The sequence below is a fragment of the Comamonas odontotermitis genome (assembly GCF_020080045.1).
In the GTDB taxonomy this organism is placed as follows: domain Bacteria; phylum Pseudomonadota; class Gammaproteobacteria; order Burkholderiales; family Burkholderiaceae_C; genus Comamonas; species Comamonas odontotermitis.
Genome location: NZ_CP083451.1, coordinates 2,214,220 through 2,271,890 on the forward strand (window position 1 = coordinate 2,214,220; position 57,671 = coordinate 2,271,890).

Annotated in this window: 49 protein-coding genes, 1 tRNA gene and 3 pseudogenes (1 of these 53 running past the window's edge); 24 read left to right on the plus strand and 29 right to left on the minus strand. The window is 60.4% G+C overall.

Annotated elements, in window-relative coordinates:
* A protein-coding gene (locus tag LAD35_RS10220; protein ID WP_224148986.1) for a hypothetical protein crosses the window boundary here: on the minus strand, positions 1–409 show its 5' portion. It extends 47 nt beyond the left edge of the window; 409 of the gene's 456 nt are visible here — the first part of the coding sequence; it begins with the start codon at positions 407–409; the stop codon falls past the left edge of the window.
* Between the two features lie 102 nt (positions 410–511).
* Here LAD35_RS10220 and LAD35_RS10225 point away from each other — a divergent pair.
* Positions 512–585: transfer RNA gene (locus tag LAD35_RS10225), tRNA-Gly, on the plus strand.
* A 287-nt stretch (positions 586–872) separates the two neighbouring features.
* On the opposite strand, the gene LAD35_RS10230 is transcribed toward LAD35_RS10225, so the two are convergent.
* Positions 873–2,411, minus strand: coding sequence for an IS3 family transposase (locus tag LAD35_RS10230; protein ID WP_224148987.1), 1,539 nt, complete (start codon positions 2,409–2,411; stop codon positions 873–875).
* A gap of 390 nt (positions 2,412–2,801) precedes the next feature.
* On the opposite strand from LAD35_RS10230, the pseudogene LAD35_RS10235 reads away from it, so the two are divergent.
* A pseudogene (locus LAD35_RS10235) lies at positions 2,802–3,281 on the plus strand (transposase); the annotation flags it as partial.
* Positions 3,282–3,493: 212 nt separating this feature from the next.
* On the opposite strand, the pseudogene LAD35_RS10240 reads toward LAD35_RS10235, so the two are convergent.
* From LAD35_RS10240 to LAD35_RS22285, 4 genes and pseudogenes are all read right to left on the minus strand, one after another.
* A pseudogene (locus tag LAD35_RS10240) lies at positions 3,494–3,680 on the minus strand (transposase); the annotation flags it as partial.
* A 114-nt stretch (positions 3,681–3,794) separates the two neighbouring features.
* Entirely contained in the window at positions 3,795–5,687 is a 1,893-nt protein-coding gene (locus LAD35_RS10245; RefSeq protein ID WP_224148988.1) for a S8/S53 family peptidase, read from the minus strand.
* 20 nt (positions 5,688–5,707) lie between these two features.
* Complete coding sequence (locus tag LAD35_RS10250) at positions 5,708–7,225, minus strand: hypothetical protein (RefSeq protein WP_224148989.1); 1,518 nt, start codon at positions 7,223–7,225, stop codon at positions 5,708–5,710.
* A gap of 292 nt (positions 7,226–7,517) precedes the next feature.
* On the minus strand, positions 7,518–7,652 hold the full coding sequence (locus LAD35_RS22285) for a hypothetical protein (protein WP_263434649.1): 135 nt from the start codon (positions 7,650–7,652) through the stop codon (positions 7,518–7,520).
* Positions 7,653–7,722: 70 nt separating this feature from the next.
* Between LAD35_RS22285 and LAD35_RS10255 the strand changes: the two are divergent.
* Positions 7,723–7,866, plus strand: a pseudogene (locus LAD35_RS10255) (FitA-like ribbon-helix-helix domain-containing protein); the annotation flags it as partial.
* Between the two features lie 964 nt (positions 7,867–8,830).
* Here the strand turns inward: LAD35_RS10255 and phbB are convergent.
* From phbB to LAD35_RS10270, 3 genes are all read right to left on the minus strand, one after another.
* Positions 8,831–9,568 carry an acetoacetyl-CoA reductase gene (phbB, locus tag LAD35_RS10260; RefSeq protein ID WP_224148990.1) on the minus strand — a complete coding sequence of 246 codons (738 nt, stop codon included), beginning with the start codon at positions 9,566–9,568 and terminating at the stop codon, positions 8,831–8,833.
* A gap of 279 nt (positions 9,569–9,847) precedes the next feature.
* Complete coding sequence (locus LAD35_RS10265) at positions 9,848–11,029, minus strand: acetyl-CoA C-acetyltransferase (RefSeq protein ID WP_224148991.1); 1,182 nt, start codon at positions 11,027–11,029, stop codon at positions 9,848–9,850.
* A gap of 215 nt (positions 11,030–11,244) precedes the next feature.
* Entirely contained in the window at positions 11,245–13,014 is a 1,770-nt protein-coding gene (locus LAD35_RS10270) for a PHA/PHB synthase family protein (RefSeq protein ID WP_396022744.1), read from the minus strand.
* Positions 13,015–13,125: 111 nt separating this feature from the next.
* On the opposite strand from LAD35_RS10270, the gene LAD35_RS10275 reads away from it, so the two are divergent.
* Complete coding sequence (locus tag LAD35_RS10275) at positions 13,126–13,389, plus strand: hypothetical protein (RefSeq protein ID WP_224148992.1); 264 nt, start codon at positions 13,126–13,128, stop codon at positions 13,387–13,389.
* 305 nt (positions 13,390–13,694) lie between these two features.
* Here LAD35_RS10275 and LAD35_RS10280 read toward each other — a convergent pair whose 3' ends face one another.
* The 3 genes from LAD35_RS10280 to LAD35_RS10290 all read right to left on the minus strand — a co-directional run bounded on the left by LAD35_RS10280 (position 13,695) and on the right by LAD35_RS10290 (position 16,250).
* Positions 13,695–15,146, minus strand: coding sequence for an MFS transporter (locus tag LAD35_RS10280; protein ID WP_224148993.1), 1,452 nt, complete (start codon positions 15,144–15,146; stop codon positions 13,695–13,697).
* Positions 15,147–15,275: 129 nt separating this feature from the next.
* Positions 15,276–15,758, minus strand: coding sequence for a GNAT family N-acetyltransferase (locus LAD35_RS10285; RefSeq protein ID WP_224148994.1), 483 nt, complete (start codon positions 15,756–15,758; stop codon positions 15,276–15,278).
* Between the two features lie 63 nt (positions 15,759–15,821).
* A complete protein-coding gene (locus LAD35_RS10290; RefSeq protein ID WP_184711051.1) occupies positions 15,822–16,250 on the minus strand; it encodes a PaaI family thioesterase in 429 nt (142 codons plus the stop codon).
* Positions 16,251–16,461: 211 nt separating this feature from the next.
* Here LAD35_RS10290 and LAD35_RS10295 point away from each other — a divergent pair, with 211 nt between their 5' ends.
* The gene (locus tag LAD35_RS10295; protein WP_224148995.1) at positions 16,462–16,917 is read left to right on the plus strand and encodes a GNAT family N-acetyltransferase; all 456 of its coding nucleotides are present in this window, start codon (positions 16,462–16,464) and stop codon (positions 16,915–16,917) included.
* Positions 16,918–16,983: 66 nt separating this feature from the next.
* On the opposite strand, the gene LAD35_RS10300 is transcribed toward LAD35_RS10295, so the two are convergent.
* Positions 16,984–17,775 (minus strand): SDR family oxidoreductase, encoded by a 792-nt coding sequence (locus LAD35_RS10300; protein WP_224148996.1) that lies wholly within the window; start codon positions 17,773–17,775, stop codon positions 16,984–16,986.
* A gap of 96 nt (positions 17,776–17,871) precedes the next feature.
* Positions 17,872–19,518 (minus strand): 3-(methylthio)propionyl-CoA ligase, encoded by a 1,647-nt coding sequence (locus tag LAD35_RS10305; protein ID WP_224148997.1) that lies wholly within the window; start codon positions 19,516–19,518, stop codon positions 17,872–17,874.
* A gap of 259 nt (positions 19,519–19,777) precedes the next feature.
* Between LAD35_RS10305 and LAD35_RS10310 the strand changes: the two genes are divergently transcribed.
* Positions 19,778–20,479, plus strand: coding sequence for a pseudouridine synthase (locus tag LAD35_RS10310; protein WP_377780422.1), 702 nt, complete (start codon positions 19,778–19,780; stop codon positions 20,477–20,479).
* 16 nt (positions 20,480–20,495) lie between these two features.
* On the opposite strand, the gene LAD35_RS10315 is transcribed toward LAD35_RS10310, so the two are convergent.
* The gene (locus LAD35_RS10315; protein WP_224148998.1) at positions 20,496–21,401 is read right to left on the minus strand and encodes a LysR substrate-binding domain-containing protein; all 906 of its coding nucleotides are present in this window, start codon (positions 21,399–21,401) and stop codon (positions 20,496–20,498) included.
* A gap of 120 nt (positions 21,402–21,521) precedes the next feature.
* On the opposite strand from LAD35_RS10315, the gene LAD35_RS10320 reads away from it, so the two are divergent.
* Entirely contained in the window at positions 21,522–22,484 is a 963-nt protein-coding gene (locus LAD35_RS10320; RefSeq protein ID WP_224148999.1) for a DMT family transporter, read from the plus strand.
* Positions 22,485–22,601: 117 nt separating this feature from the next.
* Here the strand turns inward: LAD35_RS10320 and LAD35_RS10325 are convergent, their stop codons facing one another.
* On the minus strand, positions 22,602–23,306 hold the full coding sequence (locus LAD35_RS10325) for an SDR family oxidoreductase (RefSeq protein ID WP_224149000.1): 705 nt from the start codon (positions 23,304–23,306) through the stop codon (positions 22,602–22,604).
* Between the two features lie 133 nt (positions 23,307–23,439).
* Here LAD35_RS10325 and LAD35_RS10330 point away from each other — a divergent pair, with 133 nt between their 5' ends.
* The 4 genes from LAD35_RS10330 (at position 23,440) to LAD35_RS10345 (ending at position 26,409) form a co-directional block, all read left to right on the plus strand.
* A complete protein-coding gene (locus tag LAD35_RS10330; protein WP_224149001.1) occupies positions 23,440–24,195 on the plus strand; it encodes an SDR family NAD(P)-dependent oxidoreductase in 756 nt (251 codons plus the stop codon).
* 23 nt (positions 24,196–24,218) lie between these two features.
* Positions 24,219–24,605: a VOC family protein gene (locus LAD35_RS10335; protein ID WP_224149002.1), complete on the plus strand. Its 387-nt coding sequence runs from the start codon at positions 24,219–24,221 to the stop codon at positions 24,603–24,605.
* A gap of 272 nt (positions 24,606–24,877) precedes the next feature.
* Entirely contained in the window at positions 24,878–26,062 is a 1,185-nt protein-coding gene (gene bktB / locus LAD35_RS10340; RefSeq protein ID WP_224149003.1) for a beta-ketothiolase BktB, read from the plus strand.
* 137 nt (positions 26,063–26,199) lie between these two features.
* Positions 26,200–26,409, plus strand: coding sequence for a DUF7661 family protein (locus tag LAD35_RS10345; RefSeq protein ID WP_224149004.1), 210 nt, complete (start codon positions 26,200–26,202; stop codon positions 26,407–26,409).
* 8 nt (positions 26,410–26,417) lie between these two features.
* On the opposite strand, the gene LAD35_RS10350 is transcribed toward LAD35_RS10345, so the two are convergent.
* From LAD35_RS10350 to LAD35_RS10380, 7 genes are all read right to left on the minus strand, one after another.
* A protein-coding gene (locus tag LAD35_RS10350; protein ID WP_224149005.1) for an IS5 family transposase occupies positions 26,418–27,210 on the minus strand; the annotation gives its coding sequence in 2 pieces (ribosomal slippage) (positions 26,418–26,952 and positions 26,951–27,210; 795 coding nt in all).
* Between the two features lie 199 nt (positions 27,211–27,409).
* A complete protein-coding gene (gene pepE / locus LAD35_RS10355; protein WP_224149006.1) occupies positions 27,410–28,105 on the minus strand; it encodes a dipeptidase PepE in 696 nt (231 codons plus the stop codon).
* 265 nt (positions 28,106–28,370) lie between these two features.
* Positions 28,371–30,710, minus strand: a complete 2,340-nt coding sequence (locus tag LAD35_RS10360; RefSeq protein WP_224149007.1) for an IPTL-CTERM sorting domain-containing protein — start codon at positions 30,708–30,710, stop codon at positions 28,371–28,373.
* A gap of 752 nt (positions 30,711–31,462) precedes the next feature.
* Positions 31,463–31,873 (minus strand): hypothetical protein, encoded by a 411-nt coding sequence (locus tag LAD35_RS10365; RefSeq protein WP_224149008.1) that lies wholly within the window; start codon positions 31,871–31,873, stop codon positions 31,463–31,465.
* Between the two features lie 182 nt (positions 31,874–32,055).
* Positions 32,056–32,820, minus strand: coding sequence for a metalloprotease LoiP (loiP, locus tag LAD35_RS10370; protein ID WP_224149009.1), 765 nt, complete (start codon positions 32,818–32,820; stop codon positions 32,056–32,058).
* A 94-nt stretch (positions 32,821–32,914) separates the two neighbouring features.
* Positions 32,915–33,895: a CysB family HTH-type transcriptional regulator gene (locus LAD35_RS10375; protein WP_224149010.1), complete on the minus strand. Its 981-nt coding sequence runs from the start codon at positions 33,893–33,895 to the stop codon at positions 32,915–32,917.
* Positions 33,896–33,928: 33 nt separating this feature from the next.
* The gene (locus LAD35_RS10380; protein ID WP_224149011.1) at positions 33,929–34,975 is read right to left on the minus strand and encodes a sulfate ABC transporter substrate-binding protein; all 1,047 of its coding nucleotides are present in this window, start codon (positions 34,973–34,975) and stop codon (positions 33,929–33,931) included.
* A 259-nt stretch (positions 34,976–35,234) separates the two neighbouring features.
* Between LAD35_RS10380 and LAD35_RS10385 the strand changes: the two genes are divergently transcribed.
* The gene (locus LAD35_RS10385) at positions 35,235–35,507 is read left to right on the plus strand and encodes an oxidative damage protection protein (protein WP_224149012.1); all 273 of its coding nucleotides are present in this window, start codon (positions 35,235–35,237) and stop codon (positions 35,505–35,507) included.
* Positions 35,508–35,723: 216 nt separating this feature from the next.
* Positions 35,724–36,527: an aminoglycoside phosphotransferase family protein gene (locus LAD35_RS10390; protein WP_224149013.1), complete on the plus strand. Its 804-nt coding sequence runs from the start codon at positions 35,724–35,726 to the stop codon at positions 36,525–36,527.
* 56 nt (positions 36,528–36,583) lie between these two features.
* On the opposite strand, the gene LAD35_RS10395 is transcribed toward LAD35_RS10390, so the two are convergent.
* Positions 36,584–37,942, minus strand: coding sequence for a glutamate carboxypeptidase (locus tag LAD35_RS10395; RefSeq protein WP_224149014.1), 1,359 nt, complete (start codon positions 37,940–37,942; stop codon positions 36,584–36,586).
* Between the two features lie 116 nt (positions 37,943–38,058).
* On the opposite strand from LAD35_RS10395, the gene mnmC reads away from it, so the two are divergent.
* The 8 genes from mnmC (at position 38,059) to LAD35_RS10435 (ending at position 46,677) form a co-directional block, all read left to right on the plus strand.
* Positions 38,059–40,143 carry an FAD-dependent 5-carboxymethylaminomethyl-2-thiouridine(34) oxidoreductase MnmC gene (mnmC, locus tag LAD35_RS10400; RefSeq protein WP_224149015.1) on the plus strand — a complete coding sequence of 695 codons (2,085 nt, stop codon included), beginning with the start codon at positions 38,059–38,061 and terminating at the stop codon, positions 40,141–40,143.
* Positions 40,144–40,348: 205 nt separating this feature from the next.
* Positions 40,349–42,136, plus strand: a complete 1,788-nt coding sequence (locus tag LAD35_RS10405) for a nitrite/sulfite reductase (RefSeq protein WP_224149016.1) — start codon at positions 40,349–40,351, stop codon at positions 42,134–42,136.
* Between the two features lie 21 nt (positions 42,137–42,157).
* Positions 42,158–42,583 carry a DUF934 domain-containing protein gene (locus LAD35_RS10410; protein WP_224149017.1) on the plus strand — a complete coding sequence of 142 codons (426 nt, stop codon included), beginning with the start codon at positions 42,158–42,160 and terminating at the stop codon, positions 42,581–42,583.
* Positions 42,580–43,206: a phosphoadenosine phosphosulfate reductase domain-containing protein gene (locus LAD35_RS10415; RefSeq protein WP_224149018.1), complete on the plus strand. Its 627-nt coding sequence runs from the start codon at positions 42,580–42,582 to the stop codon at positions 43,204–43,206. The genes LAD35_RS10410 and LAD35_RS10415 overlap by 4 nt, the downstream gene beginning before the upstream one ends.
* A gap of 139 nt (positions 43,207–43,345) precedes the next feature.
* On the plus strand, positions 43,346–44,278 hold the full coding sequence (gene cysD, locus LAD35_RS10420) for a sulfate adenylyltransferase subunit CysD (protein WP_224149019.1): 933 nt from the start codon (positions 43,346–43,348) through the stop codon (positions 44,276–44,278).
* A 96-nt stretch (positions 44,279–44,374) separates the two neighbouring features.
* Positions 44,375–45,757, plus strand: coding sequence for a sulfate adenylyltransferase subunit 1 (locus LAD35_RS10425; protein ID WP_224149020.1), 1,383 nt, complete (start codon positions 44,375–44,377; stop codon positions 45,755–45,757).
* 116 nt (positions 45,758–45,873) lie between these two features.
* Entirely contained in the window at positions 45,874–46,203 is a 330-nt protein-coding gene (fdxA, locus tag LAD35_RS10430) for a ferredoxin FdxA (protein WP_184710995.1), read from the plus strand.
* Between the two features lie 87 nt (positions 46,204–46,290).
* Positions 46,291–46,677, plus strand: coding sequence for an antibiotic biosynthesis monooxygenase family protein (locus tag LAD35_RS10435; RefSeq protein ID WP_396022788.1), 387 nt, complete (start codon positions 46,291–46,293; stop codon positions 46,675–46,677).
* A gap of 47 nt (positions 46,678–46,724) precedes the next feature.
* Here LAD35_RS10435 and LAD35_RS10440 read toward each other — a convergent pair whose 3' ends face one another.
* From LAD35_RS10440 to LAD35_RS10455, 4 genes are all read right to left on the minus strand, one after another.
* Positions 46,725–47,930, minus strand: coding sequence for an NAD(P)/FAD-dependent oxidoreductase (locus LAD35_RS10440; RefSeq protein WP_224149022.1), 1,206 nt, complete (start codon positions 47,928–47,930; stop codon positions 46,725–46,727).
* Positions 47,931–48,111: 181 nt separating this feature from the next.
* A complete protein-coding gene (locus LAD35_RS10445) occupies positions 48,112–49,644 on the minus strand; it encodes an efflux transporter outer membrane subunit (RefSeq protein WP_224149023.1) in 1,533 nt (510 codons plus the stop codon).
* A gap of 8 nt (positions 49,645–49,652) precedes the next feature.
* Positions 49,653–52,838: an efflux RND transporter permease subunit gene (locus LAD35_RS10450; RefSeq protein WP_224149024.1), complete on the minus strand. Its 3,186-nt coding sequence runs from the start codon at positions 52,836–52,838 to the stop codon at positions 49,653–49,655.
* A 26-nt stretch (positions 52,839–52,864) separates the two neighbouring features.
* On the minus strand, positions 52,865–54,166 hold the full coding sequence (locus LAD35_RS10455; protein WP_396022789.1) for an efflux RND transporter periplasmic adaptor subunit: 1,302 nt from the start codon (positions 54,164–54,166) through the stop codon (positions 52,865–52,867).
* 310 nt (positions 54,167–54,476) lie between these two features.
* Between LAD35_RS10455 and LAD35_RS10460 the strand changes: the two genes are divergently transcribed.
* From LAD35_RS10460 to LAD35_RS10470, 3 genes are all read left to right on the plus strand, one after another.
* The gene (locus tag LAD35_RS10460; RefSeq protein ID WP_224149026.1) at positions 54,477–54,869 is read left to right on the plus strand and encodes a sirohydrochlorin chelatase; all 393 of its coding nucleotides are present in this window, start codon (positions 54,477–54,479) and stop codon (positions 54,867–54,869) included.
* Positions 54,870–55,099: 230 nt separating this feature from the next.
* Entirely contained in the window at positions 55,100–56,041 is a 942-nt protein-coding gene (locus LAD35_RS10465; protein WP_224149027.1) for a CysB family HTH-type transcriptional regulator, read from the plus strand.
* An 82-nt stretch (positions 56,042–56,123) separates the two neighbouring features.
* A complete protein-coding gene (locus tag LAD35_RS10470; protein ID WP_224149028.1) occupies positions 56,124–57,287 on the plus strand; it encodes a pyridoxal phosphate-dependent aminotransferase in 1,164 nt (387 codons plus the stop codon).
* 8 nt (positions 57,288–57,295) lie between these two features.
* On the opposite strand, the gene LAD35_RS10475 is transcribed toward LAD35_RS10470, so the two are convergent.
* Positions 57,296–57,658 carry a hypothetical protein gene (locus LAD35_RS10475; protein WP_224149029.1) on the minus strand — a complete coding sequence of 121 codons (363 nt, stop codon included), beginning with the start codon at positions 57,656–57,658 and terminating at the stop codon, positions 57,296–57,298.
* Positions 57,659–57,671 lie beyond the last annotated feature (13 nt).

The following is a 57,671-nucleotide window of genomic DNA, read 5'->3' on the forward strand; positions in this document are numbered from 1 at the left end:
CGCCAAGCTGTTCCAGCTTCGCACGCGCCTCATGGTGCACCACGCCGCGTTTGCTGGTGTCCTTTTCCAGCAACCGAAAAAGAGTGTGCTTGCCAACATTGGTATTGCGGATCACTTCCACACGCACACCCCAGAATTTGTCATTGGCGAAGCGGTCCAGAATGTCTGCATCGGCATCCGGATTCATCGCTGCAGTGGCCCGAATTGCCTGGTTAGGATCAGTCAGAAATGGCTCCAGCTCTGCAGTGCTTGCTGCACCACATGCGGCGATGTAACGCTTTTGCTCTGCGGCTTTCTGCTCAGGTGTCTTTTTTGCCATCGGTTTCTCCGAGAAATGGGATGTTCTATCCTCAGGACTGCTCTTGCAGCAGAGCATAAGCCTGGAAGCCTGCGCCTTTGGAATGGCCAATAGGCCGCCACCCCACTTTCAGTAACTTCGCCACTCGCGGATCGAATTGCAATGTAGAATCTCCCCCGCATGCCGTGATGTTGCTTTTCAAGGCATGCAGACGCGGGTGTCGTTCAATGGTAGGACTCTTGCTTCCCAAGCAAATAACGTGGGTTCGATTCCCATCACCCGCTCCAAAAAAGCATATCCAGAAATCTCTGAACCTCTCTCAAGCCCACGAATAGTGGGCTTTATTGTTTTTAGTACGTGCATCTACGCACCTTGGATGATATAGACATACCCCAAGCATGGGGGTATCTTTGAGGGCATCTTCAAAAGTGATCGAGGGAAGCCCTTCGAAAGCCCCCCATGCAGACCCCCATGCTCTCCCCTTCTACGGTTCAGAACGCAAAGCCTAAGACCAAACTGTTGATTTCCACGCAAACCTGACCCACCGGGGATGCGGATAAAAACTTGGACTGGTTTACGCCGCAAGTCCAAGGCTCGCCCGGTATTCAACAGGGCTGAGAGAGCCAAGGGATATCTTGATCCGCTTCTCGTTGTACCAGCGGATGTACGAGTCGACCACCTCAATGAACTGCTCGATGGTCGTGCCCTTCCAGTCCCGAGGATAGAACAACTCGTTCTTGAGGCGGCCGAAGAAGCCTTCGCAAGCCGCGTTGTCAGGAGAGCAGGCCTTGCGAGACATCGAGCGGGTGAGGTTCGCCTCGCTCATCCTAGAGAGCCAGCCTGGCCAACGGTAGTGGCCACCACGATCAGAGTGGACCACTGGACGATCGCTTGTGTCTGCCACTGTCTCAATAGCTGCATCCAGCATTGAGTTGACCAGCTCTGCGTCCGGGCTCGTTCCAATGGTCCAGCTCACCACCATGCCGTCGAAGCAATCGATGATGGGTGACAGGTACACCTTGCCTGCTGGGATCTGGAATTCTGTAATGTCCGTGAGCCACTTTTCATTTGGGGTGGCCGCCTGGAAGTCACGGTTGATGATGTTATCTGGTGCCGGGCTGATCTCGCCGAGGTAGGACGCGAACCTGCGCCGCTTGGGCTTTGCGACGACCAGATTCTCTTGCTTCATCAGCCGCTGCACCACTTTCTCGGAGATCGGGCCTTGCTCTCTGGCCAGAGAGGCTTGCAGCCTGCGGTAGCCGTAGCAGCGGTGGTTGGACTCAAAGATCTCGGTAAGGGACTGGCGCACCACAAGGTACTTGTCGCCGACCACTGTGCGGGACCGATGGTAGAAGTACGAGCTGCGTGCAAGACCCAACTGTGCGAGGAGCTCTGGCAGGCGGTAGTGCTCCTTGAGGGCGTCAATCAGCAGTGTCTTCTCCCGGTTGGACAGGAGCTGCAGATCGACGCCCAGACCTTTTTTTAACAGTTCATTGGCCTTGTTCAAGAGGTCCTGCTCAAGGCGCAGTTGCCTGACTTCGCGGCGCAGTATCTCAACCTGGCGCTCGAGTTCTTCGCGCTCTCGCTCCTGCGGTGATTGATCGGTGTGTTTCATTGATGCGGGTGCCTCACGTCCCAGCAGCTGGTTCTTCCAGTTGTACAACGTTGGCCGGCATACGCCGAACTTATCAGCCACTGTTTGCGCACTTTGCTGCCGAGTGCAAAGCTCCATGACTCCCGCTTGCTTCAAGCTCTCGGGATACCTTCGTTGACCCACACTGCTAACCAGAGCCCTTCTGGCCTCAGGGAATGCCTCACGCACCCATTTGGTAAGCGTTCCACGACCGGGGTAGCCCAGCGCCCTCATGGTGGCCGCGATGCATCGGTCATGGGTGAGGTAGTGCTCGATGGCTGCGGCCTTCTGCGCCTGCGAGAACTTCGGTTCACGGCCTGCGTAGCCAGCGGACAAGTCGAGCTTGAGTTGGTACTCGTTGTACCAACCCTTCAAAGAATTCTTCGTCGGATAGCCCAGCTGCCGGATGGTGGGCCTGACGCGCTTGCCCAGCTTGATGTAGAGCTCAACGGCTCGGATTCGATCTTCGTAGGAATACATGAACTACCTCCTGGTAGTCCAAGTTTTCGTCCGCATCCCCTCCCGGGGGCTACTGGGTCATTTCTGCGTGGAAATCAACACCATTAGCGGTCTTGGCTTAAAAATTCTCTGAACTTGCCAGACGTGAAATCAAAGATGCAATGAACAGGTCAGACCAGCAGCAGGCAAGCTCGATTGTTGCACTGTGAGTCGCAAGACATCACGGGATTTGAAAGGGGCCCTGCTGCGCGGTTTGTTTCTTGGGGCGCACACCAGGTGCACAACCCCGTCTGTAGATGTGCAGTCTGTTCCTCGTTTTACGCCTCTTGAACACCACGGCATTCAGGTCTATCAAAAAGAAAACCATCAGCGTTTTCTTTTATGGGAAGTCTCTGTAGTGCAACAAAGCCCCCGGCAACGACGCTACAGACCTGCATCGTGCACCTGATCCGCAACTCACTGGACTATGCCAGCTGGAAGGAACGCAAAGCGCTTGCAGCGGCGATCAAGCCGATCTACACGGCAGTGACTGCAGAAGCCGCACAGGAGACTCTGCAGGCGTTTGAATCAGGGCCCTGGAGGCAGAAGTTCCCCACGGTCGCCGCAGCCTGGCGCAGGGCTTGGGACCGGGTGATTCCGTTCTTCGCGTTCCTACCCGAGATCCGGCGCGTGATCTACAAGACCAACGCCATTGAGAGCGTGAATGCGCAGCTTCGAAAGATCATCAAGACGCGTGGACACTTCCCGAGTGATGATGCTGCGACCAAGCTGATCTGGCTGGCGCTGCGCAACATCACGGCCGACTGGGCCAGAGCCGCACCGCACTGGAAAGCGGCGACGAACCAGTTTGCGATGTTGTTTGAAGAGCGATTTACAACAACTGGACGCTAGAATTTAGAAGTGGCTTCAATGTGTCACTACCTTGTGCAAACGCTTCGCACACAGAAATTCTGACAGGCTCGATTTAATCGAAAGCATCAACGAACAGGCCCGCCGTCCGCTCTGAAACTGTCTTGGAAACAGGGCAACGACCCATCCAACTGCTTTCGTCACCATGTACTGCCTTCTAGGAAGCGCTTGCCATGCGCCTTCTGACGTGGCCTGGTCAGATAGAACTGGATGGCTGCATCTGAGAACGTGTAGCTACGCCCGCGTTTGCCGCTAGGCGGCCAGCCACTACGTGTCCCTATCGAGCCAGATAGTCAAATCCCCTCGCGCCTTCAACGCTGCGTTGTATGTCTTCCACCTCGTTGTGCAGTACTCACCCCGCCCCCAGCTCGTCTCACTCATCTCCTGAGCCTACCGCAGCTGGAACCGGGATTTATACAACAACGCCACAGAGTTATGCAAAAAGCTTTTTTGAAAAAAATTTCATACTCTTTAAAGGCGTTGAATATTCACGAACTATTTTCCATACATCTCGATTTCGGATATTCCTAAATTTGAATCATCAGAAGAGAAAGCTATTTGAAAATATCTCGCATTGGAATTTTGCACAGAATAATAAATAGGAGCCAGGTTGGAGACGTGCGCTTCATACATGGCAAGACCACCTATAAAACTATTCGGATCATTGCTCGCCGTAACGGTAAGTGTCCCGGTCTTATTGTTGGAGCCTGTTACTGGCGTTATTCTTACCCCAGATACTATATTATTATTCGATCCCATATCAACAATTAATCGAACCTGATTACTGTTGTTGCTATAAAACCAGGCACCTCCGTTTGTTGGAGGGTAGAATTTCCCATTGCTTAGAATAGATTTCAAATTAGCAGAAGTGCCAGGTGCGTAAATGCTTAAAGGATTTAAATAATAAGGAACAGAGCTACTATTGGACGAATATTTTGCGGCTTTTATAGCAAAACCATGATCATAGTACCCAGTCGCAACCATATTTTCTCTAATAAATTGTTCTCGTTGGATTGGCCGTGTAGAGGAGTTACCATATCGAGATGCTATTGCTGCCACAATTGGCGCAGCATAAGATGTTCCAGTGGAAAGGCGTTGAGCTCCGGTACTATAACTGATACCAGGAATATCCTTAGCGGGTGCCCAGACCTCGATACACTCTCCCCAAGTCGGCCTTGACACTGCGGAGTCGCTTGCAGGCACTCCTGGAATATCATTGGTTCCAGATAAGAAAACATTTCCAGTTGCATCAATACCACTCACCACCATGATTCCATCATTGATCTGCGCGGTATTGCCGAATTGATTATTGTATGTATACGCGGTATAACATGCGTTCTGATCGTAATTACCAGACGAATTAGTGATAAAAAATCTATTAGAAGCTTGCCGTAAAGTCCAGCCCCAAAGATTCGTTGCAAGCAATGCTGACTGATTTTTTTCTACAGTGCTCTGATAGTCGAAGATTGCCTGATTTGATGAAAGCGCCAATGAAGAAAATTCAGAAGAATCCTCTGAATTTCGAGCTGCAAGTTGCAATGCCCAAAAAATCTTATCTTGTGTAGATGTAGCAGTGGACGGATCCCAATCAATATTATTGAAATCTTTATTATAGAGCTTTACATTTTGACCGGGATTGATTCCTCGCACAACATTTCCCCTGCCACCAACAACAGAAAGAATGTGAGGTGTGTGATAGCGCTCAAAAATACTTGGATAGTGAGGATTACCCATCGGATTCGCATACTCTGTGAAATTCACGTCTGCAGTTAGCGCGGGGTGAGCTCCAGATGTGCCGCCATCTACAATGTAGACTCTATTTCCGGAGAAGGCAGTTGTTGTATTTACATAAGTTGATGGCCAACCAACAGGGACTGCCTTGGTTGACAATGAAGAAAATTCACTTTTACCAGAAAAGACGGCTCTATCTTTTCCTTCCACTTGTCGAATTTCACTTATCTTTTCATCATATCGTAATTTTTCAGCTTGAGCATCTGTTAACCACGCACTGAAAGCTGGGTTCAATAAGGACTCATATGCATTGACGAAAATTCCGCTGCCCTTCAATGCAACTTCGATTATATCCTGAAATACCTGAGGAATATTTACCCTTCCAGAATCTTCCTTGCCGTTCTTGACCTCATAGTTATAAAGATTGTCAGAAAGATTCAAGTCTTTCGCAACATCAAATGCATAGAGAGTATTGAGTTCAATGCGATATAGAGTTTGCGAAGGAGCGCGAGAATCAGAATTGAATGGCTTGGATTCAACGGGTGCTTGCGCGTATATGATGGATAGTGGCTCTGCATTTTCAGGCCTATATTTTCCCGCATAAGCACTTTCAAGACAGCAACTAAAAATCATTGCCAATATGAGTTCTTTATTCATATGCTTCTTTATTTAAAGTTCTATATACCTAGCACATTACCTAACGAATCTGTAAGTCTTCTAGCATTTCTACTTGCGCCGTTAATATTGCTGGTGAAATTTATCTCTTCGGCAGCAGAGGTGGTGCATCTAATTTTTTTATTTAAAACGTCACTAAATTCGCAAAAAATTTCGCCTTTAGAATCAGATATTCTATTATTGGAGATGTTTTCCAGCTTGTATACTTTTTGAACGCTTGAAAAATACCAGTACCCGCGCAAACCATTCAGAGTGTTTGAGTCAGGGTTCAAATTAATTCTTTTGATTAATTTCCCACTCTCCTTGGGAAATTCAATAAATCCATAATCAATATTATATTGTGCGCTATCAGAATTCTGAATTGCTATACGAGCAAAGCCTGCGGACTCTAAAAATTGAGCTTCTTGCGGAGGTCCACCGAAATAAATCCCATTTTGATACCTATTAATGGCAATACTAGTACCTCGTCCTCTATACAGCTCGGAGCCCATATGAAAAGTAGAGGCTCCATTCTCAAGATAATTGTATATCTGAATTACAGCTAGACCATCTTGAACATCTAAGGAGATACCTCTACCAGGCAACCCATTAAGCTCGTCAATTACAGCCCATATGCCGTTTGCAGGCATTAATCCAGACGAACTAGTCCCATCAATTCCAGCAAGCTCTTGCACATCATTGACATATGCTCTTCTGAAACCTTGCGCTCCAACAATAGCATTGTCAAAACCTTTAAAATTATAAATTTTGTTACCTTCTATATTTGTTTTCAATACACCTGAATATTGTCCTGCAGTTCTTTTAAATTCAATCTCACCATTGCCAATGATTTTGTTTGACACTCTATCCATTATTTTTCCACTGCAAAAATAGTCACCCATCTCATCTATTTGCTCGCAGCTTCCACCAATATCGATTTGGCTATTCAAGCCAACGCTTATGTACCCATTCGTACTACTGCTGGGTAAATTAAACTGAACAAACCAGTGCTCTCCAGCAGGTTTATTGTCCTCGAAAGGAAAAAAGCTGGCATTTAGCTTGCCCTCAATTGCATATAAAGGATCTGGTGCATTAAATTGAAATCTTTGGATTTTTTTCTCTGCCTCGCCTGGCAGCTTTATTGTTCCGCTTATTCCGTCATTGAACTTTAATTGAATATCGCCAACTGGTTTATCTACTTTTCCACTCTTTGCAGGCCCTCCAAAGTAAGGACCATCCTGATATGAATATATCTGACTATTGAACGTGGTATCTTTTAGCTCACCCAGAGCACTATAGAATGTTGCTTGGCCATCATTTAAATATCCAAATAATTGCAAGTACATCATATTTTCTTGCACATCCAAAGATATTCCTCTGCCAGGCCTTCCATTTAACTCTTCTGTTATTATCCAGGTGCCCGCCTGTGGCGTAAAAGCGCGTTGCGCTGTCGCCGACACTGATGCAAAGATTGCGATTGCAAGTAAAGATGTTTTCAAGAAAAGTCTCATTTCAATACCTTTCAAAAGGGACTTAATCATAAAATGATAAGTCCATTTCAAGTAAATTTAATAAAAATATCAAATACACAATCTCATGAGTTTTTACAAATTAATATATTGTTTTCATGAGTCATCTTTAAGATGCAAGCTCTTCTGCAGCTAAAACGCACAGGCTTGTCAATTTATTATATTTATCAATTTTTTACCAGTTTGATATTTTTCAATCTATAGGGATTAACCCCATACAAAATAGTATCAAAACATGCATGAGGATCTATCCGGTCGTGCGCACACACGGACTGCTACTGCAACGCCGAGCTCCTGCAGTCCACTATTGGTTCTGGTTTTTAGCAATCTGATGAATAGACCACACGCGTTTGAGCTGACTTGCGCTGCACCTGGCCAGCATTGCTGCTTCAGCGATGCTGTAGCCTTTGGTGCGCAGAGCCACGATGCGTTCATGCATGTCCGTGCCTGCTGGTCGGCTGAGATATTTGCCCTCACGCTTCGCCAATTCAATTCCTTGTAGCTGGCGGATCCTGGGCGTTCCTGATGCGCTGCATCGCGCCCTGCGCGTGTGTGCCGCCCATCATGGCCGCAGCACTGAGGCCGAAATCCGCGACATTCTGGAAACGGCCGCCCGGCTGCCTGAGCGTGTCAAGCGGGGTTCGCTGCTAGCGAGGCGCGTGTCACACGAAACCATCTACAGCTACCCTCGGACGGCTCGATGCACGCTTCGGTCAGTCGTTCAGAGTACCGAATGCTGACGTATTGCCGTTACGCCAAGCTTCGCTGTTAGCGTAGTTAATAGCTATGAAGAGAGCATCAGCCCCCATGAGCTACACCCGCCCATTAGTGGCGGGTTTTGATTGGAACGAGTGGCCTACTTTGGATTGGAATGAGTGGCGGGTTTGAACTGGAACAGGTGGTGGGTTTTACTGGAATACGCATTAACCGCAAGCGCCCGATAATAAGCTCAACTCGGAACTGGCGAGCAGTTCCAAAACCCAGACAAACCGTGCATCGTACGCCCACCAAAGCAGCGGAATTTTCGATAGTATGGCGTTCTGGTTAAACGGGGTAGGGGGTACGCACTTCCTCCGATGTGGGGGAAAACAAGGTCACCCCTGCCCCTAGTGGATGTGCAAATGAACGGGGCATTTCCTTTATAGGCCGCCGACTGCTGACGTAGGGGGGCGGCGACTCATCTCTGCACCGTGCCTATACGATATTACGCCAGCGATTGACGCACAGGACTGGCAGAGGGTCGAGACCGGGTAAAAGTGCAAACTTCTCCTAAAGTGTCAGGATTTGCGCTAAGCAGTAATGGGCTAATGCTCTCCCCTAACCGCCACCTTGCGACAAACAGCGCCCAGGTAGGACGAATTCTTACAACCAGTCCGTTCCTGTCGCATATCTACGACAGCGTAGTGGAAGTATCTCTAACTCCCCAAAAGATGCCCGTCCGTACCGGGTGGTATCAAAATTTGTAGGGGGTAGATCTGGGGGGATGTTCGAAGTAAAAATTAAAAAATCCCAATTAAAACAAATACAAAAAAAGGAAATTACATTCCCATCACCCGCTCCAGAATCGAAAACAGAAAACGCGCCGAATGGCGCGTTTTTCTTTGCCTGCGAAGAAGCTTAGTGAGTATGCAGGCCACCGTTCACCGAGAACTCGGCGCCCGTGGCATAGCCGCCATCTTCTGACGCCAGCCAGGCAATGATGGCGGCAATTTCCTGGGGCTCGCCCAGACGCTTCATGGGAATGGTGCCAACGATCTTTTCCAGCACATCGGGGCGGATGGCCTTGACCATGTCGGTGCCGATATAGCCCGGGCTGACGGTGTTGACCGTGACGCCCTTGCCTGCCAGCTCCTGCGCCAGCGCCATCGAGAAGCCGTGCATCCCGGCCTTGGCAGCCGAGTAGTTGGTCTGCCCGGCTTGCCCCTTGGCGCCATTGACCGAGCTGATATTGACGATGCGGCCCCAGCCCTTTTCCACCATGTCGGCAACGACTTGCTTGGTCACGTTGAACATGGAGTTCAGGTTGGTTTCGATCACTGCCTGCCAGTCATCGGGTGTCATCTTGATGAACATGCGGTCGCGGGTGATACCGGCGTTGTTCACCAGCACATCGACCGTGCCGTGCTCCGCCTTGGTCTTGGCAAACGCCTCGACCGTGGACTCCCAGCTGCCGACATTGCCGACCGATGCGTAGAAGGTGTAACCCAGCGCCTTTTGCTCGTCCAGCCACTTCTGGAAATCACGCGTGGGGCCACAGCCCGCAATCACCTTGAATCCGTCTTTGTGCAAGCGTTGGCAAATGGCCGTTCCAATGCCTCCCATACCGCCAGTTACATAGGCCACTTTTTGACTCATTTATATCTCCTTGGTATTGCGTGGTTTGATAGCGCACTACCACTTTAACCAAGAAATAAGGCACCGAAACCCTCGTTTACGCCAAGCGCTCAGAATCTCGATTTGGCGCCATTTTTTGGGGTAAATGTCATGCGCAAACAACAAAAACGCGCTCCGTGGAGCGCGCTTTTTTTCCTTTGAATTCGAGCCATTTTAAAGGCTATCGAAATGCAGGCTTTGATTGCAGAAAGTCACAAAGCTGCCATGGATGCATGACAGCTTTGTATGCGCCGTGTCCGCTTATACGCGCTCCACAGCCAGGGCCACGCCCATGCCGCCGCCAATGCACAGACCGGCAATGCCGCGCTTGGAGCCGCGGCGCTTCATTTCATGCAGCAAGGTCACGAGAATACGAGCGCCCGACGCACCGATGGGGTGACCGATGGCAATGGCACCGCCATTGACGTTGACCTTGCTCGTGTCCAGGCCCAGTTCCTGGTTTACTGCGCAGGCTTGGGCCGCAAAGGCTTCGTTGAGTTCGAACAGATCGACCTCGCCCTCTTTCCAGCCGGTCTTGGCCAGCACCTTGCGCACGGCGTGCATCGGGCCCATGCCCATGATCTTGGGGTCGAGCCCCACGGTTGCAAAGCCTGCAATGCGTGCCAGCGGCACTGCGCCCAGTTCCTTGGCCTTCTTGGCGCTGGCCACCACCAGTGCGGCAGCACCGTCGTTCAGGCCCGATGCATTGCCTGCGGTGACCGAACCGGCCTTGTCAAAGGCTGGCTTGAGGCTCGCAAGTGCATCTCCATTGGTCTTGCGGTTGATGTATTCGTCAGCCTTGAACTCGATGGGGTCGCCCTTGCGCTGCGGGATGGCGACCGTGACGATTTCTTCTGCAAAGTTGCCGGCGTCCTGCGCAGCGGCTGCCTTTTGCTGGCTGGCCAGTGCAAAGGCATCCTGCTTTTCACGGTCGATGTGGAATTCCTTGGCCACGTTCTCGGCGGTGATACCCATGTGGTATTGGTTGTACACGTCCCACAGACCATCGACGATCATGGTGTCGGTCATTTTCCAGTCGCCCATGCGCTGGCCGTCACGCGATCCATTCAATACATGGGGCGACAGGCTCATGTTTTCCTGGCCGCCAGCCACCACCACATCGGCATCGCCATTGCTGATGGCCTGCGCAGCCAGCATGACGGACTTGAGACCCGAGCCACACACCGCGTTGATGGTCAGCGCAGGCGTCTTCTTGTCCACGCCTGCCTTGATCATGGCCTGGCGCGCCGGGTTCTGCCCCACACCAGCAGCCAGCACCTGGCCCATGATGACTTCATCGACCTGGTCTGCGCCCACCTTGGCGCGCGCCAGTGCTTCCTTGATTACCGTCGCCCCCAGGTCCGTTGCGGGCACCTTGGCCAGCGAGCCACCGAACTTGCCGACTGCCGTACGCACGGCCGAAATGATGACGATGTCTTCCATGGTTCTTCCTTTAAAAATTGGCGCTGGCGCCTGTCATATTTAGCTTTTCAGCTATCAAATCCGATACTCGCTGTTGCTGCCTGCCTGCAGGAGCACCCACATTATTGCATTGCAACATACCCGCCGCCCAGCGGCCCTCGCACCCGCATGCGAATGGTACGCAGCCCTGCGCAGGCCAGGCCCGAAGGGGTGCTTGCGGGCCCGCCGCGCTGCAGTCAGGCCCGGGCCTTGACGTAGCTGCCCGGCGCAGGCTCCAGCGCCTTGTAGGCAGTGCGGGCTTTGCCGTAGGCCTTGGGCGCCGCCACCTTTTTACCGCTGCTTTTGGCAAGCCAGTCCATCCAGTCCGTCCACCAGCTGCCAGGCAGCTCATCCGCCCCCTGCAGCCATGCATCGATGCCAGAGGGGAACTTGCCGTCCTCACGCAGCCAGTGGCTGCGCTTTTTCTTGGCAGGCGGGTTGATGACACCGGCAATGTGGCCGGAGGCACCCATCACGAAACGCTTCTTCCCGCCCAGCACCTGAGTGCTGGCATAGGCCGCGCCAATCGGTACGATATGGTCTTCACGCGAGCCATAGATATAGATCGGCATGTTGATCTTGCTCACATCGAGGGGCTCCCCACACACCGTGAGCGCGCCGGGCTGCACCAGCTTGTTCTCCAGATAGAAGTTGCGCAGATACCATGCGTAGTAAGGACCTGGCAGGTTGGTGGAGTCGCTGTTCCAGTACAGCAGGTCAAACGGCGGCGGGGTTTCGCCCTTGAGGTAGTTGCCCACCACGTAGTTCCACACCAGATCGACGGGACGCAGAAAGCTGAAGGTCGATGCCAGATCCTGCCCGGCCATCAGACCGCCCTTGCCCATGGTCAGTTCGCGAAACTTGACGAAGTTCTCGTCGATGAACACGTCAAGCACACCGGTGTCGGAAAAATCCACCAGGGTGGTGAGCAAGGTGGCGCTGGCCACCGATTTGTCCCCCCGTGCCGCCAGCACCGCCAGACCGTTGACGAGCATGGTGCCGCCCACGCAAAAACCCAGCGCATTGATCTGCGCCTGGCCGGAAATGTCCTTGACCACCTCGATGGCCTTGATGACGGCATCGCCGATATAGTCGTCCCAGGTCTTGCTGCCCAGGCTCTCGTCGGGGTTGCGCCAGCTCACCACAAAGGTACGGTGGCCGTTTTCCACCGAATGGCGGATCAGTGAGTTCTCAGGCTGCAGGTCAAGGATGTAGTACTTGTTGATGCACGGCGGCACAAACAGCATGGGGCGCTCGTACACCTGGGCGGTCAGCGCCTTGTACTCGATCAACTGGAACAGCTCATTCTCGAACACCACCGCACCCTCGCTGGTGGCCACATTCCGGCCCACCTCGAACTGCGATTCATCGGTCATCGACACATGGCCCTGGCGCATGTCGGCCAGCATGTTCTGAATGCCCTGGGCAATGCTCTGGCCTTTGGTGTCGATGGCTTTTTGCTGGGCTTCGGCGTTCAGCGCCAGAAAATTGCTGGGCGCCGTTGCCGCTACCCACTGTTCCACACCAAAACGGATACGGGCGCGGGTCTTTTCGTCGCCCTGAACGGCATCGACCATGTCCATCAAAGCCTTGGCGTTGAGGGCATAGCTTGCAGCAGTGAATGCGGCCATCGGGTTGTGCTGCCAGGCATCACCTGCAAACCGCCGGTCCTTGGGCACCGGCACCACGCCCTTGGCGCTTTCGGTCCACAGCGCCATGGCATCCTTGGCGTATTGCTCCTGAATGGCCCGCAGCTTGTCGGCATCCAGACTGACGGGCGCGCCGCCAGCCTGCGGCTGGGCCAGGCCGTTGAAGAGGCCCGTGGGCGCGCCCATGGCGTTCATGGCGGGCATCCCCTTTTGCAGGCCTTGCAGCGCCTGCGTCCACATCTGCCCGTATTGCTGGCCCAGCTGTGACAGCTGCGCCATCTGATCACTTCCCGGTCCCCAAAATTGCTCTTGCGTCATCGCTGTCTCCCTGGTTGGCCGTGTGCCCATGAAATGAATTTCGACACCATCTTAGGCCCAAAATCCGCCTCCAAAGCCCCGACACGCGCCTACTTCGGGTAAATTCCGAGCATGTATCTGCTTTTGATTGGCTGGCTCTATGTAGTGCTGATGATGGCCGTGGTTGAAGCCGTCAGCCCGCAAGGCACCGTGCTGGGCGCCGTGATCACGCTGCTGCTCTATGGTGCCTTGCCCATCAGCATCCTGATGTACATCGGTGGCACACCCGCCCGACGCAGGGCCCGCCGTCTGGCCGAACAGGCGCAGCAAGATGAAGAGGCGCGTCAAGCTGCACAGGGCACAACCCCCTTGCCGGCCCAGACGCCCAGGGAGTAACCTTAGAACGTATTTACGATCTCTACACAGCCGCGTTGGAGTGCAATCGGGATGAGTTCGAAGCGGTGGGCCACAGCTTGCACCGGGGTGCAAGCAAGGGCCAGCGCGCAGAAATCGCCCGATTTCACTCCAACCCGGAGGGACGGTGGGTTTGGGGACGCCCGGTTAGGGGCGGTCTACGTCGTTGCAAATCCTCGCAATAGCCGGGCTATTGCTGCGGTATTGCGCCTCTCATTCCATCCCTAGCCGGGCGCCCCGCAAAGCCACTGTCGCGGCGCGAGGAGATCGTAAACACGTTCTTAGGCCTAGTGCACTGCCTTGTGCTTGAGGCGCAGGCTGCTGAACACCGCCGACATGGCCGCAAACGCAGCGGCCATGTACAGGGCCACCGTGGTGCCCATGCCGCTGGTCACAGGCCAGAGGGTGAAGATGATGGCCACCAGCACCGCTCCCAGCGATTGCCCCGTGAGCCGCGCGGTGCCGAGCATGCCGCTGGCCGCTCCGGCACGCGCCAGCGGCGCCGAGGTGACAATGGTGTGGTTGTTGGGCGACTGGAACAGGCCGAAACCCAGGCCGCACAGCGCCATGCGCCAGCCGATGTTCAGGTCGCCCGGGTCGGCAGGCAGCAAGGCCAGGCTGAGCAGCCCGAAAGCCAGAATGGCCATGCCGATGCCGCCCAGCAGGCCGTCTTCCACCTTGCCGATGAGCTTGCCCGCCACTGGCGCCACCAGCACGATGGCAGCCGACCATGCAGTCATCAGCATGCCGGCGGCAAAATGGCTGCGGCCCAGCGCATCGAGCAGCATGAATGGCAGCGCAATGAACGAGAGCATCTGCGCGCTGAACGCGCCAATCGACGCCCCCATGGACAGTGCAAACACCGGAATGCGCAGCAGATCGAGTGGCAAGAGCGGCAAGCTGAGTTTTTTCTGCCTCAGCACATACCAGGTGCCCAGCACCAGACCCAGTCCCAGCATGGCCCAGCCGGTACTGGCCTGTCCCGCTGCGGCCGTTGCATCGTGCCGAGCGCCGATGCGCTCCGCCCCCAGAAACACCAGCGAGAACATGGCAAAGTTCAGCACCACATCCACCGGCGTGAGCCGTGCGTGAGGCGCGGCCAGCAATTGCGGCGGGTTGTGCGGCAAGGCCTTGCGCCCCAGCCACAAGGTCAGCAGCCCCAACGGAACGTTGATGGCAAACAGCCACGGCCAGCTGGCAATCGACAGAATCAATGCTGCCACGCCCGGCCCGGCAACGGACGACACTGCCACTACCAGCGAATTGAGCGCCATGCCCTTGCCCAGCCTGGAAGCCGGGTACGTCAGCCTCACCAGCGCCGCGTTCACCGCCATCACCCCTGCCGCGCCCATGCCTTGCAGTCCGCGTGCTGCAATCAGCAGCCACAGCGACTGCGCCAGCATGGCAACGGCCGACGCAATGGTGAAGCACAGCAAACCAATGAGATACACCTTGCGGTAGCCGATGCGCTCACCCAGCGCCGCCAGCGGCAGCAGCAATCCCAACGTGCCCAATTGGTAGGCATTGACGATCCAGATCGCCTCCGAAGGCTGGGCATTGAGTTGCTTGGCCACCGTGGGCAGGGCCAGATTCATGATTGAGCCATCGAGCACGGCCACAATCAGGCCCAGCACGATCACCAGCATCGCGAGGCGCCGCTCGGGCATGGGAAGGCCGTCCCTCATGGCTGGAGCCGGTGCCTGTACCAAGACCGTATCGGGTGTCAAAGACTTATCCATGGCTGGTTCGATTTGCTATGAAAATATGAGCTACTGCGCATAACTGGCGAGCGCCAGCAGCCGATTCGCACCTCAGGCATGCAGTCTCCCACTCGCGCGTGGCGGATGGATATGCATGCGCTGCCGCCATCATGCACCCTGGCCCCGGTACAGCATGGTCAGGTGCGGAATGCCGTCTTCCAGGTATGGCTCCGACACCACCTCGAAGCCGCAGCCTTCGTAGAAGGTCTGCAGATAGGCCTGCGCCCCGATGCGGATCGGTGATCCGGGCCAGCGCTGCTCCACCTCGGCCATCGCATGGCGCATCAGCTCCCAGCCAGCGCCTGTGCCGCGCACGGCTGCCATGGCCAGCACGCGGCCAATGGAGGGTTCCTCGTAAGCCTGCCCTGGCGGCAGTATGCGTGCGTACGATTGCAGAACGCCCGCCTGGTCGCGCCCGAGCAGGTGCCAGGCGCTCTGGTCCTTGTAATCCAGGTCCTGAAAGGCCACCTGCTCGGCAATGAACACCTGGCAGCGAACGTGCAGCACGTCATACAGATCGCCCAGGCTCAGCTGGTCAAAGGAAAGACAGGTCCAGTTCAACCGGTCGGCAGGAGAAGAAGGCTTGGGCATGGGGGCTGTGACTCAAACAAAGGCAGAGCGGTATAACTGGCGGCCAGAACACCGTGGATGAATTCAATCGGTCTTGATCTGCTTCTTGGCAGCCTGCAGGGATTGCACGACTTCCGGCATCACGTATTTGAAAGTGCCAGTAGCATGGCAGCAGAGCTTGCCCGCCTCGTCATACAGCCAGCCTTCACAGAAAGCCATGGTCTTGGTGCGCGAGAGCAGCTTGCCCTTGGCCACCAGCGGGCCCTTGGCAGTGGCCATGAAGCTGGTTTTCATCTCGATGGTGACGGCGCCGCTGCCTGCAATGGCACTGCGCGCCGCGTGGGCCATGGTCACATCCAGCAGCGTCATCGATGCACCGCCGTGCGTCACATCAAAGCTGTTGAGGTGCTCGGGGCGCGCGTGATAGTGCAGCTCGCTCTCGCCATCGGCCCATTTGTGCAAGCTAAAGCCCAGGTGGCTGACAAAGGGGATTTCAACTTCAAAGGGCAGCACGGCGGGCTCCAGCATGAGAACGTAGAACGCAAGGACAAGACAAAAAAGGCCGCGCAGCGGCGGGCGGCCCATGCAGCAAGCATAACCGCTTGCGGGCTCATTTAAGGGGAAACCCTGACGTTTAGGCGACAGCACCCTGTCAGGCCTCTATAGCAGCCGCGAACCCGCTACAGTCCAAGGTCAGACACGCAGATTCAGCGAGCCGCACACCATGTCCATTCAGATCCGCCCTCTCGCACCTACTGACTACCTGGGCTGGAAGCCGCTTTGGGATGGCTACAACGCCTTTTATGGCCGTGAAGGCGAAACCGCCCTGCCCGATGCCGTCACCCAGAACACTTGGCAAGGCTTCCACAATCCCGTAGTACCGATGTTTGCACTGGTGGCGGAATCCGAGGGACGGCTGCTGGGCCTCACGCACTACCTGTTCCACGTGAGCACTTCACGCCTGCAGCCGGTGTGCTATCTGCAGGATCTGTTCACCCTGCCCGCCTGCCGCGGGCAAGGCATTGGCAAGGCTTTGATCGAGGCCGTGTACGGCGAGGCCCACCGCGCAGGTGCCTGCCGCGTGTACTGGCAGACCCAGGACCACAACACAGCCGGGCGCGCCCTGTACGACAAGGTGGCACAGCACAAGGGGTTCATCGTGTACAGCCATGAGCTGTGAAGGCCTTGAACCATTGGCGGCACGGCAAAGCCCCTGTCGCGGCGCGAGGAGATCGCAAACACGTTCTTACCCTGCCGTCACCACGCTCACGCCGCCATCCACCGCCAGAAACTGGCCAGTGATGTGCTTGCCCGCGTCGCTGGCCAGCAGCACGGCGGCACCCTTGAGGTCTTCGTTATCACCCAGGCGCCCCAGCGGCACATTGGCGGTCATCTGGTCTTCGCCCAGCTGGTCGATCAGGCCATTGGCGAGCTTGGTGCGGAAGAAACCCGGAGCCAGCGCGTTGACGCGGATGCCATAGTGCCCCCACTCGGCCGCCAGCGCGCGCGTAAAGTTGATCACCGCGCCCTTGCTGGTGTTGTAGGCAATGGTTTTCATCGCCACCGGGTTGCCGCCCAGCCCCGCGATGGAGGCCACGTTGATGATGGCGCCGCTGCGCCGGCCGATCATGCTGTTCTTGGCAATGTGCTGCGACAGCAGAAAATAGCCGCGCACATTCAGGTTCATCACCTTGTCCCAGGCGGCGATCGGGTGGTCTTCGGCGGGAGCGCCCCAACTGGCACCCGCGTTGTTGACCAGGATGTCCAGGTCTCCCACGCGCTCCAGCGTTTCTGCGGCCAGACGTTCGATATCTGTCTCCACCGCGCAATCGGTGGCGATCCAGCGCGCGTCGATGCCCGCGCCACGCAGCTCGGCCACGGCGGCTTCCAGCTCGGTGGCCTTGCGGCTGGTGACGACGATCTTGGCGCCCGCCTCGCCCAGCGCATGCGCCAGTTGCAGGCCCAGGCCGCGCGAGCCGCCGGTCACCAGCGCAGTCTTGCCACTCAAGTCGAAAAGCTGTTGAATCCTACGCGCCATGGTGCATCTCCGTTACTACGATTTTGATAGCTTCAGGCGCTTTCCACATCTACGCCATCGGTTGATTTTGCTGAAAACCCGCTCCTGACTGGCAGCCTATGCCGTAGTCGGCAGCACGTAGTCGGCATGCTGCTCGCGCAGCCGGGTTTTCAGCATCTTGCCTGTGGCCCCGAGCGGAATGCTCTCGACAAACACCACATCATCAGGAATCTGCCACTTGGCAGTCTTGCCTTGATAGAAGGCCAGCAAGGCTTCCCTGCTGACCGACTGGCCCGGCTTCAAGGCTACAAACACCACCGGGCGCTCGTCCCACTTGGGGTGCGGCATGCCCACACAGGCAGCCATGGCCACGGCGGGGTGGGCCATGGCGATATTTTCAATGTCGATGGAGCTGATCCACTCGCCGCCAGACTTGATCACGTCCTTGCTGCGATCGGTGATGTGCATGAAGCCATCGGCATCGATGGTGGCCACATCGCCCGTAGGAAACCATTCGCGCCCCTGCGCATCCTTGACCAGGGGGGAGGCGCCCTCGTTGCGGTAATAGTTGCCCACCGTCCAGGGGCCGCGCACCAGCAGATCGCCGTAGGTCTTGCCGTCCCAGGGCTGGTCCTCGCCGTTGTCGCCCACGATCTTCATGTCCACACCGTAGATCACCCGGCCCTGCTTGGCCAGCAGCCTGGCCTGCTCCTCCGCAGGAAGGGCCAGGTGCTTGTTCTTCAGGGTGCAGACCGTGCCCAGCGGGCTCAGCTCGGTCATGCCCCAGGCGTGCAGCACGGTCACGCCGTAATCGTCCTGGAAGGTCTTGATCATCGCTGGTGGGCAGGCCGAGCCGCCAATCACCGTGCGCTTGAATGTGCTGAACTTCAGGCCCTGGCTCTGCACGTGGTTGAGCAGCATCTGCCAGACCGTGGGCACACCGGCGGCAAAAGTCACCTTTTCGGCCTCGATCAGCTCGTACACCGACTTGCCATCCAGCCCCGGGCCGGGGAACACCAGCTTGGCGCCATTCAAGGGCCCGGAAAACGGCAGGCCCCAGGCGTTGACGTGGAACATGGGCACCACCGGCAGCACCACATCGCGCGACGAAATGTCCATCACATCGGGCAGCGAGGCGCCGTAGGCGTGCAAGGTGGTGCTGCGGTGCGAATACAGCACCGCCTTGGGGTTGCCCGTGGTGCCGCTGGTGTAGCACATGCCGCAGGCGGTGTTTTCGTCGAACTGCGGCCAGTTGTAGCTGGTGGGCGCCGCGGCAATCCAGTCCTCGTAGGACACCAGGCCGGGGATGCCGCTGCCAGCCGGCAGCTTGTCTGCATCGCACAGCGCCACCCATTGGCGGACCGTGGGGCATCTGGCATGCACCGCCTGGACGATGGGCAGAAAGCTCATGTCAAAGCACAGCACCGCATCTTCGGCGTGGTTCACGATCCAGGCGATCTGATCGGGGTGCAGGCGGGGGTTGACGGTATGGATGACGCGGCCCGAGCCGCCTACGCCGTAGTACAGCTCCAGGTGGCGGTATCCGTTCCAGGCCAGGGTGGCCACGCGCGTGCTCGGCGCAAGCCCCATGGCGTCGAGCGTACCTGCCACCTGGCGCGCGCGCCGGGCAAAATCGGCGTAGGTGTAGCGGTGGATATCCCCCTCCACCCGGCGCGAGACGATCTCGGTATCGCGGTGGTAACGCTCCGCAAACTCCAGCAGGTTCGAGGTCAGCAATTGCTGGTTTTGCATCAGGCCAAGCATACGTTCTCCTTCAGTCTTATTCGATGTGCAGCGCTTATCCGGCAAGCGCCAGCAGCAACCATTTTTGTAGCACCAACCGGTGGCACCCAGCCATCGTAGCAACCCTAGTTGCGGCAAATCGGCATGAGCAAATGCCGCTGGTGCATGTGGGCGCTGCGCAAGGGTAAGGTAAGGCAAGGCGCGCCGGTCGGCAGCATGCTGCTGTCGCCTTCCGTACAGTTTCTACAATGTCGGTCTTTCTTTGGCGAGACGGTGCCCTGTGTTGATTCCCGTGTATGAAGACGCGCACCTCGTGGTGCTGAACAAGCCTTCCGGCCTGCTGTGCGTGCCCGGCCGTGGGCCGGACAAGCTCGATTGCCTCAGCAGCCGTGCCCAGCAGCAGTGGCCCGACGCCCTTGTGGTGCACCGGCTCGACCAGGCGACCTCGGGCCTGGTGGTGATGGCGCGCAGCCTGGTCGTGCAGCGTGCACTGGGCGACGCCTTTGCCGCGCGCAAGGTGGACAAGCGCTACATGGCTGTCGCCAGCGGCTTCCCTGTGGCGCAACCCGCGCCTGCCGATGCCGCCTTGCTGGCCGGCATGCCACAAGACGCAGAGCACTGGAGTCTGATCGACCTGCCGCTGATCGCCGACTGGGAGCGCCGCCCGCTGCAGCGTGTAGACCATGCCGTTGGCAAACCCAGCCAGACCTGGTGGCGCGCGGTGACGGGCCAAGAAGCAGCGACTCTGCCCTCCATCCCTTCGGACAGCACGCGCTTGTGGCTGACACCCGTCACCGGCCGCACCCACCAGTTGCGCCTGCATCTGCAGGCCATCGGGCACCCGATACTGGGCGACAGCCTGTATGCCACGCCCGGCGTACAGGCAATGGCGCCCCGCCTGCTGCTGCAGGCGCAGCACATTGCCTTCACACACCCGGTGACACAGGTGCCGGTGGCGTGCACCCTGCCTGCGGATTTTTGAACCGTTCAGGATCAGGCTAGGCCGGTATGGCTGCCGATACGGATGGCTGCTTAAGGGATGCGCCCACCGTCTCATCCATGTGCGCGCGCAGCAACTCCATCACCTGCTGCGCCCTGGGCCCCAGTGCCCCCGTGCCGCTGCGCAGCAGCACGGACACCTGCGGCAGCGAGGGCAGGCCCTCGCCCGGGGCAATCACCCGCAGGCCTTGCAAGGGCAGCATGCGCTGTGACAGCAGCGCCACGCCCAACCCCGCACGTACGGCAGCCTGGATGCCCGATACATTGGGGCTGGTATAGGCAATGCGCCAGCGCCGGCCCATGGCGTCGAGCTGGCCCAGCGCGTAGCCGCGCAGGATGCATTCATGCGGAAAAAGCACCAGCGGCAGCACCTGCGATTGCTCAGGGTGGCTACCTTGCGCACATACCCATTGCAGGCTTTCCGCCCAGCAGTCCGGGCCGGAGCTGGGCTGGCTTTCCACGCGGCGAAACAGGGCTACATCCAGAAGGCCATTGCCCAGGTCCGCCTCCAAAAGCCGCGAAAGGCCGCACCGCACCTCGAGCCGCACATGGTCGTCTCCCAGCGCCAGCGGGCTGAGCACGGCGGGCAGCGAATCGACGGCCAGGTCTTCGGTGACGCCCACGCGCACCAACTCGGGCAGGTCTTCGGCAAACAGATTGCGTGCCTCGTCGTGCAGCGCCAGGATGCGCCGCGCATAGCTCAGCATGCGCTCGCCATCAGGTGTGAGCAGGCTGGAACGCGCACCGCGCGACAGCAACTGGCGCCCGGCCTGCTCCTCCAGTTTCTTGATCTGCTGACTGACGGTGGACTGGGTGCGGTGCACCCGCTCGCTGGCGCGTGAAAAACCGCCGCTGTCCACCACCGAGGTGAAAGTGCGCAACAAGCTGATATCAAAGTCGGCCATTCGAGCCTCCTGCAGGCAATCCATCGATAAATCGAATATCTCACATGGAAACTTTGAATTTCCAAATATCAGCTTAAACCCCTACAGTGGATTTGTCATCCTCTTTTGCCGCCCACTGCCATGTCTGCCCTGCTCCCTTCTTCGGCCTTGCCACTCCCTTCGCGCCTGACCGTACTGGCCTTTGCCATTCCATTCACCCTGGTCTGGGCCAGCGCGTTTGCCGCCACCAAGTTTGCACTGCTCGACAGCTCGCCGCTGCTGTTCCTGGCCATGCGCTTTTTCTGTGCAGGGGCGCTGCTGCTTGCCTGGAGCCACTACCGGGGCGAGCGCATTCGCCCCAGTGGCCGCGAATTCGCCAGCCTGCTGCTGATAGCCGCCTGCAACCATGCGCTGTACCTGGGCGTGAGCTGGAGCGCCATGCGCGAGGTGTCTGCGGGTCTGGCCACCATCGTGATCGGGGCCGCACCCATTGTCGTGGCCCTGCTTGCCGTGCCGCTGCTGCGCGAGCGGCTCACGGGGCGCAAGCTTGCCGGCCTGCTGCTGGGCTTTGCGGGCATGGCCTTCATCGTGCGCCACCGGCTGGGCGGCCCGCTCGACTCCTGGCACGGCACGCTCATGCTGCTGCTCGCGCTCTTGCTGATTTCGCTCGGCACCGTGCTGTACAAGCGCCTGCGCATTGGAGTCGGCAGCACCGCCAATATTGCGCTGCAACTGCTGCTGGCTTCGGCCATCATGCTGCCGTGGGCGCTGTCTGTGGAACAGTGGTCCGATGTGCACCTGAACCTGCGCTTTGCAGCGTCCATGCTCTGGTCGGTGGCCGTGGTTTCCATCGCGGGCTACACGCTCTGGTTCGCCCTGCTGCGCCGCACCGATGCGAGCAGTGCCAGCGCGTGGTTCTTTCTGACCCCGCCACTGGGCCTGATCGTTGGCTGGGCCGTGCTGGGCGAGCCCCTGGCGCTGGCCGATTTTCTGGGCATCGTCCCTGTGGTCATCGGCATTGTGCTGGTCACCCGCGTCCCCCGCGCGGCGCCTGCTGCTGCCCCTTTGCCCCAGCCGCAGGCGTGCAGCGCAGGCAACCGGTGAGCGCAAAGCTCACACGGGTGAATTCACTATCATAAATATAGCAAATGGCGCTTATCAGCAAAGCGCCAGCAGCATAAAGAACTGAAAACCGGCTGGCACCGGATCAGAGATCAGGCCTCAAATATGGCGCATCAGGCCGCCGTCAACCTTGAGGTTCTGCCCGGTGATGTAGGCGGCGCCCTCGGACGCCAGAAACGCCACCGTCGCTCCGATCTCGTCGGCCGTGCCGTAGCGCTGCAGCGGCACGGCGGCCTGCCGCTCGTCCTTCTTGGGCAGACTGTCGATCCAGCCGGGCAACACATTGTTCATGCGGATGTTGTGCTTGCCGTACTCGTCGCAGAAGATCTTGGTGAACGCCGCGAGGCCCGAGCGCGCCATGGCCGAGGTAGGAAACAGCGCCGCTGGCTCAAACGCCCAGGCCGACGAGATATTGATAATGGCGCCACCGCCCTGGGTCTGCATGATGGGCGCAACCAGCCGCGTGGCCCGCACCACGTTCAGAAAATACACTTCCAGGCCCTTGATCCAGTCTTCATCACTGATGGCAAGCAAATCACCCTTGGGGCCGTGGCCTGCCCCATTCACCAGCACATCGATGCGGCCAAAGCGTTGCATCACCGCATCCACCAGTTTCTGCATGTCGGCCACGTTCTGGTTCGAGCCGGTCACGCCGACACCTCCCAGCTCCTTGGCGAGGGCCTCACCCTTTCCCGAAGACGACAGAATGCCGACGGCAAAACCGGCCTGGTGCAGTTGGCGTGCGGCTGCAGCGCCCATGCCGGAACCGCCGGCGATCACGATGGCAACTTTTTGCTGGCCCATGGTGCAATTTCTCCTGAATCGATCAAACCCAGCCATCCTAACCAAGCTCTTCGAAGTGCGCAGCCGAACCGATAGAAAAGGATGAAGCTGCGAGGGGCGAAACGTGCCCCAACTACCGTTAGGATTGCTGCCTATGACCAAGCATCTCTACATCCTCACCGGCGGCTCACGCGGCATGGGCCTGGCCATGGGCCTTCAACTACTGGCCCAGGGCCACACCGTGCTCAGCATTGCGCGACGCGCGTCCAGCGAACTGGCTGCTGCGGCCCCTCAGCCTGCCAATCTCATCCAGTGGGAACAGGACCTGGGAGAGACCGATGCTACCGCCCAGCGCCTGGGCGACTGGCTGCGCAGCCTCCAGCCTGCAGACTGGGCCAGCATCACGCTCATCAACAATGCGGGGGTCATCCCGCAGATCGCGCCCCTGTCTGCCGTGCCGACCGCAGACCTGCGCAATGCGCTGCGCGTGGGCCTGGAAGCGCCCATGGCGCTGACCGGGGTCTTTCTGGGCGCAACCGAAGGCTGGACCGTTCCGAAAAAGGTGCTGAATGTGTCCTCAGGCCTGGGCCGCCGCCCCATGGCATCGCAGGCTGCCTACTGCACCGCCAAGGCGGGGATGGACGCCTACGCCCGCTGCGTGGCGCTGGAAGAAGCGCACAAGCCCCATGGCGCCCGGATCGTCTCGCTCGCCCCAGGCGTGATCGACACCGACATGCAGGTGCAATTGCGCAGCGCCGACGCGGGCGCCTTTCCCGATGTAGCCAACTTCAAGGGCCTGCACGAAGGCGGCAAACTCAGCTCTCCGGCAGAAGCCGGCGCCAAAGTGCTGGCCTGGCTCGATCGCCCCGATTTCGGCCAGAACGTGGTGGCCGACGTACGTGAGCCGTAACAACACGGACCCACGTTGCCACCATGCTTGACCACATTGGCATCAACGTCAGCAACCTGGAGCGCAGCCGTTCCTTCTACACCCGGGTGCTGGCTCCTCTGGGCTACGAGATGCGCAAGCTGCATCCGGGCGCCATCGGCTTTGGCAGCGCAACGCCGGTGCAGGGCTCGGACCCTGGCGGCGATTTCTGGATTCGTGAAGGCATCCCGCACTCGCAGTGCGTCCATGTGGCCTTCCGGGCCGCCAGCCAGGCACAGGTGCATGCCTTCTATACGGCAGCCCTCGCAGCCGGGGGCATCGACAATGGCGCACCCGGCCCGCGCAGGCATTACCACGCGCACTACTATGCGGCCTTTGTCCGTGATCCGGACGGCTACAACATCGAGGCCGTGACGCATGCCCCTGACTGAAACCGCCTCCTGATCGCTCATAAAAACATAGCATCTTGCACACACCAGTTGTGCGCAAGACCTTGTTTTGCGCACGCAGCTGAGCCACAGCGGTGTCGCCAAGGCGCGCTGCACGCCTGTACGTAGCCGTCCCGACTTGTCCGGCAGACACGAGGCTGGCAATAATGCGATCATGCTGCAACGCACCAATAAGACCCGCTAAGAAGTAGTTTCCTGCGCGCGGCATACTGTTTTCATTCGCCTTTTCGCATACCCATCCAAGGAGATACACCATGACCCGTGAAGTACTTGTCTGCAGCGCCGTGCGCACCGCCATCGGCACCTTTGGCGGCAGCCTCAAGGATGTTCCACCGACCGAGTTGGGCGCGCTGGTCGTCAAGGAGTCGCTCGCCCGCGCGGGTGTCGAGGGCAAAGATGTGGGCCATGTGGTGTTCGGCCATGTAGTCAACACCGAGCCCAAGGACATGTACCTCAGCCGCGTGGCGGCCATCAACGGCGGCTGCCTCAAGGAGACGCCCGCGATGAACGTGAACCGCCTGTGCGGCTCGGGCCTGCAGGCCATCATCAGCGCGAGCCAGGGCATCCTGCTGGGCGACTACGACATCGCCATTGGTGCTGGCGCCGAAAACATGAGCCGCGCGCCCTACGCCAGCCTCAACACCCGCTGGGGCGCCCGCATGGGTGACACGCAGATGGTCGACATGATGACCGGCGCCCTGCACGATCCGTTCCACAAGATCCACATGGGCGTGACAGCCGAGAACGTGGCCAAGGAATTCGGTATCAGCCGTGACGACCAGGACCAGTTGGCCCTCACCAGCCACCAGCGCGCCGAAGCCGCCTGGGCGGAAAACCGCTTTGCAGGCCAGATCGTGCCCGTCATGCTCAAGAGCAAAAAGGGCGAGGTCGCCTTCGACAAGGACGAGCACTTCCGCGCCGGTGCCAAGATTGAAGACTTCCAGAAGATGAAGCCCGTGTTCGCCAAGGAAGACGGCACCGTCACCGCAGCCAACGCATCGGGCATCAACGATGCCGCCGCCGCCGTGGTGCTGATGGAAGCGTCTGCCGCAGGCGCACGAGGCGCCAAGCCGCTCGCCCGCCTGGTGGGCTACGCACACGCGGGTGTCGAGCCCAAGATCATGGGTATCGGCCCCATCCCTGCATCCAAGGCGGTGCTGGCCAAGACAGGCCTCAAGCTCGACCAGATGGATGTGATCGAAGCCAATGAAGCCTTTGCAGCGCAGGCCTGCGCCGTCACCAAGGGCCTGGGCGCCGATCCCGCCAAGGTCAACCCCAATGGCTCCGGCATCTCGCTGGGCCACCCGATCGGTGCGACCGGCGCCATCATCACAGTCAAGGCCATCCACGAACTGCACCGCACGGGCGGCCGCTATGCACTGGTGACCATGTGCATTGGCGGCGGCCAGGGCATTGCAGCGATCTTCGAACGCCTGTAATCCAGGCCGGGCCACCGGCTGCCCCCTGTGCCCTGGCATCGCCGGGGCACGGCGCGCACTGCAGGACACATGCCATCAACGACAGTGCAAGCCCGTACCACGGACGCATGCACGCCTCATTCGCAACAGGCCATCCCATGCGATTTTGTATCTACACCCGTATTGTTGACGTGGAGCGGCGCGCCGACGCCTGGCAGGTCATGGCGGTCGGCTCCGACGGCAAACGCCGCCCCGCAGGCTTTGTGATCCCCGACTTCATCGAGGAGCACGAGCTGGTGCAGTACCTGGAAGACCTGTTTCACGAAAGCGCCTCGCCCACCAATGGCGATGTGCGGCGACTGTACTAAGAACCTGTTCAAAGTCTTTTGAGCAGCAGAACCAAGAAGGCCAGATGGACAAACTGCAAGCTGGTATTGAGCAGCCGCTCGCAGTTCTTCCATAATCGCCTGTTCTTGTCCAGCCAGGCAAAGCTGCGCTCAACGATCCAGCGCTTGGGCATGACCTTGAAGGTGTGTAGCTCGCTCCTTTTGGCTATCTGCACCTTGATGTGCTCGCCCAGGATTTCCTGCGCGCTCTGCTCAAAGGGCCTGCCCACGTAGCCGCTGTCGCACAACAGGCTTTGCACCTGCTTGAGCCCGCTCTTGCAACGCTGCAGTGCTTGCAGCGCTCCTTTGCGATCCGTCACATTAGCCGTGGTCACGGCTACTGCATGTGGCAAACCCTGCGTATCCACTGCAAGGTGGCGCTTGATGCCCGATACCTTCTTGCCCGCGTCATAACCTTTCAGGGCTGCCGTGTCCGTGTTCTTCACGCTCTGCGCGTCCACGATCAAGTGCGCGCTGCATGCGTTGCGCCCCTGTCTCTCTCGGGCCGCGCCAACCTGATTTTTTGAGTGCCTGCTCCAGCAGGCTGCCTCCTTCACGAGGCTCACTCCAGATCGCAAAGTACGAGTGCACCGTGCGCCACTTGGGAAACTCTTCCGGCAGCATGCGCCACTGGCAGCCGCTCCTGAGCAGGTACAGTACCGCACAGAACACCTCATACAGCTCCACTCTGCGCGGTGCCGTCTTCTTGCGCGCGCTCTCCAGCAACGGCCTGATGATCTCGAATTGTTCGCGACTGATGTCGCTTGGATAGCTTTTTCTCACCCTCCAAGCTTCTCACATATTCGAGAGACTTTGAACAGGTTCTAAGAGCCGCTAACACAACCCAGCAAATCGCAGATTTGCGTTTGAGACGAGGCGCGAAGCCGCAGGCAGTACAGACGTACGACAAGGCGAAGCAACGACGTATCAAGGGTTGTGTTAGCGGCTCTAATCCGGTGCGTGTCCCATCCAGAAACGTGCTCTAGATACGGGCTCCGAGTGCCAGATCCTGCGCGTCTGCATTCGCGGTGAACAGCTTGGCCGCATAAGCGCCAGCCACCACCACGGCACTGCCATTCACCTCCAGCCAGGTCCCCTCGGGCAGCGCCACCACGCGCATCTGCGGGTTGGCCACCAGAAACTCGGCCAGGCGCTGGTCGCGGGTTTCGCCCTGGTGGCCGGGCGGCAGGCTGTTGTTGTAGTGCGGGTTGATGCAAAAAGGCACCAGCCCCAGTGCGCCAAAGCCGTGCGGGTTGACGATGGGCATGTCGTTCGTCGTGTTGATCGTCAGCCCTGCCAGATTGGCACCAGCGCTCCAGCCGATGTAGGGCATGCGGCCCGAACGCGCGGCATCGCCCAGGCGCACCAGCCAGCCACGCCTGCGGCATTCGGCCAGCAGTTGAAAGGTGTTGCCGCCCCCCACGATGATGGCCTGCACCTCGCCTGCCAGAAACTGCTCCACCGCATCCTCCACATGCGCGCCCACCAGTTGCACACCGGTATGTGCAATGGCGGCCTGCACCTGGGCGGTGTAATCGTCCCAACTGATGGTGACACCGGCAAATGGAACAAACAATGCCTTGCGCACGCCCTTCAAGGTGGCGGCAATCGCATCGCGCTGCTGGGTGAGGTAGCCGCCATCAGGGGCGCGGGAGTTGCTGAGCAAAAGCAGTTTCATCGAGGAGCTTTCAGGGCTGAATGCGCCAGAGCATAGCAGCCTCGGGGTTCCACAATTTCGCTCAATGAGCCCATGGCGACTCCCAGCCCCACTAAGGCAACCACATCACAAAAACTAAAGATGCACCCCTGCATGAAAGACGCTATGACTTTAATGAACTTCTTGATTTGAATGCTGCCCGAGTGGGAATGCAACGAGGTAGACAGCAGAAGATAGATGTTTGCAGCAGGCTGAAAGGCGGCTGCAAACATCTCATCCGTATAGATCAATGCATGCGCGAGCGGCGCAAGCCAACTGCAGCAAGCCCTGCGAACACCATGGAGAGGAGCGCCAGCGCCCATTGGTTGAGTGCGGGAACGGGCGCGGGTGTGCTGTCCACAATCGCACTATTCTTCAGGGTGTTAGTAATGACAGACGTCGCCACTTGCCCTTCCACGATGGCGCCGGGCTGCATGTAAGCAGGGCTAGCCCATTCCATGCCCGCAGGGGCTGCAGGCAATGCGCCTTCCGTCACCGAACAGGTACTGCCTACTGCTACGGTAATCGGGTCTGAAATACCTTGATTGCCAGAAACAGCGATGGTGCCCGCTTGGCTGAAATTGGGGTTGGTGCAATCAAGGGTGAAAGGAATATTGCCACTGAATGCAGATGCGCCTGCTGGCATCGTCACTTGTTTTCTCACGGTAACGCTACCGACATTTCTTTGCAAGGTGTTGGTAATAACAGCCGTTGCAACCTGTCCCCCTACAATGGCGCCCGGCTGTACGTAGACAGGCGTTGCCCACTGCATGCCAGCAGGGGCTGCAGGCAGCGTCCCCTCCGTCACCGAGCACGCACTGCCTACTGCTACGGTAATCGGGCTTGAAGTACCCTGATTGGCAGATACGACGATGGTGCCCGCTTGGCTGAAACTAGGGGCGGTGCAGTTCAAGGTGAATGGAATATTGCCACTGAATGCAGATGCGCCCGCTGGCACTATCACTTGCTTGCTTACGGTAACGGAACCGACCATGGTCGATTGCAAATACCAGTTATTGCCCACCTTCTGGAGGGTGTAAGCATACTGGCCAACGACCAATGATCCCCCGGGCAAGGCGAATGTGCCACCGGAGTTGCCATCGACTTGCACAACCAGAATGCCATTGCCCGTAGTGAGCGCGCCCAAACCACCAAGATTGTTAATCTGAATGACCGTGATACTCGACGTGTTTCCGGTGATATGGAGAACATCGGAGGCAGAACTGCTATCGCCTACTACGGTGTCAATCTTCAGCACCCCAGTACTATCGAAGTTGCCATTCACAGTAGATGTTGAAGTGGCTGCATTCTGCAGATCCAGTGCCGATGCAGCATCAGAGAGTTTCAAGACACCAGTATTAGCCGCATCGAACAGATTGCCCGTGAGTTTCAAGGTGCCAGCATTTTTGACATCTACGGTTTCCCAGAGGGTCAGATTGCTGCCGAGTGCCGGATTGTTGGCAGCTGCGGTGAATCCGCTCAAGCTGATGCCATCGATATTGAGCGTATCAGCCCCAGCGCCACCATCAAACTGCGGCGCGGCGCTGACGTTCACTGATCCTGTCAGAGTGACGACGTCGTTGCCATCGCCCATCAGCGTTACGCCGTCAATGGCTCCACCCGATGCAGTGAAGGTGTCTGCAGCAGGACTTCCGCGCACCGCTGCCGTAGCACCCGAGATATCACCACTGCTGGTAATGACGCCTCCATGCAAAGCCGCGCTTATGTTAATGCCATCAGCTTGTGCAGATTTGATTTTTCCGGCATTGTTGACTGTCACGTCAGCTGATGCAGGCCCAACTACTACAACACCATCTGAGCCACCAACGCCATTGGCAGTCGCCTGTGCTGCTGCCTGAATATCTATGGAGACTGCGCCGCCTTGAGTAACGGCTCCGACCGCCGCGGAGTTACCACCTTGTGTTACCACCGTGCCACTAGTGAAAACAATATCTACTGGGCCAGTATTGCCGTTAAGCCCCGCAGCAAGCAAACCTGCCGCATTAGCCCCAGCGGTACTCAATGTAATCCCTGACGCCTCGATTCGAGAGCCTCCGGTTGCAACACCGGTGCTCCCATTTCCAGTTACAGCCAGGATACCAAATGCATTAAGCCCGGTTGTTGTAATCACGGTGCCATTGACCTGAGCAAGCGCATTACCCGTACTAGGCCTCAACACTTCGGCCACAATAGCAATGGCAGAATTCCCACCTCCATCTAACCCTCCAACAGTTTTCACCTCACCATTCGTAGCCGTGACAGTGGCCGGCCCAGTATTGGAACTCAGCAAACCGTAGCCGTTAAACCCAGGAGCAGTTGTACTTACCAGATTAAAATCGGTAGCTGCTAAGGTAGAACTAGCTACACCTGCGGCAAAGCGCCCGGGGCCAACGTGCACTCCGTTGGTTTGTACATTCATTGCCGGATTACTTAGAGTAACGGAGGTCGTAGAATACCCATAGTAGTCAATACCACTAGAATATACCGTGTTTGTACATATATTAACAGCTGAAGTTCCACATTCCTGCGCCGCCTGAACGGAAGAAAAGCATGCCAACAGCGCAAGCAGTAATGCATTTTTTTGCATTTTATTCAATCCTCTTTCAAAAGCAAAAATAATAATTAATGAAATAATCTGAAATTCTCAGATTGATGATTAAATCAATAATCATAATGAAACTAGGAAAATCATCAAAAAGCTCAAATGCATGACAAGACCTAGTAAATATTCATAAACACTCAAGAAAAGAATGGGAGTTTAGTTCATGTTTTGGATTTTCTTTGTTTTTTGTTGTTTTTCATCACTACACAATTAATGGGAAATTTATAGATTAGAAATAAACTTCTTAATTCATGAGATTTACACCACGGAGTCGCAATCAAACTCAAAATCCAAATGCAACAACCGTGATTTCCATGACTGATCTGAAGCTGCAGAGTGATTTTTGATGAGCAATAGATGGTGACCCAAAGCAGTGATTAGCCTCTCTGCCGGTGTGCGAGCGGTCATTGGTCTCGTCGCGGATGCCATCGAATTGCAGTTGACTCCATCTACCAAGAGCCGTTAACACGACCCAGCAAATCGTAGATTTGCGATTGAGACGAGGCATCGGGCCACGCCAGGCGAAACCGCAGACAGTACAAACTTACGAGAAGGCTAGGCGCCCCCGACTTGGCCCCTCGGCTGGGGCCTCCCGGCGAAGCAATAAGGTATCAAGGGCTGTGCTAGCGGCGCCAAGACATGCAGAACTGCTCCAACTCAATGGCGCCTGCAAATAAAAACGCAGGCCAAGGCCTGCGTTTATGGTCAATAGAAATAAAAGTGCGTGCGAAGCCCGCTCAGCGCTGCCAGTCCTGCGCAGGCTGCGCTGGTTGGTGGCGGCGGTGGTGGTGGGATGAGCGGTTCTTGTAGCGCTTTTCCCGCAGGCGCTGCTCTCTGAGCCGATCCTGGCGATCACGACGCTCTGCCCTGCGATCATCATTGCCGTAATAGCCTTGTGAGCGTTCATGCTCACGGATCTTTTCTTCGCGGCTGCGGTAATCGCGGTCGCGCGCATGGATCGGAGTTGCCCACGAGCTGGAGGACAGGCCCCATCCAGTCCCTGCGGGCCGCAAGCCCTCGGCCCAGGCGCCGCCGGCCAGCCCCGCCATTGCACCAAGAACCAGCAAGGGCGCGCACAGGCGGCGCAGCACCTTCCGGCCTCTTGCTGCCCCTGGGGTGCTGTCTGCGGGCACATGCTTGTCAACCATGATGGCTCCTCCTTTTGCTTTTGCGTAGATAGGAACATTGTGCCCGCTCACCCAGCTCTGTCCGTCAGCCAACAACGCATTGCTGCGAAGCCCATCGGCCCACAATGCACGCCACATGCAAAAAAGGCCCTTGGCGTCTGCCAAGGGCCTGTGTATATCGATACTAGCGAACGGAGGGCTTTTTACTTGTTGCCGTCCAGGCGGGCCTGCATCGCCTTGGCGCGCTCTTCCGATGGAGGGTGCGAGCTCATCAGCGAGTTGCCGCCGCCACCGCCGAGCTTGGCCAGCTTCTGGAATGCGGTGACCAGACCCTTGCGCTCCATCTTCTGCTTGGTGAGCAGGTCAAACGAATAGTTGTCGGCTTCGGATTCGTTCGACTGCGAGAACTGCGCGTGAATGAATTTCTCGCCCAACTCGCCCGCTTGCGAGCGCGACAGGGACGACAGAGCCGAGTTGCCGCTGTTGGCTGCAATCTGGCGCGCCGCCGAAGTAGCGTAGGCGGTCTGCATGCGCTTCTTGCTGTGGCCCAGGGCGACGTGGCCAATTTCGTGGCCGATCACGCCGCGCAGTTCGTCGTCGTTCATCAGATCCATGAGGCCGCTGTATACCCGGATGCAGCCATTGGCCATGGCCCAGGCGTTCACATCGCTGGTGAGGTAGACCTTGTAGACCGCCTTCTTGCCGTCGACGTCCTTGGGCATGTTGGCGATCACCTTGTTCAGACGCTGGGTGTACTTGCTGTTGGCGGGTGCAATCTTGTTCTGGGCATCCATGGCCTCGCAGGATTCGTTGGACAGCGCCACCACATCGCCGTCAGACAAAGTCATGGCCTTCATCGCCGTCGAGCCGCTGTCGATCATGCTGCCAATGTTGCCCGTATCCATGGTTTTACAGCCGACCAGCGCCAGGCTACCTGCAACGGCAGTCAGAACCAGAGCTTTACGCATACGCTATCCCCCTTCTTGATGCAAGTTGAAAATCGCATCATAGCGTATACATATCAGAACAAGAAAAACAAATTATTTAAGCAATTAACTTAGATTAAGCCGCCTTTTGCACAGCGTTGACAGAGGCATCCTCTTCAGGAGCGGCCGCAGACACCGCCTGCAGCACGACATCACGGGTCAAGGTCGGCACGAAGCTCTCGATGAACTGCAGCGCATAGGCGCGCAGCCACACACCCTTGCGCAGGGCAATGCGGGTGGTGTTGACCTTGAACAGATGCCCTGCGTCCAGCGCGCGCAGGTGGCGATCGCGTTCCTCGTCAAAGGCAATGGACGCGACGATGCCGATCCCCATGCCCAGCTCCACATAGGTCTTGATCACATCGGCATCCATGGCCGTCAGCACCACATTGGGCTCCAGGCCCGCGGTGGCAAAGGATTCGTCGATATGCGCACGGCCGGTGTAGCCCTGCTCGTAGGTGATGATGGGAAAGCGCACCAGCGACTGCAGGCTGAGCGGCCGGCCTGATTCCACCTGCGCGAGCAATGGATGGCCCAGCGGTACGACGACGCTGTGCGTCCAGCGGTAGCCCGGCAAGGTGGCAAGACTCGCATAACCGGTGAGCGCTTCGGTAGCCACGCCAATGTCGGCCGCCCCACTCAAGAGCATCTCGGCCACCTGGCGGGGCGAGCCCTGGTGCAGGTGCAGCGCCACATCGGGAAACTGGGCGCGGAAGTCACGCACCACCACCGGCAGCGCATAGCGCGCCTGCGAGTGCGTGGCGGCAATGCTCAACTGCCCGCTGCGGCTGGCATGAAAATCCGCTCCCGCGCGGCGCAGGTTCTCCGACTCGAGCAGCAGCCGGTCCACGATGGGCAGGATCGCCTCGCCCGGCGGAGTCAGGCCCGTGAGCCGCTTGCCTGCACGAATGAAGATATCCACGCCCAACTCGTCTTCCAGTTCGCGGATCTGGCGGCTCACGCCCGGCTGCGAGGTGTAGAGCACCTGGGCCACTTCGGTCAGGTTGTAGCCGTTGCGCGCAGCCTCCCGCACGGCCCGCAGTTGCTGAAAATTCATGGCATTCTCCGCTTTGCTGATGGGCGCCAGCGCTTATTTCTTGGTGTAGATCTGGTCAAAGCTGCCGCCATCGGCAAAGTGCGCGGCATCGGCCTTGGCCCAGCCGCCAAAGGCATCGTCGATGGTGAAGAGCTTGAGCTGCGCAAACTGCTTGCCGTACTGCGCCTTGGCCTTTTCACTGGTGGGTCGGTAGAAGTTGCGGCCCGCAATGTCCTGGCCTTCGTCGCTGTACAGGTACTGCAGGTAGGCCTCGGCGATCTTGCGCGTGCCGCGCTTGTCCACCACCTTGTCAACCACGCTCACCGTGGGCTCGGCCAGGATGGAGAGCGAGGGGGTCACGATCTCGAACTTCTCGGCACCGAACTCCTTGAGCGCCAGATAGGCCTCGTTCTCCCAGGCCAGCAGCACATCGCCCTGGCCGCGCTGCACAAAGGTCACGGTCGAGCCGCGCGCGCCGGTATCCAGAATCGGCACGTTCTTGAACAGTTTGCCGATGTAATCCTTGGCGCCCGCCTCACCGCCGTAGGTGCGCTTGCCGAACTCCCAGGCTGCCAGATAATTCCAGCGCGCGCCGCCGCTGGTCTTGGGGTTCGGCGTGATCACCTTTACATCAGGTTTGATCAGATCCCCCCAGTCCTTGATGCCCTTGGGGTTGCCCTTTTTGACCAGGAACACGATGGTCGAGGTGTACGGCGCACTGTTGAGCGGCAGGCGCTTTTGCCAGTCGGCCGGCACCAGGTTGCCGAACTTGTGCAGTGCATCAATGTCGCCCGCCAGTGCCAGGGTGGCCACATCGGCCTCGATGCCGTCGATGATCGCCCGCCCTTGCTTGCCGGATCCGCCGTGCGACTGCTTGATCGTCACATCCTGACCAGTCGTCGCCTTCCAGTGCTTGGCGAAGGCCTGGTTGAACTGGTTGTACAGCTCGCGCGTCGGGTCATAGGACACATTGAGCAGAGTCACCGGCGCCGCGCCCTGGGCGTGCGCGCTGCCGATGAAAGCTGAAGGAGCGACAGCAATCAGAGACGCGATTGCGGCTGCGGCTATCGGAAACTTGATAAAGTGGCGGCGTTGTTGCATGAAGAGCTTTCAGAATTTCAGAAATCGGATGGTCATCGGGTGCATATCGCACATGCCCCATGGCTTGAGCGCATTCTGAAATCCGCTCCTCAAAACTCAAACTACTATTAATTCAGTTTTTAATGACTGAAATTTATTAACAAGACGATCCTCAGCCTGAACCTCCCTGATTTTTCAATCGATTCAATCACTTGATCAATCAAGGCTGAAGTGCGGCAACCGCTGCATACCCCGTCAACTACGAGAAGGACACCACCCCATGGCACGCATGGTTCAATGCATCAAGCTGCAAAAAGAAGCCGAAGGCCTCGATTTCCCGCCCTACCCCGGTGAACTGGGCAAGCGCATCTGGGAAAACGTCAGCAAGGAAGCCTGGGCTGGCTGGCTCAAGCACCAGACCATGCTGGTGAACGAAAACCGCCTGAACCTTGCCGACGCCCGCGCCCGCCAATACCTCGCCCGCCAGATGGAAAACCACTTCTTTGGCGGTGGCGCAGACGCCGCGGCGGGCTATGTCCCGCCCAGCGAGTAACGCAGTGGAGCGCTGCAAGAAGGAGTTTCGCTAAAACCACTTCTTTGGCGGCGGCGCAGACGCCGCAGCGGGTTACGTCCCGCCCAGCGAGTCGTAATTGCTACTTATTTAATAGCTTATGGCGTTCATCCACCGGGCGTCAAATAGCTGTTTCGCACCAAGGCCGGTCTGTACCGGCCTTTTTTGACCCTGTTCATTCCGCACCTCCATTTCGGCATGCCACCTGACCTCACCTCCTCACTGAAAGCCTGGGCGCTGGTGCCGGATGGCCCGTTGGTGGAGACCCATGCGGCCACCCTGCTCCCCGTCGTTCACCAGGGCCGCGCTGCCATGCTGAAAGTGAGTGAATCGGAGGAGGAAACCGCTGGCTACGACGCGCTGCAGTGGTGGGACGGGAGCGGCGCGGTGCAGGTCTATGCACGCAGCGGCCATGCCCTGTTGATGGAGCGAGCCGCCGGAGCACGCTCACTTGCGGCGATGAGCCAGCGCGGCCAGGATGGCGAGGCCACCCGCACCATCTGCACCGTTGTCGCGCAATTGCACGCCGCACGTGCCACACCGCTGCCTGCATTGACGCCGCTGCCCCAGCGCTTTGCCTCATTGGCAGCCTTCCGTGCCGAGCCCGCCAGCGCGTTGCGCGCGTCACAGCGGGCCATGGAGCAGCTGCTGGCTACGCCCCGCGATGTCGTCTGCCTGCACGGCGATATCCATCACCACAACATTCTGGATGGCGGCAATCGCGGCTGGCTGGCCATCGACCCCAAGGGCCTGCTGGGCGAGCGCGGCTTTGACTATGCCAACCTCTTCTGCAACCCCGATGCCGCAACCGCCTGCCATCCGCAGCGCTTTGAGGCAAGGCTGCAACTGGTGACGCAGGCCGCGCAGCTCGATCGACAGCGCCTGCTGCAGTGGATTCTGGCGTGGAGCGGGCTCTCTGCGGTGTGGCACATGGAGGACGAAACCCCGGCCGACATTGCCCTCCAGATTGCGAGCATGGCAGCTGCGGCGCTCAATGGGTAGTGGCTTTTCACTCTACTTTTAGCAGCACTCTGCGCAGTCCAGAAAGGCGCTGCACACTATTTTTGCTGCACACCCGTGGTCGCGCTGTGAGCGTCACTGTGTTCCGCCTCCCCCCTTGGCGCCGACAGCTCCATCACCAGCCGCGCCACCAGATACAGCCTGGGCACGATGCTGCCCAGCAGAATGTATTCGTCATGGTTGCTGTGGGCGCCAAAGCCGCCCAGGCCCATGCCTTCGACCACGCCGCCGCGCGCGCTCAGCGCGGCAAAGGCCGCGTCGGTGCCGCCGCCCAGGGCGACGTCGTTCACGCGCAGCGGCAGATCCAGCTCCTTGCGGTAAATCTGCTGGGCCTGGGCGGCAATCTTGCGGGCAGCGTCGCTCGCCTCCATGGGTGGGCGGCGCAGCTCGAACCGGGCGCTGATCCGGCTGCCGTCGAAAAGCTTGTTGCGAATGCGCTCCTGCACGGCGCTTTGCAGCGCATCAAAATCCTGCACGCGCAGGGCGCGTGCGTCGGCCTGTGCCTCGGCATGGGCGGGTATCACGTTGCGATTGCTGCCCGCCTGCGACAGCGTCCAGTTGAGTTTGAGGCCGCGCTCGGGCCGCGAGAGGTTGCGCATCTGCAGCAACTGGTGCGACAGCTCGTAGAGCGCGTTCACACCATATTCGGGCCGCGCGCCGGCATGCGATGCCTTGCCTTCCACCGACAGGAACAGCGCGCCAATGCCGCTGGTGGCCAGGTGCAGCGTGCCGTCCTGCCCGCCGCTTTCAAACGAGAAGACCGCGTCCTGGTCTCTGGCGAGCGCGGTGATCAGCTTGCGCGATCCGGGCGAGCTGATTTCCTCATCGCTGTTGAACAGCACGGTGATCTGGCCAAACTGGTCGTAGCCGATCTTCTGCAGCAGGGCCATGCTGTGCAGCACCAGCGCCACGCCCTGCTTTTCGTCCTCAATGCCCAGGCCATAGGCGCGCTCGCCATCGATCCGAAAGGGTTGCTGCGCCAGATCGCCCTGGTGGTAGACCGTGTCCATGTGGGCGATCAGCATGATCTTGGAATGCCCCGAGCCTTTGAACACCGCCTGCACGGCGGGGCCGGGTTGCTCGGGCGTGTCCTGCAGGCGTTCGGGATCGGTGCTGCGGATGATTCGCACCTCGCCCCCCAGGGCCTTGAGCTTGTCGGCCGCCACCTGGGCGATATAGCTGACGCCGGCAAAATCCTTGCTGCCCGATTCGATGTTCACCAGCGTCTGCAACGTATCGAGCAGCGGTTGCCGCTCGGCCTGCGCTGCACTGTAGACGGAGGGCTCGGCACCAACGGGTATCGCGGCCTCGCCGCTGGCCACGGTGGCAAAAAGCAAGGCGCCAGCGCACACCACAGGATGGGCCAGCGTTCGGATCACAGAGCGGCGGGAACACATGGGGCCATGATAGTCTGCACACTTGGGTCTTTCTGTCATGCCAATGAAATGTGAACATGGCGTATACCCCAACTGCCTACAATGCTCATGTTTTTGACAAGGAATCCGAGCAAGCCATGAGCGAGATCGTGCAATGGATGGAAGACGGCACGCCCTACAGCCCGCGCTTTGGCGACCGCTACCGCAGCGAAGCCGCGCATGCGGTGCAGCAGGCCGAACAGGTCTTTCTCGCTGGCGTGGGGTTGCCCGCAGCCTGGGCGGGCCAGCCGCAGTGGCGTATTCTGGAAACCGGTTTCGGCTTTGGCCTGAATTTTCTCGCCACCTGGCATGCTTGGCGGGGTGACGCTGCACGCAGCCAGTTGCTGCATTTCGTATCGACCGAGGCCTTCCCCGTGAGTGCCGACGACCTGCTGCGCCATGCCGAGCAGTTTCCGCATCTGCAGGCCATGGCACGGGAGCTTGCCGCGCAGTGGTGGGGCCTGCTGCCCGGCGTGCACCGCCTGCGCTTTGACGGCGGCCGCGTGCTGCTGACCCTGCTGGTGGGCGATACCCAGGCCATGCTGCGCCAGCAGGACATGGTGGTCGACAGCATCTACCTTGACGGCTTCAGCCCTGCGCGCAACCCGCAGATGTGGAGCCTCCACACCCTCAAGGCCGTGGCCCGCTGCGCACGGCGCGGCACCCGCCTTGCCACCTGGACGATTGCCGCCCAGGTGCGTAAGGATCTGGCGCAGTGCGGGTTTCAGGTCAACAAGGTACCCGGTGTTCCGCCAAAGCGCGACAACCTCCACGCCACGTTCGACCCCGCATGGGAGCCGCGCAAGGCGCCGCTGTGGGCATTGGGGACGCACGCTGTCAAAGCAACGGATCTGGCAGCACCGCTCCTGCCCACCGCCGTCGTGATTGGCGCAGGAATCGCTGGCGCTGCCTGCGCGCACCAACTGGCCCTGCGCGGCTGGCAGGTAACAGTGCTGGATGCCGCCCCCCAGCCCGCCGCAGGCGCCTCCGCCCTGCCCGCCGGCATTTTTGCGCCGCACACCAGCAGCGACGACAGCGTGCTTTCACGCATCACCCGCGCAGGCGTGCGCACCACCTGGCAATGGGCGCGCCAGTTGCTGCAAGCAGGTGAAGACTGGGCCCCGACCGGGGTGCTGGAGCGCCGCCATCTGGCCACCCCGCGCGACGAGACCGCCGCGCATGCCGAAATCGCGCCGGACCACGCTGCCAGCCGCCGAACCGGCGCCCACGAGCGCCCGCCGGCCTGGAGCACAGACCCTGCCCTGGCGCAGGCCGCAGCGGCCTGGAGCACCCCTGCCAGCGCAGACGTGCTGGCCGCACAAGGTCTGCCCGCTGACGACGCGGCGCTCTGGCACACGCATGCAGGCTGGCTGCGCCCGGCAGCCCTGGTGCAGGCATTGCTGCAGGCGCCGGGCATCCGCTTTGTGGGACAGGCGCAGATGGCGCAGATCAAGGCTTCACCGGATGCGGCGACCTGGTCGGTGCGAGACGCGGCAGGCGCAGAGCTGGCCCGCGCGCACCTGGTGGTCGTCTGTGCGGGGCCGCATTCCAATGCGGTATTGGCCGCCATGCCCGAAGCAAGCGCGCCCCAGCCATTGCCGCTGCAATCCATTCGCGGCCAGGTCAGTTGGGCCACCTACGGCAATGGCGAGCAGCCTGCCCGGCATCACCCGGTCAACGGCCACGGCAGCTGGGTGCCCTTCTTCAAAGCGCCAGCCGGGGCCTCTGGCGCGGCAGGGCCAGCCTGGGTCATGGGATCGAGTTTTGAGCGCGATGTGACAGAACTGCCACCATCCCCTGCCGATGCCGCCCGCGCGCATGGCGACAACTGGGCCAAATTGCAGACCCTGCTGCCCGCGGCCAGCCAGGTCTACACGGCCTCTTTTGCTACTGCCCGCACCTGGGCCCAGGTGCGTTGCGCCTCGGTAGACCGGCTGCCCGTCGTCGGCCCCAGGCCTGTAGACGGTGACGCCAGCGATTCAAACGACTCCCTCAATGGCCGCATGCCGCCCTGGGTCTGCACCGCCATGGGATCGCGCGGCCTCAGTTGGGCGCTGCTGTGCGCCGAGTTGCTGGTCGCCCGCCTGCACGACGAGCCCCTGCCGGTCACCAACGGCCTGGCCAAAGCCTTGTCCACCGACCGCACGCTTCCTGCGCGTAGTGAACGCTCCGCCCAGCCATAGCGCCTGAAACTGACAGATGCGCGGGCGCTTATGCCAAATTTGCACAAGCTTTCTTGCTTTTCTTATTACTGAATTTCATACATGCACAAGAAAAAAGTCGTTTGAGTTTATATAAAACTTTTCTACAGTACATCGAAACAGCCGGACAGCCGTCGCCATTGCGGGGCAGCTTCTCCGGTCCGGGCCTAGCAAACCTTGCACCACGATGTACCAATACACCTCTTTCGACCGCGAATTCGTCCAACTCCGCGCCCAGCAGTTCCGCGACCAGCTCGAACGCTGGCAGCGCGGTGAGCTGACCGACGAGCAATTGCTGCCGCTGCGCCTGCAAAACGGCTGGTACATCCAGCGCTATGCGCCCATGGCCCGCATTGCCGTGCCCTATGGCGAAATCAACAGCGCCCAGCTGCGCATGCTGGCCCACATTGCCCGCGAATACGACAAGCCCACGCCCGAGCTGCTGGCCCATGCCCAGACCACGCAGGACCAGTTGCAGGCCGCCCAGCCCGGCCTCACCCTGGCCGCTGCGCCGCTGAAGTACGGTTACGGCCACTTCACCACGCGCACCAACGTGCAATTCAACTGGATTCCCATCACCAAGGCTGCCGATGTGATGGACCTGCTGGCCAGCGTGGGCATGCACGGCATCCAGACCAGTGGCAACGCCATGCGCAACATCAACTGCGAGGCGTACGAAGGCATTGCGCAAGACAGCGTGGCCGATGCACGCCCCTTTGCCGAAATTCTGCGCCAGTGGAGTACGCTGCACCCCGAGTTCGCCTTTCTGCCGCGCAAGTTCAAGATGTCGCTCAACGGCTCTGCCGAAGACCGCGCCGCCACCGGCTGGTACGACATCGGCCTGCAGACCGTGCGCAACGACGCGGGCGAGGTCGGCTTCATCGTCAAGGTGGGCGGCGGCATGGGCCGCACCCCGGTCATTGGCACCGTGGTGCGCGAGTTCCTGCCCTGGCACCAGATGCTCAACTACATCGAGGCCGTGATCCGCGTCTACAACATCTACGGACGGCGCGACAACAAGTACAAGGCCCGCATCAAGATCCTGGTCAAGGCCGAGGGCCAGAAGTTCATCGACGCGGTGGAAGCCGAGTACCGCGCCATTGTGGAGCAGGACGGCGCGCCGCACACCATCACCCAGGCCGAGCTGGACCGCGTGAGCGCCAATTTCGTGGTGCCTGCGCTTCAGCCCGCCAACCTGCCTTCCAGCGTCAAGACGGACGGCCAGCTCTACCAGCGCTGGCTGCAGCAAAACGTGCGCGGCCATCGCCTGCCAGGCCTGCGCTCCGTGGGGCTGTCGTTCAAGCGCGTGGGCTTTGCCCCGGGCGATGCCGACGCCGACACCATTGACGCCCTGGCCCAGCTGGCCGACCAGTTCTCGGCGGGCGAAGCACGCCTGACGCACGAGCAGAACCTGCTGCTGCCCTGGGTGCATGAAAGCGACTTACCCGCGCTGTATGAAGCGGCGCGCAATCTGGGCCTGGCCCAGCCCAACATCGGCCTGCTGACCGACATGATCGCCTGCCCCGGCGGCGACTACTGCGCGCTGGCCAACGCCCGCTCGCTGCCCATTGCGGCAGCACTGACCGAGCGCTACCAGGATCTGGACGAGGTGTTCGACCTCGGCCCCATCGACCTGCACATGAGCGGCTGCATCAACAGCTGCGGCCACCACCACAGCGGCCACATTGGCATCCTGGGCGTCGACAAAGACGGCAAGGAGTGGTACCAGATCACCCTGGGCGGCGCCGACGGCACCACGCTCTCCGGCCCAGCCATCCCGGGCAAGGTGGTCGGCCCCTCGTTCTCGGCGGCCGAAGTGCCCGATGTGATCGAAGCCATGCTCTCCACCTTCCGCGAACTGCGCAAGCCGGGTGAATTCTTCATCGACGCGCTGCGCCGCATCGGCCACGACCCGTTCAAGGCCTCCGCCAATGCCGCACGCCACCCCAAGGCTGAAGAAGCCATTGCCGGATAACGCTGTCACTGAGAAAACGCTATGAAAATCATTGCTGCCAGCGCAGTCACTACAAGCGCCGATGTTGAAAAGACCCTGGTTATTGCCAACGACGCCGAACTCGCCGAGATCGCAGCGAGCGGCGCATTGCAAGGCGTGGAGCGGGTCGAGCTGAACTTTCCCAAGTTCACCGATGGCCGCGCATTCAGCCAGGCCGTGCTGCTGCGCCGCCGCTACGGCTTTGCTGGCGACATCCGCGCCACCGGCGACGTGTTGATCGACCAGTTGGTACAGATGGCCCGCAGCGGCTTCACCAGCGCCGTGCTGGCCGAAGGCATCGACCCCGCCGCCGCAGAGCGCCAGTTTGCCCGCTTCAGCGGCTTCTACCAGGGCGATGCACTGCAGCCGCGCCCGCACTTTGCCCGCGACGCTGCCGGTACGACGGCTACCACCGAGGAGGCCGCATGAACAGCAGCCTGAACCTCTCCCAGGTCAACGCCGAACTCGGCCACAATGCGCCCGGCCTCGTGCAGTGGGCCCTGGGTCTGGGCAAAAGCGCCATCGTCACCACCAACTTCCGTCCGTTCGAGGCGGTGATCCTGCACATGGTGGCGCAGGTGCAGCCTGATGTGCCCATCATCTGGATGGACAACGGCTATAACACCGAAGCCACCTACCGCTTTGCCGACGAGGTGACGCGGAAGTTGGGGCTCAACCTGCGCACCTACCTGCCGCTGCGCTCTCGTGCGCACCGCGAAGCGGTCGAGGGCCCCACGCCCGCGCTCGATGACCCGCGCCACGCCGCCTTCACTGAAGAAGTCAAGCTCGAACCCTTTGCCCGGGCCCTGCGCGAGACGGCGCCCCAGGTCTGGTTCACCGCACTGCGCGCCACCGACAGCGCCGTGCGCGCCCAGATGGAGCCGGTCAGCATCAACCCCGATGGCCTCATCAAGGTGGCGCCGCTGCTGCACTGGTCGTCCAAGGATCTGTATGACTACTGCGAAAAGCACGGTCTGCCCAACAACTTCGACTATGTGGACCCGACCAAGGGCGAAGCGCAGCGCGAATGCGGCCTGCACTTGGCGCATTGAACATGACACCCCCTGAGCCACTTCGCGTCTTCCCCCTCTCTCGCTACGCGGGAGGGGGACGCAGCCAGCGCGGCGGGTCGGCCCTTGCGCGGCTGCCCTCGCTTAGAGCGCGCCAGTTTTGAAAGTATTGGAAAAACAAATGAATGCCCGTGTTGAAACCGATGTGCTCAGCCACCTGAGCAACCAGCATCTGGATGCGCTGGAAGAGGAAACCATCTTCATCCTGCGCGAGGTGGCGGCCGCCTTCGAGCGCCCCGCCCTGCTGTTCTCCGGCGGCAAGGATTCGCTGGTCATGCTCAAGTGCGCGGAAAAAGCGTTCGGCGCGGGCCGCATCCCCTACCCACTGCTGATGATCGACACCGGCCACAACTTCCCCGAGGTGACCGACTTCCGCGATTTTCGCGCCCAGGAGCTGGGCGCCGAGCTGATTGTGCGCAGTGTCGAAGACTCCATGGCACGCGGCACGGTGCGCCTGTCGCACCCCAGTGAATCGCGCAATGTGCACCAGTCGGTCACGCTGCTCGAAGCCATTGAGGAGTTCCGCTTCGACGCGCTGATTGGCGGTGCGCGCCGCGACGAGGAAAAGGCCCGCGCCAAGGAGCGCATCTTCTCCCACCGCGACAGCTTTGGCCAGTGGCAGCCCAAGGCGCAGCGCCCCGAGCTGTGGACGCTGTTCAACACGCGCCTGGCGCCCGGCGAGCATTTCCGCGTCTTCCCGATCAGCAACTGGACCGAGCTGGACGTGTGGCAGTACATCGACCGCGAAAAAATCGCCCTGCCCAGCCTGTACTACGCCCATGAGCGTGATGTGGTCGAGCGCAAGGGCCTGCTGGTGCCCGTGACCGCGCTCACACCGCCCAGGGACGGCGAATCGGTGGAACAGCGCACCGTGCGCTTTCGCACCGTGGGCGACATCACCTGCACCTGCCCGGTGGAGAGCGACGCAGCAACGGCCGCCGACATCGTGCTCGAAACCCTGACGGCCGAAGTGAGCGAGCGCGGCGCCACCCGCATGGACGACAAGACCAGCGACGCCTCGATGGAAAAGCGCAAGAAAGACGGATATTTTTAGGAGCATGCCCTTCTGAGGCGCTGCTGGGCGGTTCTGCCCTCGGCAGTGCTGCATCGATGCGCAACGCCCAATGCCTGAATCACTGAGATGAATGCGATGACAGAAACCATTACTTCAATAGCAGCCACCGCCCAACCATCGGGCGCCGGCAGCCCAAATGATGCAAAACCGGCAGGCAATGCCTCTGCGCTGCGCTTCATTACCTGCGGCTCGGTCGATGATGGCAAATCCACGCTGATCGGCCGCCTGCTGGTTGACAGCAAATCGGTGCTGCAGGATCACCTCGCTGGCGTACAGCGTGGCGGCGAAACCGATCTGGCGCTGTTGACCGATGGCCTGTCCGCCGAGCGCGAGCAAGGCATCACCATCGACGTGGCCTACCGCTACTTTGCCACCGAAGCGCGCAAGTTCATCATTGGCGATGCGCCCGGCCACGAGCAATACACCCGCAACATGGTCACCGCCGCCTCCAGCGCCGATGCCGCCGTGGTGCTGGTCGATGCCACCAAGCTCGACTGGAAAAACCCCCAGCTGCCGCTGCTGGCCCAGACCCGCCGCCACAGCCTGCTGGTGCACCTGCTGCGCGTCAATGCCCTGGTGTTTGCCGTCAACAAGCTCGACGCCGTGGACGACCCGGCCCTCGCCTTTGCCAACATCCGCAATGCGCTTGCCACCTTTGCGCAGGCAGCGGGCATCACCGTGGCGGCCACCGTGCCCGTGTCGGCACTCAAGGGTTGGAATGTGGTGACGCCCCATGCCGACTGGGCCGGCTACCAGGGCCCCAGCCTGCTGCAACTGCTGGAAAAGCTCCCCGCAACGCCTGCCGATACCGGCCAGCCCTTTGCCTTTGCCGTGCAGTGGGTGGAAAAGTTCTCATCCTCTGCCGACACCAGTCAGGGGCGCCGCGTGTTCTGGGGCAAGGTCGCCACCGGCGACGTCGCCGTGGGCACCGCCGTGCAGATCCTGCCCAGCGGCCAGCGCGCCACCGTGGCCCAGGTACTCGACCACACCCGCCAGGCCAAAAGCCGCGGCGCAGGCCAGAGCGCCGGCATCGTGCTCGACCGTGAGGTGGACGTATCGCGCGGCGACTGGTTGATTGCTGCCCCTGTTGCCACTGCAGCTGCCGACGACGACTTTGACGCCCCTGCCGAGCAGGCCGCCTGGCCCGCCACTCGCGAGATCACCGCCACCGTGGCCTGGATGGACAACGAGCCCCTGGTGCCGGGCCGCGTGTACCAGGCCCTGCATGGCCGCCGCTGGATCAAGGCCAAGGTGCGCAAGGTGCTGCACCGGCTCGACATCAACACGCTGGAACGGCAGGCCGCCGAGCAACTGGAGCCCAATGCCATCGGCCGCGTCGAGATCACGCTGCAGGAGGCGATTCCTGCAGCGCCCTTTGCCCGCTCGCGCGAACTGGGTTCGCTGATTCTGGTGGACCCGGCCTCCAACAGCACGGCTGCGGCCGTGCTCGTGGAATGAACATGTCCCCCATCCCGTACCCGAAAACCACGGTATTCAAGTACGCTCTATGTGCTCTTGCACAAAAATCGTAAAATTCCCGCTGTTTGTCTGAACCACTGGCGTAAATAAATTCCATGACCCACGTCGTCACCGAAAACTGCATCAAGTGCAAATACACCGACTGTGTAGACGTCTGCCCTGTTGACTGCTTCCGCGAAGGCCCGAACTTCCTCACCATCGATCCGGACGAATGCATCGACTGCGCCGTCTGCATTCCCGAGTGCCCGGCCAATGCCATCTACGCAGAAGAAGATGTGCCAGCCGACCAGATCGCCTTCATCAAGCTGAACGCCGAGCTGGCCCTGGCCGACGGCTGGAAGAGCATCACCAAGCGCAAGACGCCGCTTGAAGGCGCCGATGAGGCCAACGGCCAGCCCGGCAAGATCAAGGACCTGATCCGCTGATTGCCAGCACCTCGACAAGCCAGCCTGCCAGCTGGCTTTTTTATTGGGCCTGCCCCGTCAAGGCCATGCATGTCTCCACCTCGTGCCATGGGCACGCACGGGGTTCCCGCCCCGCCCGCTCTTGCCAACAGGTGTACCGTGAGCAACTCCCGATTCGCAAAAACGCCTCAGCCCCCGTATTACGCAGTCATTTTTACCTCGCAGCGCACCGCGACTGAAAACGACGCCTACGGCAACATGGCCGATCAGATGGAGGTTCTCGCCCAGCAACAGCCCGGCTTTTTAGGCGCAGAAAGCACACGCGGCGCCGATGGCTTGGGCATTACTGTTGCCTACTGGGAAACCGAAGCCGACATCGCCGCCTGGAAAGCCAATGCCGACCACCTGGCCGCCCAGCGCGCAGGCGCAGAGCGCTGGTACGAGCACTACGAGGTGCGGGTAGCCAAGGTAGAACGCGCTTACGGAAAGCGCTGAGATCGTAAACACGTTCTAAAGCAGCAGGCGCTGCCGGAGCGGCGCCATCAATCCGGGTGCGACACCCCCAGCCGCTCATGCAGGCGCTTGCTCGTCGTGGTGTATTCGAGCAGCAGCTTTTCGCCGCGCAGGTATTCGATGGCTGCCATGGCCGCCATCGTGGCCTCGTAGAACCCGCTCAGGATCAGCTTGCGCTTGCCGGGGTAGCTGACGATATCGCCAGCCGCGTAGATGCCCGTGGCGCTGGTGGCAAAGCTGTCGGTCGCCACCTGCAGCTGCTTTTTCTCGATCGCCAGACCCCATTCCAGCAGCGGCCCAAGCTTGGGCGAGATGCCCTGGCATACCCATAGCTGGTCGCAAGGCAGGCGCTGGTCCTGGCCGTCCGCATCGATGTACGCCATGGTCTGCAGGCGCGCAGCCGCGCCGTCTTCAGCCACCTCCAGGCTCTGCGGCATGCCAACTACCACCTCCACGCGGCCGCTGGCGCGCAAGGCCGCCAGCGCATCCAGCAGGGCCTGCGGTGCGTTGAACTGGTCGCGCCGGTGCAGCAAGACAACCGACACCGAGGCAAGCAACGGGTGCTGCGCAGCGGTGACTGCCACCTGCACGGCGGCCTCGTCTCCGCCATGCACCACGATCTTTGGCGCCTTGGATGCAGCCAGCGCCGCCGCCTGCTGCGACACCCAGGCTTCGCCCAGATCCGGGTGGTAGAACACCTGCCGCCCTACCAGCGCGTCAATGCCGGGCAGACGCAGCTGCTTGGGCACAAAGGCACCCACCCCGGCTGTCACAAAAATGGTTCTGGCCAGCAGCCACGTGGTTCCATCGCCGCCATCCGGCGCAGGCTCCTGGCCCTGCAATTGCACGCGCCAGCGGCCATCGCCCCGGGCCTGTACCTGGGCCATCTGGGTGCGGGGGTGGAAGACGGGGGCAAAAGGTGCAATCTGCTGCTGCAGCCTGGCGGCCAGTTCGCGGCCGGTGCACAGCGGAATACCAGGGATGTCGTAGATGGGCTTGTCGGCATACAGTTCGATGCACTGCCCGCCCATGACGGGCAAGGTGTCGCAGATATGCGCCTGCACGCCCTGCAACCCGAGCTGGAAAGCGGTGAAGAGCCCCACCGGCCCGGCGCCGATGATGAGCGCATCCACCTCCTGCGCAGCCGGTGCATCAACACCGGAAACGGCTGACGTGGCTTCAGTGGCGGCAATCGGGGCATCGGGAACGGTTTCGGGGCGCTGTGTATCGGTCATGCCCCGATGGTAGTGCAGCTGCCTTGGCCTTGATGGCTTTGCGCATATGCATGCGCCGAGCTGCGCTACCGGAAGCAGTCCTTCAAAAAACAGAGCTGCCCGCGCTTGCTGTTATTGGTTGTCTGGCAATAATTCCCTTCAAAACCAATACCTGCAAGCGCGGGCAGCTCACTTTTTTATCTTACTGTACGGAATCGACCCCGCCGCCTAGCGCCTTGTACAGCGCAATACGGTTGACCTGCTCGGCCTGCAGCAAGGTGATCTGCGTCTGCTGCGCGGCATACAGGCTGCGTTGCGCATCCAGCACGGTGAGGAAGTCGTCCGCCCCCGCCTTGAAGCGCGCCTGCGACAGCTCCAGCACGCGGCTGGCCGATGCCACCAGGGCAGTCTGAGAGTCCAGCCTGCGCTGCATGGTGGCGCGGTCGGCCAGGGCGTCGTTCACTTCGCGGAAAGCGGTCTGGATGGCCTTTTCGTACTGCGCAAGCGCCACATCGCGGTTGGCTTGCGCAATATCAAGATTCGCCTGGTTACGGCCGTTGTCAAAAATGGGCAGGCGGATCTGCGGCACAAAGCTCCAGGCGCGGTTGCCGCCTTCGAACAGGCCGCTGAGTTCGTTGCTGCCCGTTCCCACGTTGGCCGTCAGGCTGATGGTGGGGAAGAAGGCCGCACGCGCCGCGCCAATGCTGGCGTACTGGGCCTGCAGGCTGTGTTCGGCAGCCGCGATGTCGGGCCGCGCCAGCAGTACGGTCGACGACAGGCGCGCGGGCACCTGTGTCATTGCCGTGGTGGCAGCCTGCGTGGCCACCTTGGGCGTAGCGCCGTCGAGCAGTTGGCCGGAGCCCGCCTTTTTCAGATCCAGGGCCGTGAGCGACGCCGCAGGCGCCTGCGGCAGCATGTCGGCGGAAACCGGGCCACCTACCAGCAGTTGCAGGGCATTGCGGTCGCGCTGCACCTGCGATTCATAGGCCGCCACGTCGTTGCGCGCGGTCTCCACCGCCGTCTGGTTCTGTGCCAACACCAGTCCATTGGTGGCGCCCAACTGGTGCATGCGCTGCACGAGGCTGTAGCCATGCTCGCGCGTGGCCAGAGTGTCGCGCGCCAGCTGCAGGCGCTGCTGGTCGCTGGCCAGCGTGATCCAGGCGTTGCTGATGTCGGTGATCAGGCCCAGTTGCACGCTGCGGCGGTTTTCTTCGATCTGCAGGTACTGCTGCAGCGCCGATTCGCTCAGGTTTCGTACGCGCCCCCAGAAATCCAGCTCGTAGCTGGCCAGGCCCAGTTGCACATTGAACTGGTTCGCCGTGGAAGCGCCCGCGCTGGCCGAGCGCAGGTCGTCTGCCGTGCGCGTACGGCTGGCCTGGCCGCTGGCATTGAGGGTAGGCAACTGGTCTGCCCGCTGCACCCCGTACTGCGCACGCGCCTTTTCGATATTGGCGATGGCAACGCGCAGGTCACGGTTGTTCTGCAGCGCCGTCTCCATCAACTGGCGCAGCCGGGCGTCTTCCACCCACTGCTGCCAGGGCAGCATGCGCCATTCGCTGGCAGAGACGGGCTCCACCGAAAACTCGTCGGGCACGGCAGACAGCGCGCCATCCAGCGTGGCAGGCACGGGTGCATCAGGGCGCTGGTAGATCGGCGCGAGGTTGCAGGCGCTCAGCAACCCGGCCGCCAGCAGGGCAAGCGGCAGGCGCAAGGCAGAGGGGCAGACAGTCTTCATGCTCGGAATCATTGCGCGCCCTCCACCGGGTGCGCGTTAGCGGTTGCGGTTGCGGGTGGTGCAGCCTCCTCATGGCGGCTGCGCGAGCGGAACCAGCTGCGTATCAGCAGGAAGAACACCGGCACCATGAAGATGCCCAGCAAGGTGGAAGCCACCATGCCGCCCAGCACCGCCGTGCCGATGGCCACGCGGCCGGCCGCGCCAGCGCCGGTGCCGATGGCCAACGGTATCACGCCAAAGCCAAATGCCAGCGAGGTCATCAGAATGGGACGCAGCCGCAGCCGCACGGCGGCCACCACGGCATCGAACACGCTCTTGCCCTGCTCTTGCAGCTGCACGGCAAATTCCACGATCAAAATGGCGTTCTTCGCAGCCAGCCCCACCGTGGTGAGCAGACCGACCTGGAAGTACACGTCATTCGTCAGCCCGCGCGTGTAGGTGGACAGCAGCGCGCCGATGACGCCCAGCGGCACTGCCAGCATCACCGACAGCGGCACCGTCCAGCTTTCGTACAGCGCAGCCAGGCACAGGAAGACGAACAGGATCGAGATGGCGTACAGCATGGGCGCCTGCGCACCCGACTGGCGCTCCTGCAGCGAGGCGCCCGTCCATTCGTAGCCAATGCCGGGCGGCAGCTGCTTGAGGATGTCCTCGATGGTCTGCATGGCCACACCCGAGCTCACACCGGGCGCGGAGCTACCGATGATTTCATAGGCCGGAGCGCCGTTGTAGCGCAGCAGCTGCGGCGAGCCATAGGCCCAGTGGCTGCTGGCAAAGGCGCTGAAAGGCACCATTTCGCCCTTGTTGTTGCGCACCGTCCACTGGCCAATGTCCTGCGGCAGCATGCGGTACTTGGCGTCGCCCTGCACATACACGCGCTTGACGCGGCCATTGTTCAGGAAATCGTTCACATAGGTACCGCCCATGGCGCTGGAGAGCGTGCTGTTGATGTCGTTGTACGACAGGCCCAGCGCCGCAGCCTTGCGGTCGTCCACCTCCACGCGCAGCTCGCTGGCGTCGTCGAGGTTGGTGGTGCGCACGGCGGTCAGCAGGTTGCTTTTGCGGGCTTCGTCCAGAACCTTGTTGGTGGCGGCCAGCAAGGCGCTGTGCCCCAGGCCGTTGACGTCCTTGATCATGAAGTTGAAGCCCGCGTTGGACCCCAGGCCCCGCACGGCGGGCGGCATCATCACATAGACGCGGGCATCGCGGATGCGCGCCAGATCCTTGTTGGCCTTGAAGGCGATGGCATTGGCCGCCTGGCTGGCCAGGGGGCGCTCATCCCACGGTTTCAGACGGATGAAGCCGCGTGCCGAGCTCTGGTCGCCGTTCAGCCCCGATACCTGGTTGAAACTGATGATGTCGGGCTGGTCCAGCAGGTAGTCGCGCACCTCGTCCAGCACGTCCTGCAATCGGGCGTCGGCAGCGCCTGCGGGCAGGTTGACGTTGACGTACAGAAAGCCCTGGTCTTCGTCCGGAAGGAAGGATGTGGGCAGCACGCGTGCCACGATCCAGATGGCGGCCAGCACGGCCACGAAAATCAGCATCATGCGCTTGGCGCGGCGCAGACTGTAGGCCACCGTGCTCTGGTAGCGGCTGGCGGTGGCGTCAAAACTGCGGTTGAACCAGCGGAAGAACCGGTCGCTCACACCCAGCAGGCCTCCGCGCACGGCGCGCTCGTGGTGCGCATCTTCTTGCGGGGCTTTGAGGATGGTGGCGCACAGCGCGGGTGTCAGCGTCAGCGCCACAAACACCGACAGCGCCATGGCCGCGACGATGGTGATGGAGAACTGGCGGTAGATCACTCCGGTCGAGCCGCCAAAGAACGCCATGGGCACGAATACCGCCGACAGTGTGACGCCAATGCCTACCAGGGCCGGGGTGATTTCGCGCATGGAGAGCTTGGTGGCCTCCTTGGCGGACAGGCCCGTCTCGTGCATCACGCGCTCGACGTTCTCGACCACCACGATGGCATCGTCCACCAACAGGCCAATGGCCAGCACCATGGCAAACATGGTCAGGGTATTGATGGAATAACCCGCGATGGACAGCACGCCGAAGGTGCCCAGCAGCACCACTGGCACGGCAATCGCAGGAATCAGGGTGGCGCGCAGGTTCTGCAGGAAGATGAACATCACGATCACCACCAGCACCATGGCCTCGCCCAGCGCACTCACCACCTCATGGATCGAGGCGCGCACAAAGGGGGTCGAGTCCGAGCTGACGAAGTATTCGATCTGGTTGGGGAAGAACGGCTTCATCTCCGCCAGCTTGGCGGCCACGGCATCCGATACCGCCATGGCGTTGGCGCCGTCGGCCAGGATGATGCCCATGCCCGCGCCGCGCATGCCGTTGAGCTTGGCCTGGATGGAGAGGTTGTCGGCGCCCAGCTCCACCCGCGCCACATCGGCGATGGTGACAACCGAGCCGTCGGTGGCAGCCTTGAGCACGATGTTCTCGAACTGGTCCACCGTTTTGAGCTTGGTGCGCGCCGTGATGGTGGCATTGAGCTGCTGGTTCTGAACGGCGGGCAAGGCCCCCAGTTGGCCCGCCGAGACCTGGGCATTCTGCGCATTGAGCGCGTTGACCAGATCGGAGGGCACAAGGCCGTACTTTTCCAGCTTGGCCGGGTCCATCCACACCCGCATGGCGTAGAAGGTGCCGAAGACGTTGACGTCCCCCACCCCTTCGATGCGGCCGATCACATCGACCAGGTTGGAGTTGATGTAGTCGCCAATGTCCACCTCGGTGATCGATGGATCCTTGGAGTAGAAGCTGTAGGTGACCAGAAAATCCTGGCCGCCCTTGTTGATGAAGACGCCCCGGCTCTTGACCGCATCGGGCAGGCGGTTCAGGGCGCCCTGGATCTTGTTCTGCACCTGCACCTGGGCAACGTCCACATTGGTGCCGGGCGCAAAGGTGAGCGTGATCCGCGCCTGGCCGGACGCGCTGCTCGACGAGCTCATGTAGAGCATGTTGTCGATGCCCTTGATCTGCTGCTCGATGATCTGGGTGACGGAGTTTTCCACCGTTTCAGCCGAGGCACCGGTGTACTGGGCGCCAATCGTCACGCGTGGTGGCGCGATCTCGGGGTATTGCTCCAGCGGCAGCTTGAAAATGGACAAGGCGCCGCCCAGCATGATGACGATGGCGATCACCCATGCAAAGATGGGGCGCTGGATAAAGAACTGTGCCATGGGTGCAGCCTTTTTCTTCTTGCTTCTTATTTGCCAGCTGCAGGCGCAGAAGCAGCGGGCGTGGCAGGTGCGGCCGCCTCACCAGGCGCTCTTCCCGGGCTGCGCGGCTTGTCGGCCTTGGCCTGGAGGTCGATCACGGTGGGGTTCACCTTGTCGCCCACCTTCACACGCTGAAAACCATCCACCACCACACGCTCGCCCGCCTTGAGGCCGCTGCCCACCAACCACTGGTTGCCGATGGCACGGTCAATCTCCAGGGGACGCTTCTCGATCTTGTCGTCCTGGCTCACCACCATCACACTGGCACGGCCGGTCAGATCGCGAGTCACCGACTGCTGCGGCACCAGGAGCGCATCAGGCGCCACTGCCGTGGGCAACAGAGCCTGCACATACATATTGGGCATCAGCATGCCGTCGGGGTTGGGCACCTGCGCACGCAGGGTGACGGTGCCGGTGGTAGCGTTGACGATGACGCCCGCAAACTTGAGCTTGGCGGTGTGGGGGTACTGGGTGCCGTCATCGAGGCGGATGCGCACCGGAATCTGGTCGCCATCCACCTTCTGGAAGCGCCCGGCCGCCAGATCGCGCTGCAACTGCAGCATCTCGGTGCTCGACTGCGTGAAATCCACATACATCGGATCGAGCTGCACCACGGTGGTGAGCGGCGCCGTCTGGTTGGCCGTGACCAGCGCGCCCGGCGTTACCGAAGAGGTGCTGACCCGGCCACTGATGGGCGATGTGATGCGGGTGTACTGCAGGTTGACCTTGGCGTTGTCGAGCGCGGCCTGTGCCACGGCGACATCGGATGCAGTCTGCGCGACTGCGGCCTGGCTGTCGTCGTACACCTGGCGGCTGATCGCGTCGATCTTCACCAACTCGGCATTGCGCGCTGCATTGCTGCGCGCGGTCTGCGCGGTGGCCTTGGCCTTGGCAACAGCCGCCTGGGCGCTGTTGACGGCGGCGGTGGCCGAGCGGTCATCCAACTGGTAGAGCATCTGCCCGGCCTTGACCTGCGCGCCCTCGGTGAACAGGCGCTTTTCGACGATGCCGTTGGCCTGGGGCCGAATGTCGGCCATCATGAAGGCGCTGGTGCGGCCCGGCAACTCGGCCATCAGGCTCTGCGCAGTTGGCTGCACGGTAATGATGCCCACCTCGGTCGCCTTGGCTGCAGGCGCCTCCACCGCCTTCTTCTCGGAACATGCCGCCAGCAAGGCGATGGCCGCTACAGCGGCAACACTGCGCCAGCCGGAAGATGAAAGCGGAAGGACTGGATGCAGAGGGGCAGAAGCAACCATAGCGTGGCGTGAGGGAGAATGGGCATCCAGCATCATCGGTGGTGATTTTGGTAGAGAGCAAACTACTATTTTTGCAGCTTAATATGTAGGAAATGTAAAGCCCGCCAGCGGATTGGCTTGCGCATGCTGCAATGCGGCGCCCCGGCGAATCACACATTCTGCTACAGCCTGTATCCCTGCGATACAGGCGCTGCAACGCTCTATGGGAAAGCGATAATGCGCAAAGGTTCCCTTCGAGTCACCTTGCTGACACCGGTTTCTTTTTTCACCACAGAGTTACCCCGCTTTCCATACGGCCAGCCTGTTTCACCGGGCTGCCCCCTTTTGCCCCAAGGAGCGCTCCATGCCCATTTCTGCCCCCGCATCCGGACTGATTCTGCTCTCGCATGGCTCCAAGGACCCCGTCTGGCGCGGCAATGCCGAACGGCTGCTGGCCCTGGTGCAGCGAGACAGGCCGCAGGCGGCGGTCGCCTGCGCCTATCTGGACTGGTGCGAGCCCGCGCTGGGCGCCGCCTTGGAACACCTGGTGCAGCAGCACCCTCGATTGACCCAAGTCACCATCTGGCCGCTGCTGTTTGGCGTGGGCAAGCATGCGCGTGACGACATTCCCGCCCTGGTGCAGCGCACGGCACCGCAATTTCCGCAGATGGCCCTGACCATCGCGCCCGCCATGGGTGAAGACGACCGCGTGATGCAGTTGCTGGCGAGCATGGCCGCCGGCTATCTGCAAAGCTGAAATCCCGCGCTGCGGTCTTGTGGCCCTGCTGCGCCGGTGCACCGCTGCGCTTGCGCTCAAGGCGCCACCGGCGGCATCGGCCTGCCTAACCCCGGCAGAGTTTCGGTGTTCTATCGATATCACTGGCGTTTATATTCCAATGAAGCATAATGATGCAGATCAATATTCCATAATCTTGTAGGACCTGTGCAAAGCGCGCACCCAGCTGCTGGGCGCAGGCCGAATCTTTTATGAACCTGCATCAGTTCCGCTTCGTGCAAGAGGCCGCGCGCCGCAACCTCAACCTGACCGAGGCTGCCAAGGCGCTGCACACCTCGCAACCCGGCGTCTCCAAGGCCATCATCGAGCTGGAGGAAGAGTTGGGCATCGACATCTTCGCCCGCCACGGCAAGCGCTTGAAGCGCATTACCGAACCCGGCCAGCAGGTGCTCAAGAGCATTGAGATCATCATGCGCGAAGTGGGTAACCTGAAGCGCATCGGCGACCAGTTCAGCACCCAGGACAGCGGCACGCTGTCGATTGCCACCACCCACACGCAGGCCCGCTATGTGCTGCCCACGCCCGTGGCCAAGCTGCGTGAACACTACCCCAAGGTCACCGTCAGCCTGCACCAGGCCACGCCTGCCGAAGTAGCGCGCATGGTGATCGACGAGCAGGCCGATATCGGCATGGCCACCGAATCGCTGGCGGATTACCCCGACCTTGTCACCCTGCCCTGCTACGAATGGCAGCACGTGCTGGTCATGCCGCACCAGCATCCATTGGCGCAGAAAGAGCGCGTCACGCTCGAAGACATTGCCAATGAGCCGCTGATCACCTACCACCCCAGCTTTACCGGGCGCGGCAAGATCGATGCAGCCATGGCCTCGCGCCAGCTCACGCCGCGCATCGTGCTGGAGGCCATCGACTCCGACGTGATCAAGACCTATGTGCGCCTGGGCCTGGGTATCGGCATCGTGGCCGAGATGGCCATGCGCGACGACCCGCTCAAGGACCTGGCGGTGCGCCCCATGGGCTACCTGTTCGGCCAGAGCGTGGCACGTGTGGCCTTCAAGCGCGGCGCCTACATGCGCAACTTCGTCTACAAGTTTTCCGAGCTGCTGAGCGACCGCTTGAGCCATGACCTGATCGACCGCGCCATGGTCGGTCACGTGGCGGACTATGAACTGTGAGCCCAGCGTCTAAAATACTCATGAATTGATAGCTACCAGCGCCCGGCCAACGGGCGCTAGCTACGTAAAACACTGCAAATCCATGACTGCCACCGTCTCCACACCCAGCTTTCCCAGCCGTCTGCCCCAGGTGGGCACCACCATCTTCACCGTCATGTCGGCACTGGCTGCCGAGCACAAGGCGGTCAATCTGGGCCAGGGCTTTCCGGATTTTGGCTGCGACCCGGCGCTGATCGAAGGAGTGACCCGTGCCATGCAGGCGGGCCACAACCAATACCCGCCGATGACTGGCGTGCCTGCGCTGCGCGAGGTGGTGTCGCAGAAAATCGAGGCCCTGTATGGCAGACGCTATGACGCCACGAGCGAGATCACCGTCACCGCCGGTGCCACCCAGGCCATCCTGACCATCATCCTGAGCTGCGTGAGCCCGGGCGACGAAGTGATCGTGCTCGACCCCTGCTACGACAGCTATGTGCCCAACATCGAGCTGGCCGGTGGCGTGCCCGTGCGTGTGCCGCTCACGCCCAAAACATTCCGCCCCGATTTCGGCAAGATCGCTGCGGCCATCACGCCCAAAACCCGCTTGATGCTCATCAACACCCCGCACAACCCCAGCGGCACCACCTGGACGGCGCAGGAGATGCAGCAGCTCGAAGACCTGCTGGCTCCCAGCAACATCCTGCTGCTGTCCGACGAGGTGTATGAGCACATGGTGTACGACGGCGCACGCCACGAAAGCGCTTCGCGCTACCCGGCCCTGGCGGCTCGCACCTATGTGGTCAGCAGCTTTGGAAAAACCTTCCACGTCACCGGATGGAAGGTGGCCACCGTTGCAGCGCCCGCAGCGCTGACTGCAGAATTCCGCAAGGTGCACCAGTTCAACGTGTTCACCGTCAACACGCCCATGCAGGTGGGACTGGCCGACTATTTGAAAAACCCGGCCCCCTACCTCGACCTGCCCCCGTTCTACCAGAAGAAGCGCGACCTCTTCCGCGCAGGCCTCGAAGGCTCGCGCCTGCAATTGCTGCCCTGCCCGGGCACCTATTTCCAGTGTGTCGATATCTCCGCCGTGACGGATGCCAGCGAAGCCGATTTCTGCCAGCAACTGGTCAAGGACCTGGGCGTTGCCGCCATCCCGCTGTCCGCCTTCTATGGCGATGGCTTCGACCAGCAGGTGGTGCGCTTCTGTTTTGCCAAGAAGGACGAGACACTGCTGGCAGCCCTGGAGCGGCTGCGCAAGCTGTAGGCGAGCCATCAGGTTGCTTTGCGGGCCTGGTAGTTGGTGCCGTACATGGTAGCGGTGCTGTAGCCGCGTGCGTTGGTGCATTTCTGGCTGTAGGCGCCGTCCCATTGGTTGGAGGCGGTTTTCTTTCCGTTGAATGTGCGGTTAAGTTCGTTGCCCTGCAGGTCGTAGATGTAGACGGTGGCGTTGCCCCGGCAGTCGGTGTAGGTGACTTCAAAGACGCGTTGCTCGTGCAGGTAGTGGTTGGCGCCGGTGGCCGAGCACCCACTTTGCCCGTCAAACCGGCCCACACGCCCGCCTCCCCAGATGTTGGCGAGTTTTTGCGTGGTGCCGCTGGTGCCTGCGGGGTCGATGGTGGTGCCTTTTTTGCCCAAAGGCCAGCAGGGG

Bases quoted from the DNA above. Each gene is read 5' to 3' on its own strand.
- LAD35_RS10230 (WP_224148987.1), bottom strand. From the start codon at position 2,411: ATGTATTCCTACGAAGATCGAATCCGAGCCGTTGAGCTCTACATCAAG.
- LAD35_RS10245 (WP_224148988.1), bottom strand. From the start codon at position 5,687: ATGAATAAAGAACTCATATTGGCAATGATTTTTAGTTGCTGTCTTGAA.
- LAD35_RS10250 (WP_224148989.1), bottom strand. From the start codon at position 7,225: ATGATTAAGTCCCTTTTGAAAGGTATTGAAATGAGACTTTTCTTGAAA.
- LAD35_RS22285 (WP_263434649.1), bottom strand. From the start codon at position 7,652: ATGCATGAACGCATCGTGGCTCTGCGCACCAAAGGCTACAGCATCGCT.
- phbB (WP_224148990.1), bottom strand. From the start codon at position 9,568: ATGAGTCAAAAAGTGGCCTATGTAACTGGCGGTATGGGAGGCATTGGA.
- LAD35_RS10265 (WP_224148991.1), bottom strand. From the start codon at position 11,029: ATGGAAGACATCGTCATCATTTCGGCCGTGCGTACGGCAGTCGGCAAG.
- LAD35_RS10270 (WP_396022744.1), bottom strand. From the start codon at position 13,014: ATGACGCAAGAGCAATTTTGGGGACCGGGAAGTGATCAGATGGCGCAG.
- LAD35_RS10275 (WP_224148992.1), top strand. From the start codon at position 13,126: ATGTATCTGCTTTTGATTGGCTGGCTCTATGTAGTGCTGATGATGGCC.
- LAD35_RS10280 (WP_224148993.1), bottom strand. From the start codon at position 15,146: ATGGATAAGTCTTTGACACCCGATACGGTCTTGGTACAGGCACCGGCT.
- LAD35_RS10285 (WP_224148994.1), bottom strand. From the start codon at position 15,758: ATGCCCAAGCCTTCTTCTCCTGCCGACCGGTTGAACTGGACCTGTCTT.
- LAD35_RS10295 (WP_224148995.1), top strand. From the start codon at position 16,462: ATGTCCATTCAGATCCGCCCTCTCGCACCTACTGACTACCTGGGCTGG.
- LAD35_RS10300 (WP_224148996.1), bottom strand. From the start codon at position 17,775: ATGGCGCGTAGGATTCAACAGCTTTTCGACTTGAGTGGCAAGACTGCG.
- LAD35_RS10305 (WP_224148997.1), bottom strand. From the start codon at position 19,518: ATGCTTGGCCTGATGCAAAACCAGCAATTGCTGACCTCGAACCTGCTG.
- LAD35_RS10315 (WP_224148998.1), bottom strand. From the start codon at position 21,401: ATGGCCGACTTTGATATCAGCTTGTTGCGCACTTTCACCTCGGTGGTG.
- LAD35_RS10320 (WP_224148999.1), top strand. From the start codon at position 21,522: ATGTCTGCCCTGCTCCCTTCTTCGGCCTTGCCACTCCCTTCGCGCCTG.
- LAD35_RS10325 (WP_224149000.1), bottom strand. From the start codon at position 23,306: ATGGGCCAGCAAAAAGTTGCCATCGTGATCGCCGGCGGTTCCGGCATG.
- LAD35_RS10330 (WP_224149001.1), top strand. From the start codon at position 23,440: ATGACCAAGCATCTCTACATCCTCACCGGCGGCTCACGCGGCATGGGC.
- LAD35_RS10335 (WP_224149002.1), top strand. From the start codon at position 24,219: ATGCTTGACCACATTGGCATCAACGTCAGCAACCTGGAGCGCAGCCGT.
- bktB (WP_224149003.1), top strand. From the start codon at position 24,878: ATGACCCGTGAAGTACTTGTCTGCAGCGCCGTGCGCACCGCCATCGGC.
- LAD35_RS10345 (WP_224149004.1), top strand. From the start codon at position 26,200: ATGCGATTTTGTATCTACACCCGTATTGTTGACGTGGAGCGGCGCGCC.
- pepE (WP_224149006.1), bottom strand. From the start codon at position 28,105: ATGAAACTGCTTTTGCTCAGCAACTCCCGCGCCCCTGATGGCGGCTAC.
- LAD35_RS10360 (WP_224149007.1), bottom strand. From the start codon at position 30,710: ATGCAAAAAAATGCATTACTGCTTGCGCTGTTGGCATGCTTTTCTTCC.
- LAD35_RS10365 (WP_224149008.1), bottom strand. From the start codon at position 31,873: ATGGTTGACAAGCATGTGCCCGCAGACAGCACCCCAGGGGCAGCAAGA.
- loiP (WP_224149009.1), bottom strand. From the start codon at position 32,820: ATGCGTAAAGCTCTGGTTCTGACTGCCGTTGCAGGTAGCCTGGCGCTG.
- LAD35_RS10375 (WP_224149010.1), bottom strand. From the start codon at position 33,895: ATGAATTTTCAGCAACTGCGGGCCGTGCGGGAGGCTGCGCGCAACGGC.
- LAD35_RS10380 (WP_224149011.1), bottom strand. From the start codon at position 34,975: ATGCAACAACGCCGCCACTTTATCAAGTTTCCGATAGCCGCAGCCGCA.
- LAD35_RS10385 (WP_224149012.1), top strand. From the start codon at position 35,235: ATGGCACGCATGGTTCAATGCATCAAGCTGCAAAAAGAAGCCGAAGGC.
- LAD35_RS10390 (WP_224149013.1), top strand. From the start codon at position 35,724: ATGCCACCTGACCTCACCTCCTCACTGAAAGCCTGGGCGCTGGTGCCG.
- LAD35_RS10395 (WP_224149014.1), bottom strand. From the start codon at position 37,942: ATGTGTTCCCGCCGCTCTGTGATCCGAACGCTGGCCCATCCTGTGGTG.
- mnmC (WP_224149015.1), top strand. From the start codon at position 38,059: ATGAGCGAGATCGTGCAATGGATGGAAGACGGCACGCCCTACAGCCCG.
- LAD35_RS10405 (WP_224149016.1), top strand. From the start codon at position 40,349: ATGTACCAATACACCTCTTTCGACCGCGAATTCGTCCAACTCCGCGCC.
- LAD35_RS10410 (WP_224149017.1), top strand. From the start codon at position 42,158: ATGAAAATCATTGCTGCCAGCGCAGTCACTACAAGCGCCGATGTTGAA.
- LAD35_RS10415 (WP_224149018.1), top strand. From the start codon at position 42,580: ATGAACAGCAGCCTGAACCTCTCCCAGGTCAACGCCGAACTCGGCCAC.
- cysD (WP_224149019.1), top strand. From the start codon at position 43,346: ATGAATGCCCGTGTTGAAACCGATGTGCTCAGCCACCTGAGCAACCAG.
- LAD35_RS10425 (WP_224149020.1), top strand. From the start codon at position 44,375: ATGACAGAAACCATTACTTCAATAGCAGCCACCGCCCAACCATCGGGC.
- fdxA (WP_184710995.1), top strand. From the start codon at position 45,874: ATGACCCACGTCGTCACCGAAAACTGCATCAAGTGCAAATACACCGAC.
- LAD35_RS10435 (WP_396022788.1), top strand. From the start codon at position 46,291: ATGGGCACGCACGGGGTTCCCGCCCCGCCCGCTCTTGCCAACAGGTGT.
- LAD35_RS10440 (WP_224149022.1), bottom strand. From the start codon at position 47,930: ATGACCGATACACAGCGCCCCGAAACCGTTCCCGATGCCCCGATTGCC.
- LAD35_RS10445 (WP_224149023.1), bottom strand. From the start codon at position 49,644: ATGAAGACTGTCTGCCCCTCTGCCTTGCGCCTGCCGCTTGCCCTGCTG.
- LAD35_RS10450 (WP_224149024.1), bottom strand. From the start codon at position 52,838: ATGGCACAGTTCTTTATCCAGCGCCCCATCTTTGCATGGGTGATCGCC.
- LAD35_RS10455 (WP_396022789.1), bottom strand. From the start codon at position 54,166: ATGCTGGATGCCCATTCTCCCTCACGCCACGCTATGGTTGCTTCTGCC.
- LAD35_RS10460 (WP_224149026.1), top strand. From the start codon at position 54,477: ATGCCCATTTCTGCCCCCGCATCCGGACTGATTCTGCTCTCGCATGGC.
- LAD35_RS10465 (WP_224149027.1), top strand. From the start codon at position 55,100: ATGAACCTGCATCAGTTCCGCTTCGTGCAAGAGGCCGCGCGCCGCAAC.
- LAD35_RS10470 (WP_224149028.1), top strand. From the start codon at position 56,124: ATGACTGCCACCGTCTCCACACCCAGCTTTCCCAGCCGTCTGCCCCAG.